General features: G+C 58.6%; 45 protein-coding genes and 2 tRNA genes (2 of these 47 cut by a window edge). 22 read left to right on the forward strand and 25 right to left on the reverse strand.

The features are described from left to right. From AB0P14_RS15430 to AB0P14_RS15475, 10 genes are all read right to left on the reverse strand, one after another. Window positions 1–687: the 5' end (the start) of a TIM-barrel domain-containing protein gene (locus AB0P14_RS15430; protein WP_363844124.1), read on the reverse strand. The gene continues 882 nt to the left of window position 1, outside the view; 687 of the gene's 1,569 nt are visible here — the first part of the coding sequence; it begins with the start codon at window positions 685–687; its stop codon lies off the left edge, out of view. After that, window positions 645–1,079 (reverse strand): hypothetical protein, encoded by a 435-nt coding sequence (locus AB0P14_RS15435; RefSeq protein ID WP_363844127.1) that lies wholly within the window; start codon window positions 1,077–1,079, stop codon window positions 645–647. Before AB0P14_RS15435 ends, AB0P14_RS15430 begins: the two co-directional genes overlap by 43 nt. A 118-nt stretch (window positions 1,080–1,197) precedes the next feature. Then, complete coding sequence (locus tag AB0P14_RS15440; RefSeq protein WP_363844130.1) at window positions 1,198–2,184, reverse strand: class C sortase; 987 nt, start codon at window positions 2,182–2,184, stop codon at window positions 1,198–1,200. 117 nt (window positions 2,185–2,301) lie between these two features. Then, on the reverse strand, window positions 2,302–3,840 hold the full coding sequence (locus AB0P14_RS15445; RefSeq protein WP_363844133.1) for a SpaH/EbpB family LPXTG-anchored major pilin: 1,539 nt from the start codon (window positions 3,838–3,840) through the stop codon (window positions 2,302–2,304). A gap of 70 nt (window positions 3,841–3,910) precedes the next feature. Next, window positions 3,911–7,237, reverse strand: a complete 3,327-nt coding sequence (locus AB0P14_RS15450; protein ID WP_363844136.1) for a SpaA isopeptide-forming pilin-related protein — start codon at window positions 7,235–7,237, stop codon at window positions 3,911–3,913. Window positions 7,238–7,503: 266 nt separating this feature from the next. Continuing rightward, complete coding sequence (locus AB0P14_RS15455) at window positions 7,504–7,914, reverse strand: hypothetical protein (protein WP_363844139.1); 411 nt, start codon at window positions 7,912–7,914, stop codon at window positions 7,504–7,506. A 22-nt stretch (window positions 7,915–7,936) separates the two neighbouring features. Beyond that, window positions 7,937–10,645, reverse strand: coding sequence for a carbohydrate binding domain-containing protein (locus AB0P14_RS15460; protein WP_363844142.1), 2,709 nt, complete (start codon window positions 10,643–10,645; stop codon window positions 7,937–7,939). A 282-nt stretch (window positions 10,646–10,927) separates the two neighbouring features. Continuing rightward, window positions 10,928–12,262 carry a C40 family peptidase gene (locus AB0P14_RS15465; protein ID WP_363844145.1) on the reverse strand — a complete coding sequence of 445 codons (1,335 nt, stop codon included), beginning with the start codon at window positions 12,260–12,262 and terminating at the stop codon, window positions 10,928–10,930. A gap of 169 nt (window positions 12,263–12,431) precedes the next feature. Continuing rightward, window positions 12,432–13,082, reverse strand: a complete 651-nt coding sequence (locus AB0P14_RS15470; RefSeq protein WP_209679162.1) for a response regulator transcription factor — start codon at window positions 13,080–13,082, stop codon at window positions 12,432–12,434. Then, window positions 13,075–14,367 (reverse strand): sensor histidine kinase, encoded by a 1,293-nt coding sequence (locus AB0P14_RS15475; RefSeq protein ID WP_363844149.1) that lies wholly within the window; start codon window positions 14,365–14,367, stop codon window positions 13,075–13,077. Before AB0P14_RS15475 ends, AB0P14_RS15470 begins: the two co-directional genes overlap by 8 nt. A gap of 198 nt (window positions 14,368–14,565) precedes the next feature. On the opposite strand from AB0P14_RS15475, the gene AB0P14_RS15480 reads away from it, so the two are divergent. The 3 genes from AB0P14_RS15480 to AB0P14_RS15490 all read left to right on the forward strand — a co-directional run bounded on the left by AB0P14_RS15480 (window position 14,566) and on the right by AB0P14_RS15490 (window position 17,085). Further along, window positions 14,566–15,696 (forward strand): FtsX-like permease family protein, encoded by a 1,131-nt coding sequence (locus AB0P14_RS15480; RefSeq protein WP_363844305.1) that lies wholly within the window; start codon window positions 14,566–14,568, stop codon window positions 15,694–15,696. 122 nt (window positions 15,697–15,818) lie between these two features. Then, window positions 15,819–16,520, forward strand: a complete 702-nt coding sequence (locus tag AB0P14_RS15485) for an ABC transporter ATP-binding protein (RefSeq protein WP_363844152.1) — start codon at window positions 15,819–15,821, stop codon at window positions 16,518–16,520. 175 nt (window positions 16,521–16,695) lie between these two features. Further along, entirely contained in the window at window positions 16,696–17,085 is a 390-nt protein-coding gene (locus AB0P14_RS15490) for an META domain-containing protein (RefSeq protein WP_363844155.1), read from the forward strand. Between the two features lie 77 nt (window positions 17,086–17,162). Here AB0P14_RS15490 and AB0P14_RS15495 read toward each other — a convergent pair whose 3' ends face one another. From AB0P14_RS15495 to AB0P14_RS15510, 4 genes are all read right to left on the reverse strand, one after another. Further along, window positions 17,163–18,617: an NAD(P)/FAD-dependent oxidoreductase gene (locus tag AB0P14_RS15495; RefSeq protein WP_363844158.1), complete on the reverse strand. Its 1,455-nt coding sequence runs from the start codon at window positions 18,615–18,617 to the stop codon at window positions 17,163–17,165. Beyond that, the gene (locus tag AB0P14_RS15500) at window positions 18,614–20,179 is read right to left on the reverse strand and encodes a glycosyltransferase 87 family protein (protein ID WP_363844161.1); all 1,566 of its coding nucleotides are present in this window, start codon (window positions 20,177–20,179) and stop codon (window positions 18,614–18,616) included. Before AB0P14_RS15500 ends, AB0P14_RS15495 begins: the two co-directional genes overlap by 4 nt. Before the next feature lie 69 nt (window positions 20,180–20,248). Then, on the reverse strand, window positions 20,249–20,878 hold the full coding sequence (locus tag AB0P14_RS15505; protein ID WP_363844164.1) for a histidine phosphatase family protein: 630 nt from the start codon (window positions 20,876–20,878) through the stop codon (window positions 20,249–20,251). Between the two features lie 56 nt (window positions 20,879–20,934). Next, window positions 20,935–22,428 (reverse strand): CCA tRNA nucleotidyltransferase, encoded by a 1,494-nt coding sequence (locus tag AB0P14_RS15510; protein ID WP_363844167.1) that lies wholly within the window; start codon window positions 22,426–22,428, stop codon window positions 20,935–20,937. 138 nt (window positions 22,429–22,566) lie between these two features. On the opposite strand from AB0P14_RS15510, the gene AB0P14_RS15515 reads away from it, so the two are divergent. From AB0P14_RS15515 to AB0P14_RS15540, 6 genes are all read left to right on the forward strand, one after another. Beyond that, window positions 22,567–23,097: an NUDIX hydrolase gene (locus tag AB0P14_RS15515; RefSeq protein WP_363844170.1), complete on the forward strand. Its 531-nt coding sequence runs from the start codon at window positions 22,567–22,569 to the stop codon at window positions 23,095–23,097. Between the two features lie 140 nt (window positions 23,098–23,237). After that, a complete protein-coding gene (locus AB0P14_RS15520) occupies window positions 23,238–25,058 on the forward strand; it encodes a lipid II flippase MurJ (RefSeq protein ID WP_363844173.1) in 1,821 nt (606 codons plus the stop codon). Window positions 25,059–25,216: 158 nt separating this feature from the next. After that, window positions 25,217–26,626, forward strand: coding sequence for a hypothetical protein (locus tag AB0P14_RS15525; RefSeq protein ID WP_363844176.1), 1,410 nt, complete (start codon window positions 25,217–25,219; stop codon window positions 26,624–26,626). Window positions 26,627–26,754: 128 nt separating this feature from the next. Then, window positions 26,755–27,711, forward strand: a complete 957-nt coding sequence (trxB, locus tag AB0P14_RS15530; protein WP_363844179.1) for a thioredoxin-disulfide reductase — start codon at window positions 26,755–26,757, stop codon at window positions 27,709–27,711. Between the two features lie 16 nt (window positions 27,712–27,727). After that, window positions 27,728–28,054: a thioredoxin gene (trxA, locus tag AB0P14_RS15535; protein WP_363844182.1), complete on the forward strand. Its 327-nt coding sequence runs from the start codon at window positions 27,728–27,730 to the stop codon at window positions 28,052–28,054. A gap of 297 nt (window positions 28,055–28,351) precedes the next feature. Next, entirely contained in the window at window positions 28,352–30,718 is a 2,367-nt protein-coding gene (locus AB0P14_RS15540; RefSeq protein WP_363844185.1) for a DUF222 domain-containing protein, read from the forward strand. Window positions 30,719–30,839: 121 nt separating this feature from the next. Here AB0P14_RS15540 and AB0P14_RS15545 read toward each other — a convergent pair whose 3' ends face one another. The 10 genes from AB0P14_RS15545 to rpmH all read right to left on the reverse strand — a co-directional run bounded on the left by AB0P14_RS15545 (window position 30,840) and on the right by rpmH (window position 42,034). Continuing rightward, window positions 30,840–33,440 (reverse strand): polynucleotide kinase-phosphatase, encoded by a 2,601-nt coding sequence (locus AB0P14_RS15545; RefSeq protein ID WP_363844188.1) that lies wholly within the window; start codon window positions 33,438–33,440, stop codon window positions 30,840–30,842. A gap of 2 nt (window positions 33,441–33,442) precedes the next feature. After that, window positions 33,443–34,858 carry a 3' terminal RNA ribose 2'-O-methyltransferase Hen1 gene (locus tag AB0P14_RS15550; protein WP_363844191.1) on the reverse strand — a complete coding sequence of 472 codons (1,416 nt, stop codon included), beginning with the start codon at window positions 34,856–34,858 and terminating at the stop codon, window positions 33,443–33,445. 1,676 nt (window positions 34,859–36,534) lie between these two features. Then, window positions 36,535–37,548 (reverse strand): ParB/RepB/Spo0J family partition protein, encoded by a 1,014-nt coding sequence (locus tag AB0P14_RS15555; protein WP_363844194.1) that lies wholly within the window; start codon window positions 37,546–37,548, stop codon window positions 36,535–36,537. An 89-nt stretch (window positions 37,549–37,637) separates the two neighbouring features. Beyond that, window positions 37,638–38,693 (reverse strand): ParA family protein, encoded by a 1,056-nt coding sequence (locus tag AB0P14_RS15560; RefSeq protein WP_363844197.1) that lies wholly within the window; start codon window positions 38,691–38,693, stop codon window positions 37,638–37,640. A gap of 74 nt (window positions 38,694–38,767) precedes the next feature. Then, complete coding sequence (gene rsmG / locus AB0P14_RS15565) at window positions 38,768–39,406, reverse strand: 16S rRNA (guanine(527)-N(7))-methyltransferase RsmG (protein WP_363844200.1); 639 nt, start codon at window positions 39,404–39,406, stop codon at window positions 38,768–38,770. 86 nt (window positions 39,407–39,492) lie between these two features. Further along, complete coding sequence (locus tag AB0P14_RS15570) at window positions 39,493–40,038, reverse strand: R3H domain-containing nucleic acid-binding protein (protein ID WP_363844203.1); 546 nt, start codon at window positions 40,036–40,038, stop codon at window positions 39,493–39,495. Beyond that, complete coding sequence (gene yidC / locus AB0P14_RS15575) at window positions 40,038–41,006, reverse strand: membrane protein insertase YidC (RefSeq protein ID WP_363844206.1); 969 nt, start codon at window positions 41,004–41,006, stop codon at window positions 40,038–40,040. The genes AB0P14_RS15570 and yidC overlap by 1 nt, the downstream gene beginning before the upstream one ends. Before the next feature lie 18 nt (window positions 41,007–41,024). Beyond that, window positions 41,025–41,420, reverse strand: a complete 396-nt coding sequence (gene yidD / locus AB0P14_RS15580) for a membrane protein insertion efficiency factor YidD (protein WP_363844208.1) — start codon at window positions 41,418–41,420, stop codon at window positions 41,025–41,027. After that, window positions 41,417–41,842: a ribonuclease P protein component gene (gene rnpA, locus AB0P14_RS15585; protein WP_363844211.1), complete on the reverse strand. Its 426-nt coding sequence runs from the start codon at window positions 41,840–41,842 to the stop codon at window positions 41,417–41,419. Before rnpA ends, yidD begins: the two co-directional genes overlap by 4 nt. A 54-nt stretch (window positions 41,843–41,896) precedes the next feature. Then, window positions 41,897–42,034 (reverse strand): 50S ribosomal protein L34, encoded by a 138-nt coding sequence (rpmH, locus tag AB0P14_RS15590; RefSeq protein WP_011776797.1) that lies wholly within the window; start codon window positions 42,032–42,034, stop codon window positions 41,897–41,899. A gap of 566 nt (window positions 42,035–42,600) precedes the next feature. Between rpmH and dnaA the strand changes: the two genes are divergently transcribed. The 13 genes from dnaA to AB0P14_RS15655 all read left to right on the forward strand — a co-directional run bounded on the left by dnaA (window position 42,601) and on the right by AB0P14_RS15655 (window position 57,082). Next, a complete protein-coding gene (gene dnaA, locus AB0P14_RS15595) occupies window positions 42,601–44,037 on the forward strand; it encodes a chromosomal replication initiator protein DnaA (protein WP_363844216.1) in 1,437 nt (478 codons plus the stop codon). 455 nt (window positions 44,038–44,492) lie between these two features. Then, window positions 44,493–45,617, forward strand: coding sequence for a DNA polymerase III subunit beta (gene dnaN / locus AB0P14_RS15600; protein ID WP_363844219.1), 1,125 nt, complete (start codon window positions 44,493–44,495; stop codon window positions 45,615–45,617). A 54-nt stretch (window positions 45,618–45,671) separates the two neighbouring features. After that, window positions 45,672–46,568: a phosphogluconate dehydrogenase (NAD(+)-dependent, decarboxylating) gene (gnd, locus tag AB0P14_RS15605; protein ID WP_363844222.1), complete on the forward strand. Its 897-nt coding sequence runs from the start codon at window positions 45,672–45,674 to the stop codon at window positions 46,566–46,568. 11 nt (window positions 46,569–46,579) lie between these two features. Next, window positions 46,580–47,842 carry a DNA replication/repair protein RecF gene (gene recF / locus AB0P14_RS15610; RefSeq protein ID WP_363844225.1) on the forward strand — a complete coding sequence of 421 codons (1,263 nt, stop codon included), beginning with the start codon at window positions 46,580–46,582 and terminating at the stop codon, window positions 47,840–47,842. Beyond that, complete coding sequence (locus tag AB0P14_RS15615; protein ID WP_363844228.1) at window positions 47,835–48,425, forward strand: DciA family protein; 591 nt, start codon at window positions 47,835–47,837, stop codon at window positions 48,423–48,425. Before recF ends, AB0P14_RS15615 begins: the two co-directional genes overlap by 8 nt. Before the next feature lie 388 nt (window positions 48,426–48,813). Then, window positions 48,814–50,844 carry a DNA topoisomerase (ATP-hydrolyzing) subunit B gene (gene gyrB, locus AB0P14_RS15620; RefSeq protein WP_363844231.1) on the forward strand — a complete coding sequence of 677 codons (2,031 nt, stop codon included), beginning with the start codon at window positions 48,814–48,816 and terminating at the stop codon, window positions 50,842–50,844. Between the two features lie 70 nt (window positions 50,845–50,914). Next, window positions 50,915–53,569, forward strand: a complete 2,655-nt coding sequence (gyrA, locus tag AB0P14_RS15625; RefSeq protein ID WP_363844234.1) for a DNA gyrase subunit A — start codon at window positions 50,915–50,917, stop codon at window positions 53,567–53,569. Next, window positions 53,566–54,159 carry a DUF3566 domain-containing protein gene (locus AB0P14_RS15630; RefSeq protein ID WP_363844237.1) on the forward strand — a complete coding sequence of 198 codons (594 nt, stop codon included), beginning with the start codon at window positions 53,566–53,568 and terminating at the stop codon, window positions 54,157–54,159. Before gyrA ends, AB0P14_RS15630 begins: the two co-directional genes overlap by 4 nt. Window positions 54,160–54,312: 153 nt before the next feature. After that, window positions 54,313–54,386, forward strand: a tRNA-Ile gene (locus tag AB0P14_RS15635). A 35-nt stretch (window positions 54,387–54,421) separates the two neighbouring features. Then, entirely contained in the window at window positions 54,422–54,541 is a 120-nt protein-coding gene (locus AB0P14_RS15640) for a DLW-39 family protein (RefSeq protein WP_363844240.1), read from the forward strand. Between the two features lie 40 nt (window positions 54,542–54,581). Then, window positions 54,582–54,657 (forward strand) — tRNA-Ala (locus AB0P14_RS15645). 81 nt (window positions 54,658–54,738) lie between these two features. Then, window positions 54,739–55,605 carry a DMT family transporter gene (locus AB0P14_RS15650; protein ID WP_363844242.1) on the forward strand — a complete coding sequence of 289 codons (867 nt, stop codon included), beginning with the start codon at window positions 54,739–54,741 and terminating at the stop codon, window positions 55,603–55,605. A 247-nt stretch (window positions 55,606–55,852) separates the two neighbouring features. After that, window positions 55,853–57,082: an IS110 family transposase gene (locus AB0P14_RS15655; protein ID WP_183645216.1), complete on the forward strand. Its 1,230-nt coding sequence runs from the start codon at window positions 55,853–55,855 to the stop codon at window positions 57,080–57,082. A 249-nt stretch (window positions 57,083–57,331) separates the two neighbouring features. On the opposite strand, the gene AB0P14_RS15660 is transcribed toward AB0P14_RS15655, so the two are convergent. Beyond that, on the reverse strand, window positions 57,332–57,671 hold the 3' portion of the coding sequence (locus AB0P14_RS15660; protein ID WP_363844245.1) for a hypothetical protein. Its footprint extends 701 nt past the window's final position; the window shows 340 of its 1,041 coding nt (coding positions 702–1,041); its start codon lies beyond the right edge, outside the window; it ends in the stop codon at window positions 57,332–57,334.

Consider the following 57,671-nt stretch of genomic DNA (forward strand, 5'->3'; position numbering starts at 1 on the left):
GTTGACGATCATCCAGCCGGCAGGCATGTCGTTCGCCTTGAACGCCTTGGCCGTCTGCACGGAGTCAAAGGTGACCTGCTTGGGCGTGTCACCCTGCCCATAGCCCGACGACGAATAGGTGGGGCTTGAGCGGTTGTAGCAGTCGGCGTCGCCGTACTCCAGGCCGTAGACGGGAGGCAGGTTGGGCCGGCCGGTCAGCTTGGTGTAGCCGTCCAGGCTCTGCTTGTAGTCGCCCACGAAGTAGTAGGCGTCAAAGCGCTTTTCGCGATGTGTGGTGGTCTCGTTTTCCGTGAACGTGTAGGAACCGGGCGCAAAGGTGTTGCGCAGCACGCCGTAGCCGGCGCTCGTCATGTAGTAGGGCGCGGCGTTGGGGTGGCCGCCGTCGGCCCAGTTGAAGTTGTTGGAGATGTTGATCGTGGATCCGGTGTGGACCACGCGGCCGTTCTGCATGCCGCCGCCCAGGAACTGCTCCCCGGCAACGGGCTTCAGGTGCTGGGTGGTGGTGTCGGAACCAAAGCTGAGGGCGGACGATTCCTGCCACACCAAGGTGCCGTCTGCGCGCTTGAGCGTGAAGGCGCCGGTGGCCTTGTTGACCTCCAGCTTGACCGTGGCTGTGGCCATGGTGATCACGCCGCCGGCATCGGTTACCGTGACGGCGCCCTTTTTGAACTCGTCGGCACCGACCACGATGTCGGCGGTGCGGGCGGGTCTGCAGGGGTTTCCGGGGTGTTGGCCGGGTCGGTGAATGTGCCCGTGGGGGTGGCCTCGAGGCGGAAGTTGCCGTCGTCGAGAAAGGTGACACGGATGGAGCCCTTGGCCGGTGCCAGCGTGACGACGTTGTCAGCCTGCCTGAACGAGCCGATGGCGCCGAGGGTGGTGCCGTTGGCGTCCACACCCACTTCGGGCTTGATGTTTGATGCTGCAATCGGTGTGCCGGTATCGGCTGCTGCTGCCGGCGCAAGCCCGGCCCCGGACAGTGCGAGTGCGGGCACGGTTCCAACGGCCAGCAATCCGGCAAGGACCACCGCGGTGGCGCGCCTGCCCATCGACCCTCGACCTGGCGGTTGTGCCGGCGACATTGCCGGGTCCTTCATGTGAAGCGGTGACATGCGAACTCACTTTCAACTAATGACGATGGTTCGTGATCGATTTATAAATCAAATACTCACCAACAATCACTTAAGAATGTGACGCAGGTCAACCCCCTCTGCGAATGTGACGCATAACACCACCCCGGCCTGCGGCAGGCCGAATGAGCAGCAGGAGTGTGAACGTGGCGGGGCCCAAAGCAATCAAGACCCACCATGGATGGCCGGGATCAGGCGCGCGGAGCAGCTGGCTTTGCACCTCTTTCGCCTCGGCGTCCATCGTCGGTATCCGCTCGCCACGGACCAGCAGCCGGTGCGTGTTCACGTATCGGGGTGTGCATGTCAACAGTGTCACGTAGTCCTTGCCGGGCACCTGGCGCAACAGCTCAGATTCGTTGGGGAGGACCGTTGCAATGTTGTCGACCTTGTACGTCAACACCTCCCCCAGAACCGTCAGGGTGAAGGTCTCGCCAAGCTTCATTGACGGCAGGTCATCGAACAGGGTCGAGTTGACGTATCCGGAGTGCGCACTCAGAACCGCGTGGTTTCCTGCACCACCCACGGGCAGTCCGGAACCGTAAAAGTGCCCGACCCCGCGCGTCAGAGTTTCTTCATCGGTTCCGTGGTAGACGGGCAGGTCAAGGCCCAACCCGGGAACCACCAGTCGCGCCATGGGTGCTGCGGGATCGTCGGGATTTATCGCGAGCTGTTGCTGGTACTGTTCGCGGCCCTCTTCCATGTTGACCGCTTCACCGCGTTCATTGATGACGTATGGGTCGCGGAGCGGTCCGCTGGGCAGGTTCGTGTTGTAGTCAACTGCAGCCTGGAGCAGCCGCTGGCGGAGCGCCGGCTCTATCTCGGAGTTCTGTTGTTCGTATTTCACCACTGCGTCGGCCTGGATTGAATCGGCTATCCATGGAGCCGCAAGCGGGTAGGAAAAAACCATGCCCCCGGCCAGGGCCCCCAACACCAGCAGGGCATTGAACCCGCGGGACGCCGCGGAACGGCGGCGGCGCGGGAGCGGCTCTCGGTCCGATTCCGGTTCAGCTTCCCATTCGGAGTCCGGTCCCGGGCCGGGTTGCAGAAAAATGCTCATTTTGTGCCAACTTGTACTAGTTGCAGTCGCGTGCTGCAGGAACGCCTGCGCACGGCAGAGACAGCTGTGCGGTGGGCGACGCCAGGATGCGCCGCCCACCGCCATGGTGGTGCGTGGTTAGGCCATGGCCCCACGCTTGCGTGAGCGTATAACCAGCAGCGAGATGCCGCCGAGGATCAGGGCTCCGGCAAGGAAGAAGATGCCGGTGGCAATGGTTCCACCGGTCAGCGGCAGTTCGGTCTTTTCAACGTTTGGCACGTCCAGGTCGCCGAACGGCAGGACCGTCGGAGCAGCGTTGTCGTACTTTACCGTGATCGGCCCAAACGGAGCTGTCGCAAGCTCGTAGCCCTGGGGCGCCTTGGTCTCCAGCAGCCAGTAGTTCTGGAAGTCCGCCGGATCGCTCACCTCGGCACCGTCCTGCCAGTTGGAGGCGCGCAAGCCGAAGATCGACACTTCACCGTTGGTGCCTGTCGTGAAGGTGTCAACCAGGGCGCCGGCGCCGTTTTCCTGCGCCTTCAGCGGGAGGGCGGCGTTCGAAACCGGATCAGCCGCAAACGCCCGTGCATCTGCTTCACTCTTAAAGACCTTGAACTCAGCGCCCGCAAGGAAGTTCGTGCCGTCGGCCGCATCCACTTTCAGGATGTTGATCGCACCGAACTTTGACTCGACCGGCGGTGTTACGACGCCCGGTCCCGAGATCGGGTAACCCGAGTTCGGGAAGACGATGCCCTCGTTCTCGATGATGCCGTTTTCCGGCAAGGAGACAACCTTGGTGGTGATCGTCAGTGCAATGTTCTGGGTGCCGCCTGCCACAGCATTGAGCTTGGCCAGGCCGGCCGCAGTGAGCTCCACGGTGAGGACGTTGCCGTCCGCCGCGTCGTAGCTGAACGTGTAGTCGGCAGTCACAAGTGCGGTTCCACCAATGGCTACCTCAATGTTGTCTGCGACGCTCGCCGGGATCTCGAGGTTGGCAACCAGTTCGTCCTTGAACGCGTAGGCATCTGTTGCCTGCGCGGGCACCTGGGCAGAAATGGTCCAGTTGATCAGGTCGCCGACCTGGTAGGTCGAGCCCGGGCCGTCATCGACGGTCTTCGTGGGTTCGGTCTGGTGGTTTTTGGGGTAAACGTGGACGTCATACACCCAGTTGTCCAGGTTGTCCGGATCCGTGATCGGGATGGTTACGACAAAGGGTGCAGCGCCGGTGATGCCGCTGTTGACCTGGGCAGGCGTCAGCCGCTCGGTGACGAGGTAGGCGCCAATGTCCAGGTTGCCAAACGTGTAGCTGCCGTCGGGTTCGGTCGTGGTTCCCGAGACGGCAGTGCCGAGGTCCGCGGCCGGGATGGTGCTGGGGTCCTTTGCAAATGCGCCTGCAGCCGACCATCCTGCGGTCGTCATCAGGTCAACGTTGCCGATGGACTGAAGATCAAAGCTGATGCCTGCCAGCGGGCCTCCCGGGGCGGCGGGGTCTTCCAGCCCATTGCCCGGGGTCAGGACTCCCACCGGGTTGACCCGCTTGTGGATGGTGAGACTGCCGGTCGCACCTGGGTCAATCGTCGGGGCGGCGGCCGCCGGGCTGGCGAAGCCAATGGCCGTGAGAGCGGCGATGGCGGTGATCGCGAGCGTATTCCGCCAGCGACGCGTGAATGAGGAATTCACAGGTAGTTCTCCTGTTCCGTGTGTGGATCGTGCAGTTTTGAAGGGTGTGAATGCCGCGGGTTTGCGGCGGTCATGCGTCATCGCGGCGTCGCCTGATGAGTACAACGGCGATGGTCCCGGTTAGGGCGACCATCAAGACCCCAGCGGCATAGAACAACCATGGGGGAACCAACCCGCCAGTTTCTGGCAGGGCAAGAATCGGAACGTCCTGCACCACGATGGTGGGGACGGTGGTGTTGTCGGCGGGTATGTGCTGGCACAGCCCTGTGGACGCCGCCACGGCACACGCCTCAATCGAACCCGTATTTCCTCCGGCCAGTGTCACGGTGCCGTCGGCGGCCACGGTAAATGCCACGGGTCCGGGCAGTAGATTGAAGCCGTCCAGCGCCTTGGTCTCCGCCAGCCAGTAGCTGCCGGGTGCCAACTGGGCCTGGAACAGGCCTGTGCCAATTTCCGGCGACTTGGGCTCCGGGCCAAACTCCACCACCGGCGTCGCGGCAGGTGCACCGTTGTCGTCCGGGTAGATGGCCCACTCGGACCCTTCGAACGGGATCGTGGCGCCGGTGGAATCTTCGCCGACCTTCAGCACCTGAAGGAGGCTGGGCGTGTGGTGAATGGTGGAACAGTTGGCCAGGTAGTCGGCCTCGCTGTCTGCCGCACATTGCACCGGCGGGTTGTCCGCAAGCACGCCAAGCACGTAGTTGCGGAATGACACGTTCGATGCAGCGGGGTCCTTGACCGTCACCTTGTAGGTTATGGGCGTTGTTGTTGCGGCAGGCAGGTTGAGCCCGGCGACTGTGAGCGTTTGGTTGTTCGCCGGCACCGGCTCCGTGACGGTCACCCCGGCCGCCGGTGCAGCGCCGTTGATGAGCACGGAACCGGCCTCGAATTCTGCGTATTGCAGCACCTCTGCGAGGTTGTCGACCACTGAAACACCCGCAACGGTTCCGATGGGCTCAGGGTCGAGGGCTTCAACCGAGACCGTGTATTCGATCGTTTCCCCCGCTCCCACCAGGCTGCCTGATGCCGGCTCAGCGGCCTTGCCAAGCGTCCACTGCGGGATGTGCGGGAGGACCGTGATCAGGGCGTCGTCTTCGTTGTTGCTGAAGTCGTCTTCCTGGGGGCCGCCCACACGGCTCGTGGCCACGACTGCGGTGTTCGGGTAGCTGCCTTCGCCTGTCGACGCGCCGACAGTGCCTGTGAACACGACGTTGATGTTTGCCGTTGGGTCGTGGGTCCGCGAGGCCGCAGCCCAGCGCAGGGGCGCTGCATCCGTGAGCGCTCCGGTTCCGGAAAGCGTTGTGCCGTATGCATCGCACTTCACGGTTGCCGTGTTCCATCTCGTGCACACCTTCGCATCACCCGTGGCCGTTGCGGTCCACGCCACGTTGGCCAGGTCGTCGAACGGCACCTGGTCGAGGCCGTCCACCAGGCTGGCGGGGTATTCGTCGTCAAGGTCGGAGATCCCGTTGTTCCAGGCATCAATCTTGTAGGCGACCTTCTCGCCGGCGCGCACTTGGGCCTCATCGGCCCACGCACTGCCGTCAATGGTGCTGCCCGTTCCCGTCGCCTGCACGGTTTTGTCGACAGCAAGGTCCACGACACTCGTCACGCGCACATTGCGGATCTGGTGGTAGTTGACAGCCCAGCCGGTCGAGGCGGAGAAGCCAAGCTTGAACTCCTGCGGCAACTCGGCCTGGTAGCTGCTGGACGCGAGGTCATAGGAGAACTGCTCGTTGAAGGCATAGGGCTGGCCGTGGTGCCACGTGCCGCCGCCGCTGATGCAGCTGTCGCTGGAACCGTTGGCGCCGACTCCCGTGATTTCCACACCGGCCGGGGTGTAGCACTTGTCATCCGAGACATTCAACTTGTCGGTCCAGTACACCTTTACGGAACGTGTCCCGTCGGCTTTCGGTGTGAGGGTGATCCGCACGCGGCGGTACCCGGTCGAGTCCATCTGAGCGTTGTCAATGACGGCGCCCTGGCGCGCGGCGGCATTGTCACCGATCAGGGCCGGGCTGGTCGGGTTCGGTGCGCTTGACAGGTTGTTTGTTCCGGCCAGCCATCGATAACCGCCAACCGTGCGCTTCAGCGGCGTGTAGCTGGGCGCATTGCCCAGGGCCGCGTCCCCGTTGATGCCGACAAAGTCGGCACCGGCGGTTACATTCTTGCGCGTGTACCAGAGGTCGAACGGGGCTGCCGCGGCCGGCACCGTGAGCTTCACGTATCCTTTCGGGTCGCCGAGGCCCGCCGGCAACTGCGCAGCCGTGGCCTGGGTAATTGCGCTCTGGGGAAGGTTCACCCACGTGCCGCTTTGCTTGTCGTTGTAGCCGGCCTTGTAGTCGGCGGCAGTGTCATTGCCGTCCCATTTCGGCTGGAAGACGGTGACGTAGCCGGGCTGCGTCACGAGGGCATCATTGGTGGCAAGAAGGCCAAAGGCCTTGTTCATGCCGCCCGTTGCAGCGGGGTCGCACGCAGGTGTGTCGGTGTAGCGCACGCCCGAGCCGCGCAGGCCGATGGACTGGGGGATGCGGGCTGACGTGACTCCGCCGGAGAGGCCTGCAAACGCTGCAGGGTTGCTCTGCGCCACGCCCCATGGCCGTGTCGCGCGGTTGAACGTGTTGGTGGCGTTGGTGTTCTCGGCTTTCTGGTAGTTGCCGTACACGTCGAAGCCGACGCCGATGTAGCCGCCTGCCACGCCCTGCGCAGCGGGGCAGAGCTTGTCGCCGTTGTATGACACGGCCGAGTATCCGAGGCCTGCACCGTAACCTCCGGCCTCGCCGACAGACGTGTCGATGCCGCTGTTGCCGTAGTTGTTGCCGTTGGCGTCTGCCAGGTAGACGGCCAGGCCGTCACCGCCGCCCTGGATGGCCGGAGAGCCTCCGATGCGGCCGTCGTTGGTGCGGTACAGACGCTGGTCGTATTCGAGCACCACGCCCAAGTCGGATTTAAAGGGTGTGTTGTTCAGGGCTGTGCCGGCCTGTGCACCGCCGTTGTTGTTGGCACTGTTTGCGTTGGTGTTGTCCGTCGTCAACGTCATCCACTTGCCGTCGCGGTCCGGGCTTTTGTTCGCCAGGCACCTCGGCCACTGGTTGGCGCCGGTGCCAAACCCACATTTGTTCGTATTGCCGCTGTGGTTGACGTTGTTGTTCTCAGATATCGTGCTCAGTTGCGGAAGCCATGCACCCGCCTGATGTCCGCTGCCGTCAGAGACGTTGCCGTCACCGGACAGCGACCATCCGGTCAGCGGCGCCTCGCCTTGCAGCGGCTCGTCGATGTAGACCGAGTTTCCGCTGGCGGCCTTCGCCGCGGGTTCCTGCCCGGCAATGCCCGGCGCAACGACCAGGATTCCTGCGAGCATGAGGGCGCCCACGCCCGCAAACCACTGATGGAGCACACGTGAACGTTGCTGCTTCCGGAAGCTGGGCGTGCGGACAGGCTGGTGCCGTGGCATTTGTTCCCCCAATAGATTTTCGGCCTCGTTGTTCTTCGGCGCGCCGTCCGACACAATTAGTAATCAGGCTAACAACGCCATCCAATTTTTGCAAGCGTTTCCACAAAATACTTGGAAACGCTTCCATTTATGACATCGCCGCGACAAGGCGATGCCCGGGCAGGGGATTCCCTGCCCGGGCATCGCGGGCCGTGCGTGGCCCGGGCAACTCAGCTGGCTGCCAGTCCTGTCATTTCAAACAGGCCGACGGACATCTGTTGCTTTTGCTCGGCCTCGGACACCAAGTTGAGTGCCGTCGCCGAGATGGAGTACTCCGGCAGCAGCACCGTCAGGGCGAGCGCCTCGCTGCTGGGGGCGATTGCATAGACAATGCCGCCAGCGTCCGAAATGCGCGGATCCTCAAGGACCGTGCCGCCTGAAGCAGCAACTGCCTCCGCGGCGGGAACGGGACTTGTTGCAGGCCACACTTCGACGCTGAAGACAGTCTCCTCATCGTCGGCTGCAGCCCAGTCGCAGAACACACTGGCATCGCTGACCGATTCCATCGTGGGTTCCATCCCATCCAGCAACGCCCCAAAGTGCTCACCGACTGCCTTGCAGTCGGTGATGCTCTCGAGCACGGCGGCACCTGCTGCAGAGGCATCAGGAAATCACGCCACAGGGGTCGGCGGTTGTGACCTTTCCTGCGGACACCGCGGCAACATCGGTCGTGAACGTGTAGTTCTTGCCTCCGTTGTTATCCCATGCCCCTGCGCCGTTGTTGAATGCCACTGTCACGTTTGCAGCAGTTCCGCTGTCTATTGTCAGGCGGTACCAGCCGTTACCCGAGACGCAGCTGGACACGGCCGCCATGGCAATGCCCGGAGCAGCGGTCCAGGCACCCGCACCAACCTGGTAGTGCGCGTTGGCTGTCGACCAGCCGGGGCCCGTCTTGTAGAAAAGGTCCAGCTTCCCCGCCAGCGGCTTGGGTGCCACCGGTTTCTGGGGCGCTCCTGCGTTGACGGAACCGCCCGACACCGACCATGCCGGGCCTGTCGGGATGGCGTAGTTGTTGCCGCCGTTGTTGTCCCAGGCACCTGCACCATTGTTGAATGCAGCGGTGGTGGCAGTGCCGGCAGGAGCCTCGATGGAAGCCTTGAACCAACCCGGGATGCCCTCCACCGGCGTCATTTCGACGCCCGGTGCCGTGGTCCAGGCGGCCGTGCCAACACGGTAGTGCAGGTAGGCTTTCGTCCAGCCGGCGGGTGCCTGGTAGTACACCGAGGAGCCCGTCACGACCGGCTTGTCGGGGGTTCCGGCCACGACCTTGCGCTCCGACACGGACCATTCCGGACCTGCCGGGATGGCATAGTTCTTGTCGCCGTTGTTGTCCCATGTTCCCCCGCCATTGTTGAAGGCGGCGGTCAGCGCAGCGCCGTCCGCCGCATCAACCGTTGCCGAGAACCATCCGGCAAGTCCGGCCACCGGCGCCATCTCCGTGCCGGGTGCCGTCGTCCATGCGCCGGTGCCGGAGCGGTAGTGCATATACGCCTTGGACCATCCGGACGGTGCCTTGTAGTACACCGATGTGCCGGTCACGACCGGTGCTTCCGGAGTGGTGACGGTGGCTGGTGCAGAGGCTGCACTTGACTTGCCGGAAGCGTCCCTGGCCGTCACCGTGTACGTGTATGCGGTGGCTGCCGAGAAGGTCTTGTCTGTCAGAGTCGTGCCCGTGACGGTCTTGGTGACCGCCCCGCCGCTTCCGCCTGTGCGGACCACGTCGTAGCCGGATACGCCACAGTCGTCGCTTGACGCCTGCCACGAAACCGCAAGCGAACCGCCGTCGACCTTGGCGCTGACGGCCGCAGGGGTGCTGGGTGCACTGACGTCGACGCAGCTTTCAACCTTTGCACCCGCATGCAGGGCAAGGGCGGTCTTGGCAGACACTGTGGCCGTGAACTTGCCCCCGGCAACGGTGACTGTGTCGCCGCTCCAGGTGCCGCCGGTGCGCTTGGCGGTGATCACGTTGTAGTACTTGCCGTCGGGCAGGCTGGTGGTGAATTCACGCTGCACCTGGCCGTTGCCATTGTTGAGTGCGATAAAGCCCTTGTCACCGCGGCTGAATGCCATTGCGGAGCCGTCCGGGCTGGACCACTGGTTGGCTACTGCCGTGCCGTACGTTGCCACGCGGAAGCCCACCATATTCTGGATGTCGTTCTGTGCGTGCTTGAAAGTCCAGCCGTTCTGTCCGGGTGCCGGGTCAATGACGCGTCCCTGGCCGTCGAGGGCAGGGCCTGCATCCTTGTCCGAGAAGGCATATCCGGAGTGGACTGACGGGGAACCGTACGGCCAGGCCAGGGTGAATGCCTGGGCCAGGTCGTAGGACTTGCCGTCCTTGTAGGACAGGGTTTCCTGGTTGCGCTCGGTGTCGTGGTTGTCAACAAAAACGGCTGCGTCCTCCTGCTTGAGGAACCCCTCCCAGCTGCCGCCGATGCCTGCGCCCGAGATCAGCCAGTCGATGCGGGATCCGCCGAAGGCCTCCTTGAGCTTGCGGGCAAAGCCGAACTCGTGGACGTCGCCAATGGAGATGTACTCCTCGGGCTGGACCGGCTCATTGGCGCGGATGACTTCCTGCACCACATAGAGTGAGTCCTTTTTGCGCACACGGTTCCAAATCCCCGCCATGTCCTGCGCAGCAATGTGCTTGACGGCGTCAATGCGGAATCCGGCGACGCCCATGTCGACAAAGCGGTTCAAGTAGTCGGCGATGGTCTGCTGCACATGGTCGGAGGATGTATCCAGATCCGAGAGGTTGACCAAGTTGCAGTTCTGGACGTCATAGCGGTCCTGGTAGTTGGTGATGTCCTTGCGGCAGTTGTGGAAGTCGCTGCTGCTGTAAAGGCCGGGATAGTCATAGTGTTGGAAAGGTGTCCCTGCCCAGCCCGTGCCGCCTTCGGACTTGCCGGACATGTGGTTGATCACGGCATCCACGATCACACCGACACCGGCGTCCTTGCACCTTTGGACCATCGAGGTGAATTCCGCCTCGGTGCCCATCCTGGTCTCAAGCTTGTACGAGACCGGCTGGTAATACGTCCACCACTGGCTGCCGCGCACATGTTCCTGGGGCGGGGACGTCTGGACATAGCCGTATCCTGCAGGGCCCAGCGTCGATTCGCATTCTTTGGCGATCTGGTTCCAGGTGTATGAAAAAAGCACTGCGATCGTGTCCTTGGGACCGGCCGCAGCTGCTTGGGCTGGAGAGGCGCCGCCTGTGGCGAACAACCCCGTAACCAGGAGGGATGCGGCCGCAAGGACCGCCAATAATCGGCGCAGGCTCCGCTGCGCCTCCGTAGTCACACTTCCGTGCATGCTGTGCTCCTTTGCATCAAAAAGCGCGCTGCTCCTGCACCGCGCCTCTTGTCACTCAACACAAGCCACCAATTTAATGCAAGCGTTTCCAACAAATTACTGCAAACGCTTCCAATGTGACGTGAGACTCATTTTGAACCTGTTCGGAGCTCATTGGGTCAGGTTCTTGGCACAGTTCACCAGGGAATCCGCAAAGAAAGATCTTGCCGTCCAATGGCATGCCTGCTGCCCCGGCGACGGACGGATCGAGGGGCGGGCCAGGCGCCTTGCGGCTCGGCAGCACTAAGGTGCGGAGGGACTCTCGGCCGGCTGCGCGGCCGGCGAATCGAAACCTGATTCCAAGGTGGTCCCGGCGGCATCGGTCTGCGCCGGCGCCGAACTTGTGGGATCGGCAGCGGCGGGATCCGCATCACCTGTCAGTGTCGGTGTGGGTGTCGCTGTTGGCGTGGGACTCGGAGTTGCCGACGGGATCGGGCTCGGTGATGGCGACGCCGTGGTTGGCGGTGCGCTGGCGGCTGGAGTCGTAGGCGGCGGAGGCGCCACCGTTGTCGCCGGCGGCGCAGCGGTCGGGGTTGGCGCAGTCGTTGTTGGTGCTGTTGTCGGGGTGGCGGTGGGCTGCGTGCTGGGCGGCGCTGTAGTCCCCGGAGTGGTTGCTGGCGGCGTGGTCGGTGCGGTGGTCCCCGGAGTCGTGGTCGGTTTGGTTGTCGGCGGCGTGGTTCCGGGAACCGTCGGCTTTGCGGTCGGCTTGGGTGTCGGCTTCGCGCTTGGCTTCGCCGTGGGCGTGCCCGTTGCCTTCCCGGTTTCCTTCGTCGTGGCACTGGCAGATGCACTGGCACTTGGTTTCGCCGAAGCGCCGGGCTTGGCCGATGCGCTTGCCGTTGCCTTCGCCGCCGCCTCGGCCCTGGCCAGTTCGTCGGAGGAGGCAAAGGCGGGAAGGGTGAAGTACGTGGACGAGCTGCTGACATCGGAAGGGGCGTGCAGGATGGTGCCCACCGAGGGATTGAGGGCGCTGATCATCTTGCCGTTGCCAATGTAGATGCCGATGTGCGACCAGTGGTTGGGACCGTCGGGGTTCTGCGCCACGAGGTCGCCGGGCTGCGGGTTGTTCGTCTCCACCATGGGAGCCCACTGCTCGGTGCGAGGCAGCGAAATGCCGGCCCGGGCATAGGCCCATTGTACAAATCCAGAGCAGTCCCAGCCGTGGTCAAAACTGGTCCCGCCCCAGACATATGAGTGCCCCAGGCCCAGGTAGGCGGCCGCCATGATCTCGCGGCGGACCTGCGACATTTCCGCCGCGCTGATCTCGGGAAGCTTGGAACGCATGGCATAGACGCCCTGAGCCAGGTGGGGGGTGCTCGCATTGGGGTCTGTTAGGTCAAAGAGCGGCTTGGGAGTGGGGCGGCGGGCTTCAAGCAGCATGTCTGCAAAGGAAAGTTTCACGCCATATCCCGGAGCCATGACGGGGTCGAAGCCGATCGCGGCCACCTCGTCAAAATTATTGGCCATGCGCGTGAGACTGCTGCGGCTCAGGGACGCGGCAGCATCCGCCGTGGAGGTTTCCGAATAACCTGCCGCAATAAGGCCGCCGGATGCCAGCACCGTGCAGATGACTGCCATGCTCAACGGGTACCGGTGTGCGCCACCTTGCCTTGTCCCCACAGATGGCCCTCCAGCTTCTTTGCACGCGGTAAGACGAGCCTAGCTGTTCCTGATGCCTCTGGCGATGCTTCTGCGCGAAAATCTTTCACGGCATGTCATCCATAACATCGCTCAGTTCCGGCTGCTGCTACCCCGCGCTGCGGATGATCCGCCGGGAAACCGCCACGGAGATGGCCGCCGTCCTGTTGTCCACGCCCAGCTTGTCGTAAATGTGCACCAGGTGAGTCTTGACGGTGGCTTCGGAAATAAACAGCTCCTTGGCAATGGCCTTGTTGCTCATGCCCGTGGACAGCAACTCCAGCAGCTCCACCTCCCGGGCAGAGAGCACCGGTGCGGGATTCCGGATCCGTCCCATGAGCCGCGCCGCGACCTCGGGTGCCAGCGCTGTCTGCCCCGCCGCGGCCGACTGCACCGCGCTGCGGATCTGTTCCGGCGGCGCATCCTTCAACATGTAGCCGCTGGCCCCGGCCTCCACAGCAGCCAAAATATCGGCGTCGGTGTCGTAGGTGGTCAAGATCAGCACCGGCGGCGCGTCTGGCAGCTCCTTCAACGCCTTGGTGGCGCTGACCCCGTCCATGCCCTCACCCATTTGCAGGTCCATGAGCACCACGTCCACGGGCTCGCCCAGCACGGCCAGCCGTTGCACCTCCTTGACGGCGGCGGCCCCCTCCGGCGCCTCCGCCACCACCGTGAAGCCCTCAAACTCGGTCAGCATGGCCCGCAGCCCGGCACGCACCACGGGGTGGTCATCCACCAGCAGGATCCTAATTTCACCCATCAACATTCCCTGTCCCTGCACTCACGCCAGCTTCCAGCGGCAGCCGGATGGCCACCACCGTCCCTTCATCCGGGGCCGACTCAATGGTCAGCGTCCCGCCCTGCGCAACCACCCTCTCACGCAGCGACCGCAGCCCAAAGCCGCTCCCATCCGCCCGCCCGGCCACAGTGTCGGCGAGCCTTTCCGGCTCAAAGCCGCGTCCGTCGTCGAACACGTCAAGTGTCACCTCGCTGCCCAGAAACGCCAGGCTGACGACGGCGGAGTCCGCCTTGGCGTGCAGCCAGACATTGGCGAGGCTCGCCTGGGCGGCGCGCAGCAGCGTCACCTTGTAGGGCTGCGGCAGGTCAATGGGTTCGCCGTCGAGCCGGAAGCTGCACCGAAGCTTTCCGCCACGCGCGGCCGCCTCCCGCTGGGTCTTGGCGCACAACCTGGACAGGCTCTCCACAAGTGATGCCTCCGACAATGCCGGGGAGGAGAGCCCGCGCACAAAATTCCGGGCCTCGGCCAGGTTCTCCGCCGCCGTCGCCTCCACCATGGCCAGGCTTTCCTCCGTGGATTCCAGGTCGCCCGAGGCCAGTGAACGCCGTGCCGCACGGGAGACCAGAATGATGGAGGAGAAGCCCTGGGCCAGGGTGTCGTGGATTTCCCGGGCCAGCCGGGCACGTTCGGCCAGGACGCCGGATTCGTGCTGGGTGGCGGCCAGCTCGGCACGGGTGCGGCGGAGCTCGTCGGCGGCTTGGCGCTGGTTTTCCCCCTCCTGGTACAGGAGCCGGTACGCCTTGGACGTTGCCACCGAAAACCCCATGCCGAAGACCGGCCCCACAATGACTGCGATGGGCGGGTACGCGGCGCCCGACGCGTGCCACTGGGCAAACACCACGCCGGCCGTCATGAGCAGCACCATGGTGATGCCCGCCCAGCGCGGCAGCAGGTGCAGGTGCAGGAAGAAGAGGGGGAAGACCAGCCAGGAGAACTCCACCGTGCCAAACATCAGCACTGCCCACATCACAGTGATGAGCGCCAGCCACACGACGGCGTAGCGGCGCGGGTTGCGCTTCAGGGCCCCCGCGGAGAAGCGTTTCTCGGCAACCGTCCCCACAAGGTAGGTTGCGGCCAGCAGCAGCGACAACGCGAGGTAGAAGTATCGGCCGGCACCGCCGTCGGGCTCCAGGATCAGCCGCACCATGCCAACGCCCAGCAGCACGGCAAAGCCAACATGCAGGCTCACGCGCAGGAAGCGCAGGATCGTGCCACTGGTCACGGGCGGTGCATCCACGGCAGACATGGCACAAGCCTATCCCCACGCCCTCCCACATATTCCTCAAACGCCATCAACCAAAAGGTTGATAGCAGGATCAACCTCCTGCCGCCAGCAGATCATCCAAGGCCGCGATGGAACGGCTGCAGTTCCACGGGAAGGTTGAAGTACTTGCAAATCATCCCGGACAAATCCTCGTGGTCCGGCACCAGAAAAGAGCTGTACATGTTCCTCGCGATCCGAGACATCCGCTTTGCCAAGGGGCGCTTTGCCCTGATGGGCGCCGTCGTGGCGCTGATCAGCCTGCTGCTGGTGCTGCTGTCCGGGCTCACAGCCGGGCTGGGCAACCAGTCCACCTCCGCCGTCGCCGACCTCGGCGAGGCGTCCGGAACCCCGGTCAGCCAGATGGTGTTTGGCGCGCCGGCCAAGAACGACCCCAAGATCTCGTTTACCGAAAGCCAGGTCACGGAGAAACAGGCCAACAGCTGGGCAGGCACGCCGGGCGTCTCCTCGGTGGTGCCGCTGGGCGTGAGCCAGAGCCGTTTCCAGGGCGCCGGCGACAGCCAGGGCATCGCCAACGTGGCGGTCTTTGGCGTCGGCACCCCCGCGGATGGCGGGACGGCCGCGGAAGCCGGGATCGCGCCGTCGGACATCAGCGATTCAACTGTGGTGATCGGCGAAAGCGTGGCCAAGGAACTCAACCTCAAGACCGGCGACGCCGTGACCATTGCTGGCACGGAGCTGGCGGTTGGCGGGATTGTGGTGGACGAGTGGTACTCGCACAGCTCGGTTGTCTGGACAACGCTCCCCACCTGGACCAAGATTGCGCACCTGAGCGACCCCGACCAGCTGGCCACCGTGCTTGCCGTGACCTATGACAAGGGCGCCACCGTGGACACCGACGCCGCCAATGCCGCGGCCGGAACCATCAGCACCACCCGCAGCGGATCCTTCGCCGGCCTGGGCGGCTACAAGAGTGAGAACGGCTCACTCATGATGATGCAGGCGTTCCTGTACGGCATCTCGGCCCTGGTGATCGTGGCGTTCCTGACCGTCTGGACCGTCCAGCGCACCCGGGACATCGCCGTGCTGAAGGCCATGGGCGCCTCCGGCAGTTACCTGCTGCGCGACGCCCTGACGCAGGCAGCCTTGGTACTTCTGGTCGGCGCAGGTCTAGGCGGACTGGTGGGGATTATTGGGGGCATCTTCGCCTCGCAGGCAGCCCCCTTCCTACTCACCCCGGCTACAACGCTGCTGCCGATCGTGGGCATCGTAGCCCTGGGCCTGGCCGGTGCAGCACTGGCAGTCCGCAAGGTCACCCGCGTGGACGCCATGATCGCCCTCGGCGGGAACTAGTCCCCACTTGCCGGCCTATAAATCGCTGACGCGATTTATAGGAACCTGGCAAGCGTGGGCCCACCCACTTGCCGGCCCACCCACACCCCGTTTCTTCCTCAACACTTTCTAAGGACAATCTGATGACTGCTTTGAATCTGCTCAACCTGACCCTTGAATACCCCGATGGCGAAGGCACCATGACTGCTCTGGACTCCGTGAACCTGTCCGTGAATCCGGGCCAGTTCATCTCCCTCGTAGGACCGTCCGGATCCGGCAAGTCCAGCCTGCTCGCCGTTGCCGCAACACTCATCAAGCCGACGTCGGGCCTGGTGGTGATCGACGGCGTTGACGCCACCGGGCTCAATGAGAAGGAACTGGCGCAATTGCGCCGCGACAAGGTGGGCATCATCTTCCAGCAGCCAAATCTGCTGGCCTCGCTGACGGCGGCCGAACAACTCACCATCACCGAACACCTACGGGGCAAGTCCGTGAAGTCGGCGGCAAGCCGTGCCGCAGAGCTGCTTGACCTGGTGGGTCTCGCCGACTCCGCCAAGAAGCGTCCTCATCAGCTCTCCGGCGGGCAACGCCAGCGCGTCAACATTGCCCGTGCCCTCATGGCCTCGCCCAAAGTCCTGTTGGTGGATGAACCCACAGCCGCCTTGGACCATGCCCGCAGCGACTCGATCGTGCGCCTGCTGCGCCAGGTCACCGACGAATTCAACGTAGCTACCGTCATGGTCACGCATGACACCGAATTCGTCCCGCTCACCGATGGGGTAGCTACCATGCGCGACGGCGTCCTGACCGCCCCGGTACCATCCCTCGCCGGAGCGGTCTCCTAGTACGCTGGAACGCCCCCTATCGGTCCGCGCAGTTTGTTCCGCACCTTCTGTCCTGCACCTTCTGTCCTGCACTGTGTGTCCAGCACTGCCTGCACCGAAGACCGGGAAAACGCGGTCATGCAATAACATAAGGGAAACGCATGTCTATACCAGCGCGATCGGAGCCACCTTCATCATGAAACGCCTTGCAGCCCTTGCCGGCAGCGTCCTCCTTGCTTTGACCATTTCTTCCTGCGGTGCCGCAACCGGACCCGTAGGCACATGGGGCGATGGTTACAACACCGACAAGAAGCCGTACCTGGAGCTGTCGCTCGGATCCGATCAAACTGAACAATTCGATCAGGCAGGCTTCGTCAGCGGTAGCGATGGCTGCAACCGCATTACCGGCCAGTGGTTCTTGGTGCAAGGTGAGTTGTCCTTTTCGCAGCTCAGCGGCACCCAAATGGCTTGCGAAGATGTGGACCAGTGGCTCATGAAAACGGCGGGTGCAGAGCTCACCGGTGATGTTATGACCCTGAAGGACGCCAACGGTCGGACCCTGGGCACCTTGGACCGCCGCAATTAGTTTGCGCAGGCTCAACGTAGATGTCTGACCCGCTGCGGTGATCGCTCTTTCAGCAATCATCGCAGCGGGTCATTTCTTTAAGAATTCAGACCCAGCTTGGGTACCGGCAGCCCAAAGGTGTTTTTGAGCGCCGATTTCGCTGCCAGCCAGCCTCCCATGCCGTGGACGGCGGGACCGGGCGGGGTAGAGGCCGAACCCAAATACAGTCCGGGCACGGGGGTCCGCCACGGATCCCGGGAGATTACTGGACGCTTGAGTAACTGCCGAATGGTTACTGCGCCAGAGGAAATATCGCCGCCAATGTAATTGGCATTGTAGGCAGCCACGTCCTTGGCGCTTTGGACCGAGCTGGAAAGGATCAGATCCCCAAAGCCGGGCGCATGTTTTTCCACGGCTGCAATGATGTCCTCACTGCAGTCACGTGTTGAGCCTGCGGGAACGTGTGTGTAAGCCCAAAAGGTGTGCTGGCCATGGGGTGCACGGCTGTCATCAATGACGCCCGGCTGCACGGCGAGGACGTAGGGATTTTTTGGATGGCGTCCTTGGAGGACTTCGCGTTCGGCGGAGGCGATGGCTTCCCTGGATCCACCCAAATGGAGGGTGGGAGCACCTCGCAACTCGGAGGCCGTCCACGGCACCGGACCGGACAGCGCAAAATCTACCTTGCACACGCCGGCCCCATATTTAAAGGACTCCAGCTTCCGCCTATAGTTTTCAGGCAGTTCCGCTCCAGCCATCCTGACCAGGGCACGCGGCGTCGTAGTACAAATGATCGCTTTGGCGCCTGTCTCGTCCCGCAAAGCGGCCACACTATCGATGTGCCGCCCCACCTCTATCCGGCCACCATGAGCCTCCACGTCATCGACCATGGCCTGAGCGATCGCCTGTGAACCGCCTCTTGGAACCGGCCAGCCCCTGGCATGTGCCAACACTCCCAGCAACAGCCCTGCACCCGAGGTGGCCAAAGCCGGCAAACGGCCCATGGCGTGCGCGGACAAACCGGTCAACATGGCCGGAGCGATGTCGCTTCGGAAGCCGATGTTCCAAGCGGGTGTCCCTTGCAGCAAGGCCCGGGTCCCAAAGCTAACCACTGCAAGCGGGTCTTTGGGCACGCGCAACAAGTTTCCCTGGGTAAAGTCCGTAACCCCGTCTAATCGTCGCAACAAGGGTCCCATCAGAGCCCGCCACGCTGGACCGTCAACTCCCAAATCTTCTACCGTGCGCTCTAGGCTGCGGTAGGCAATCCCGGCCCGGCCGCCGTCGAGCGGGTGCCCATAGGAAACCTCCGGCACCAACAGCTCTATCCGCCGTTCCAGTTCAAAGGCGCGGAAGAAGGGAGAAGCAAGAGCCATCGGATGAACTGCAGCACACACGTCATGGAGAAAGCCGGGCAGTGTCCGTTCTGTGGTCCGGGTCCCGCCGCCTGGGGCGTCGGCGGCTTCGAAAAGCTGCACCGACAGCCCGGCACGCGCCATAGTCACGGCGGCAGCCAAGCCGTTGGGACCAGCCCCTACTACGGCGACATCGCTCACTGTCCGGACCTTTCTATACTGTGTGTTGGGAAACTTGTTGGCACGCGAGGCTCGGCCCCTGTCCCGGCCCCTGTCCCGGGCCCGGTATCGGCCCCGGTCTCGACGCCCGTCTCCAGTGCAGCCTCCGGCAGAGCCTTCAGCGAGGCCTCAAGTACTGCGGTGGACTCATCGCGTGCTGCTGCCAAAACTCCACCTTGGGGATCCTCCACCCCACCACGGCGCACCACGTCATACTCCGGCGCAAAAATGTCCCTGACAACCAGCCCCACCATGATCCACGTTGCCACTGCCCCAATCATGGCTGCGATAAGGAAATAGGGAGTGTCAATTGCGTGCTGGTTACTGATATCTCCAAGCACCTTGCTACGGAAAAGCATCAGGGCAATAAAGTGCGTGATTATTGCTGCCTGCCACAGGAGCACAGGACGCCATCGGGGCATGGCCAGGGCAAGCAAAGGAATCAGCCACACGGCATGCCACGGTTCGGCCCCCTTGTTCAGCACCATGAATCCAGCTGCCGCGACAAATGCCAGCTGGGATACCCGCGGTGTTTGGGGCGCAAAAATGGCCAAGGTCACCAGCCCAACCACCAGCACCACCAAAAGTATGCCGGCGATGGTATTTGTTGCAGCTAGGTCAAGGGACGGCCATCCCATGCGACCGGCAAGCAAGTTAATTCCGCCGTAAATGGATGATTCTGTGGGCTCCGCTGCCCACAATGACCTCAGGTAGTGGCCGTATGCTTCAGGATTTCCTGCCATGATCGGAGCCAGCACCAGCAGCCAAGCGATCACTGCCACAGCAACCATGTGCAGCATCTTGGCAACGTGCCCTGTTCTGATGCCCAGGAAGACCAAGGCCAGTGCAATGAAGATGGGATACGGGGCCGCTTGCGCGGCCACACCCAGGAAAGCTCCAGCCCAGAGGATCTGCTTGCGCGCAAAGAGGTAAATACCTGCTCCGACCAAGGCAGCAGCCCAGAAATCCCAGCTGACATAGGCCATCAATATCAAGACAGGACTGGCGGCCACGATCGCAGCATCCCAGACCCTGCGGCCTGCGGTTCGAGCAACCACCACAACAGTGGCAATCCAGGCAACGGCAATGAGTGCGGCATTCAGGTCAAAGAACGCCAATTGGCGCAACGCCCCATCGCCAGCGCTGCCAGTCATCCACGCCGTAATCCAGGCCATCCACCCAGCCGCGACAGTGTGATCAAAGGGCGATCCTTGGGAGAAGAAGGGCGCCAAGGTCCCGAGCTTGTCATCCACAAAGGAGTTGGGAAAAACGGACCAGCACATCGTGGATTGCTGGTCCGGGGTGCTCCAGCCGACGGTGCGGCAATGCGACTTGCTCATGACGGCGATTAGCGCCGAGACCGCGGCCATCAGGATCAGCACGCGCTCCACCGTGAAGAAGCCCGAGTTGGTAGCGCCGGGGGACGTGTATTTGCCCAGTGGGCCGCCAACAGCTTCGGTCAAGCCACGCAGCAAATCGTCAGTGCGTGAAGGCACAACAATTGAATGGCGGGTTTGAGTCCCCGTGGCCTGTGATTGCCGCATGGCTACGAGCCTACCCGTTCAGACCCCCTGAGCCCGCGTAGCTACACGGGCCGTTACGGGATAGCCGCGCTACAGGCCCCACTGTTCGATCGCAGGGGTTTTCTTATCCCATCCAAGAGTGCAAACCTTGGCGGTGCCGAGTACAAAGTGTCGGCCCGAACCGGCTGGCAGCCGCAGCCATCGGGCGGCCATGATGCGCAGGAAATGGCCGTGGGCCACGAGCAGAACATTGGCGGGGGCTCCATCTTCTCTCGTAACGGCTAGCGCCCGGGCCACGATTCTGTCTGCCCGCTCAGCGACCTGCTCCAAAGTTTCACCATTGGGCACCCCATCGTCCCAAATTAGGTAGCCCGGATTTTGGGCGCGTACCAAAGAACTATCAATGCCTTCGTAGTCGCCGTAGTCCCATTCGACGGCGTTCGGCTCCACCACAGCGTCGGGAAAACCGGCCAAGGTTGCTGTCCGGTGTGCTCGTTGCAGCGGTGAGGTGAGCACAAGGTCAAAGTCGACGCCGGACAAGGCAGTCTGCGCGGAGCGTGCCTGAGTCTCGCCCACGTCCGTCAAGGGAAGGTCCGTCAGGCCTGTGTACTGGCCACTGCGCGACCATTCGGTCTCACCATGACGCAAGAGCCAGAGTTTGGGGCCACCCGGGACGGGGGCTACGCCAGCAGGAGAGTTTACATTAGATACATTACTCATTGCGTATATTCCAATCAGAGAATATTGATGGTGAAGACTTACTGCCTCAGCCTGCCTCAGCCTTTGGAAGGCTGTTCGGACTCCGCAGGCTGTGCAGGCTCAGCAGGATCTGCCGGTTGTGACTCGGGCTGCTCGGCCCACCAGTGCCGCAAGGTTTCCTCGGCTTTCTCAGGACCTAGCGGGCCATATTCCATCCGCTGTTCCAGGAGGAAGCTGTACGCCCGGCCCACTACACGGCCGGGCTTGATCCCCAGCAGGGCCATGATGGCACCACCGTCTAGATCGGGTCGAATCGATTCCAGCTCTTCTTGTTCCGCCAGGACGGCAATCCGTTGTTCCAGATCGTCGTAGGCGAAGGAAAGACGGTCAGCCTTGCGCTGGTTGCGGGTTGTGACATCGGAACGGGTCAGTCGATGAAGCCGTTCCAGCAAAGGCCCCGCATCGGTGACATAGCGCCTCACCGCAGAGTCAGTCCAACCCGCTTCACCGTAACCGTAGAAGCGCATGTGCAGCTCAACCAAGCGTGAAACAGCTTTGATGGAATCATTGTCAAAGCGCAACGCCTTCATCCGCTTGGCAGTGAGCTTCGCCCCGGCTAAATCATGATGGCGGAAACTAACCCCGCCACCCGGCTCAAAACGACGGGTCTTGGGCTTGCCGACGTCATGCATGAGAGCTGCAAAGCGCAGCACAAAGTCAGGGCCAGGCACCGGGCCGTCAGCGCCGGTCTCCAAAGAAACAGCCTGCTCCAAGACCTGCAGCGAGTGCTGGTAAACGTCCTTGTGCCGGTGGTGCTCATCCGTTTCCAGCTTGAGTGCGGGAATCTCCGGCAAAACCAGCTCGGCCAGACCCGTCTCCACCAAAATATCGATACCAGCGCGCGGGTGAGCGCCACAGATGAGCTTTACGAGTTCTTCACGAACCCGCTCGGCAGAGATGATACTGATCCGCGCAGCCATCCCGGTCATGGCGGCAAGAACATCCGGGTGCAGGGAAAAGCCCAGCTGTGAAGCGAAGCGTGCGGCCCGCATCATACGCAGCGGGTCATCGGAGAATGAGTCCTCGGCAGTGCCCGGTGTGCGCAGCAGCCCCGCGGCTAGATCCTTCGCACCGCCAAACGGGTCCACCAGTTCCATTTCAGGCAGGCGTAGTGCCATGGCGTTGACGCTGAAGTCACGCCGCTGCAAATCATCCACCAATGACGTCCCGAAGGCCACGACAGGTTTGCGCGATTCAGGATCGTAGGCCTCTGCGCGGTAGGTGGTGATCTCAATGAGCAACACCTCTTTATGGGCGTTGCGTTTACGGAAGCCGATGGTGCCAAATTCACGGCCCATCTCCCAGTGTGAGTCCGCCCATTTTTTAGCCACCGAAAGGATCTCATCCGGGGTGGCGTTGGTGGTGAAATCCAGATCGGGGGAAATGCGGTTCAGAAACAGGTCGCGAACCGGTCCGCCAACGAGGGAAAGCTCAAAGCCGGCGTCGGCAAAGAGGCGTCCCAGTTCGAGAACAACTGGGTCAAATTTTGAGGTATTGGGCACTAAATCCATGGTCCCTTAAGGATGCCAGACTTTTGCCCCTCGATGCTTGCCACATGAAATGTCGCGCCGGCACCGACCTCAAGACACCATCAAACTGCCCACCGGACCTGTCATCATCCCGGGGCAAAGGTAGCTAGAGTGGACAGCATGGTTCACCCCGTGCCGCGCGCGCCTAAGAGGAACCCGTTGCCACCGGCAATGGGATCGCTCGGAGTGCCCGCTGCACCCAGCCAGCTGCCAACCGTGGAGGAAGTCTCGGCCGGCGGTGTTGTGGTGGAGATGCGCGACGGAGTTCCTCACGTCGCCATTATTGCCCGCATCAACCGCGGTGGTCGCCTTGAGTGGTGCCTGCCGAAGGGCCATCCCGAGGGTGAGGAAACCCACGACGAAGCTGCTGTGCGGGAGATTGAAGAAGAAACTGGCATCGCCGGTGAGGTGGTGGCAACCCTGGGCAGCATTGACTACTGGTTCACGGTCAGCGGCCATCGGGTGCACAAGACGGTCCATCATTATCTGTTGCGCGCCACCGGCGGGTTCTTGACCATTGAGAATGATCCGGACCATGAAGCAGTTGATGTGGCCTGGATACCGTTGGATGAGCTGGCCAGAAAGCTCTCCTTCCCCAATGAGCGGCGCATCACCGACCTTGCCCGGGAATTGCTGCCAGAGCACTTCTAAGCAGCGTCTGCGGGCAGAGTTTTGAACAGAGCTAGCCTGTTATCGCTAATTTAGTTTGGACCATGGTTTTTGGACCAGAGTTTATGTTGGACTGCACTGTTGTCAGCCCACCCCAAGCCTGCAGTGAGATGATGGTGTCGATGTCTAAAGTTGAACGGGTTAACATCCCGCCTAAACCCGTTGCCGCTCCGCGCGTGCCCTTCTCAAACGCCACTTTAAACACCGGCACCAAGAGCGTGCCTGTCCAAAAGGTGTCAGCCGAGAAGGTTCCGGCTCAGAAGATGCAATCCGCGAATAACGGCCGGATGAGTTCTTCCGCGGCCAAATCTAGCGCCAACATAGCTGTGGGCACTTTAGTCTCCCGCATCTTGGGTTTGATTAAGGGCATCATTTTGAGCATCGCCGTGGCCGGCACGGTGGTGGGCGATATCTTTGAAGGCGCCAACTTTCTGCCCAACTTGATCTTCCTCATGCTGGCAGGTGGCGTCTTCAACGCAGTGCTGATCCCGCAGATCGCAAAAGCCAGCAAACATGCGGACGGTGGCAGTGACTTCATTTCCCGGCTGCTGACCGTGGCACTTCTTGGTTTACTGGCACTGACCGCCGTCGTCATGCTTCTGGTGGTCCCCATCATGAGCCTGTCCACATCGTTCAGCGGTAGGCAGCTAGAACTGTCCATCACTTTTGGTTTGTTCCTTCTGCCGCAGATTTTCTTCTACGGGCTGTTCTCACTCTTGGGGCAGGTTCTCAATGCCCATAACTCCTTCAAGGCGTACGCCTGGGCTCCGGTGGTGAACAATGTGGTGGCCATTGCCGGACTACTCGTGTTCATTCTCGTTGCTGGCAGCTCCGTGACTAACCCGCACACAGTCGGTAACTGGACCACCGGGCAATCGTGGATGCTGGCCGGTACTGCCACTTTGGGCATCATCACCCAGTCGGTGGTGTTGCTGGTTCCTGTTCACCGCCTTGGTTTGAAGCTGCGACCCAAGTTCTCTTTGAAGGGAGCAGGGCTAGGCGCCACAGCCAAGATCGCCACGTGGACCATGGGAACCATGATTATTGGCAACTTGAGCTTTCTCGTCATCATGCGCGTCGCCACCATCCCTAGCGGGGACGACAGCGACGCCGGCGGATCCGTGCTACCGGGCCTGCTGGTGTTAAACCGGGCCACCGAGATGTACATCATGCCGCATTCCACCATTGCGCTATCCATTGCCACAGTGATGTTCACGGCCATGGCACATGCCGCGGCTAACAAGGACCGCTCAGCGTTGAGGTCCTCCCTCTCCAGTGCCTTGCGGACCACAGGAATGGCCACAGTCTTTGCTGCTATGGCCTTGCTGGTGCTGTCTGGTCCTCTTGGGATGCTTTTCAGTGGAAATCATGAAGTAGTGGGCCGCCAGGTCGCTATCACGTTGGCTATTTTGGCTGTAGGCGCCCCTCTATTTAGCATCAATTTCATTCTGAACAGGGTGTTTTATTCTCAGGAGAACGCCAAGACGCCCTTCATTCTGCAATGCATTGCAGTGGGTGTGCTGCTGAGCTGTGTATTGATAGCCGGCCGGCTGCCGGCCGAATGGATCGTTTACGGCATTGCCCTGAGCTACACCATCAGCAACTTCGTAGGGCCCGTCATCAGCCACCGTTTCCTGAAAGCCCAGCTGGGCGACTACGGTGGCGGCTTGATCATGCGCGCCCACATGCGTTTCCTCGCTGCCGCCCTAGTCTCAGGCATTGTTGGAGAACTGGTTCTGCGACTCTTTGGAAGCTCCACAACCGGCGGCTTCATGTGGACTTCCATTCAGGCCTCCGTAGCCACCTTGGCTGTTGTGGGAACGGTCATGGCAGTGGTTTATGTGCTCGTCTTGAAGCAGCTGCGCGTAGATGAAGTTGACGCACTACTCAATCCTTTGATCAATAAAGTCCGGAACCGGTTTCCGCTCACAAAGGTGAAGTAAGTCCGGTTATTTCGCCCCAACGCAGGACTGCTCCGAAGGCAATACGGCAATCCAAGGCCGCAACCACGGATCTTGCAGTGTTTTCCTATAGAATCAGTGAGAATATGGCTCGTGTTCTCCATTCGCACAAGCCACCATGTTTGTAAAAGGAGGATTTGGTGCCACAACCCATTGATGTGGGCTCCATCCTTGGCGGCCGCTACAAAGTGACCGGCCGTATTCTGGCCTCTGCCGAGAACGACATTATCCTCGACGGACTAGATCAGGTTCTCAACCGTCCCGTCAGTATTTTGGTCGCCGCCATTGAGAACTCACCAAATCTGACCCAAAGCGCCAGAGACGTGGCCACCGGCAGCAGAGTATCCAACGTTTCCATTCTGGATCTGGGTGTGGAAGAGAACTCTACGTACCTCATTGCAGCCAGGACCTCCCCGGCAGATCTGCTCGATCTGGTGGTTCCCATGGAACCAACAGAAGAGGTCTACCAGGAGCCGTTCTTCACCGATACCCTCGGTACTGAAATCTTCGGCAAAGCACGCGATGCAGCCCCCATCAGCAGCGCGTATGTTTACGAGGATAATTCCCCGATGACGCCTGCCCACCCGATTCCCGGCGTCACCCAGCCAGCCGTACCGCAGCCGGCCGTGTCGCAGGCAGACACACCCACACCGCCGCCCACAGCGGCGGTGGGTGCAGCCGCTGTGGCGAGTGCCGCCGTCGTGCCTCCTAGTCTCGAAACGGCTCAGCCTGTTTCCAAGGTCACGTTGTGGGATGAGGACGACTACGCGTTCATCAACGAAGACCATGAGGAAAGCTTGGCTGAAGCCCGGCGCCCAGGTACTTTCCCCGCGGAACTGCTAACGGAGGACTACGCTCAGGTCGAGGACTCCTTGGAAGAGGACGACGCGGAGAACGCTCCCCGCGCCACCGGCCGTTGGCTGACCGGGGCCATTGTCAGCGTCTTGCTAATTGGTGCACTCATTTTCGCCATTTCGCACATCACTAGCCTGTTCCCGAACTCGGATAATCAGGCTGCCGGAACAAGCACTGCAGCATCTCCGCCCCCCAGCGACGTCCAGACGCCTTCCACTGCACCGGAACCGGTAGCAGTGGCGCCGGTCATCAAGGGCCTCACTGACATCACGGTGTTTGCGCCGGGTGCCCCGAACTATGCCGAGGCTTTCTACCCGCGGCTCAAGGACGCAATCGACGGCAACAAGGCCACGTACTGGCCCACGGTGGAGTATTCCAGCGCCCCATTTGCAGACCAGACGGATAGCATCAACTTGGTAGTGGAGTTGCAGGCCGAATCAACTATCAGCTCTGTCACGATCAATCAGCTTGCCGGTACTGGCGGTCAGTTCAATATCTTGACCAACAGCAAGCCAGAGTTGCAGGGTGCTACGAAGATTGGCAGCGGCTCCTTCAGCGCCCCCGATTTTACGCTCACGGCAGCTCCCGGCGTTAAGGCGCAGTACGTGATCATCAACTTCACCGAGCTGCCCCGCCTACAGCCGTCAGTGACTTATCCCTTCGGTTTGAAGATCACCGAGATCAGCATCAAGTAACCCGCTTTCAAGCCTTCCGCGACCGGTGTATGGAATAACTATGTCCCTGCACCGGTTGTGGATAGCGAAGGAGCCATTGGGCCGCCAGGGCGCGGTTCCATTCATTGAAGGAAGAGGAACACTCACCCGTGAGCACTGAAGTTACCCCCGCCAGCGATATTCGCGACGTCATCATTGTCGGTTCCGGTCCGGCAGGTTACACGGCCGCGATCTACACTGCCCGCGCCGATCTCAAGCCGCTCATGATTGCCGGTTCAGTGACTGCAGGCGGCGAGCTGATGAACACCACCGAGGTGGAGAACTTCCCCGGCTTCCCTGATGGCATCATGGGCCCTGACCTCATGGAGAACCTCGGCCAGCAGGCTGAGAAGTTCGGTACCGAGATCATGTACGACGACGTCACTTCAGTTGAGCTTGAAGGGGCCATCAAGACTGTGGTTCTGGCTGACGGCCAGGAATTCAAGGCACGCACCGTGATTGTCTCTACCGGCTCTGCGTACCGGGAGCTCGGTGTTGAAGGCGAAAAGCGTCTTGTTGGCCATGGCGTCAGCTCGTGTGCCACCTGCGATGGATTCTTCTTCAAGGGTCATAATATTGCCGTCATTGGCGGTGGAGACTCTGCTATGGAGGAAGCCATCTTCCTGACTAAGTTTGCCGATTCGGTGACGGTGGTTCACCGCCGCGACACACTGCGGGCATCCAAGATCATGGCCGATAGGGCCCTGAACCACCCGAAGATCAAGTTCGTTTGGAACTCGGAGGTTGTTGGCATTGATGGTGATGCCAAGGTTACCGGCGCACGCTTGAACAACCTGGTCACAGGCGAGAAGAGCGAATTGGCTGTAACAGGAATATTCGTTGCCATAGGCAACGATCCCCGTGTTGATCTCGTCAAGGGCGTCTTGGAACTGACAGATGCCGGAACGATTGCTGTCGAAGGCCGCAGCTCGAAGACCAGCGTCAAGGGCGTCTTTGCCGCCGGCGACGTTGTGGACCCAACCTACCGACAGGCCATTACGGCTGCTGGTTCGGGCTGTGTTGCAGCGCTTGACGTTGAGCACTACCTGGCCGACCAAAACTCCTAAGAGAAAGCAGATTCCAATGAGCAACGCCAAGATCGCTACAGATGCAACTTTTGCAGATGTCGTATTGAATGCAGAAAAGCCAGTCATTGTGGACTTCTGGGCCGAATGGTGTGGCCCCTGCCGCAAGCTGGGCCCCATTTTGGACGAAATGTCCGTGGAGTACTCTGACAAGGTTGAAGTCGTCAAGGTAGATGTGGATGCCAATCCTGCCATCGCTGCCAAGTACGGGATTACTTCCATTCCCGCTGTCTACCTGTTCCAGGGCGGCGAGGTCAAGGAGACCGTTATTGGGGCACGCCCCAAGCAGTATTTTGAGAAGGAGTTTTCAGACGTCCTGAAGTAAGCACTTCTTCAGCACTTCTTGCAAACTGCTTAAATGGGTATGGACCGGATTCTGTCCGGTCCATACCCATTTAAATGTGAATTTCGGCTTCTCCCAGATTGATTCTAAGCGCAAAAGTTGTTCATACTTTTCGCGCAATCCGCTCCCGGAAATGACGCCTGATGGTCCATTCGCGGGATTTGAGGTAAGTTTCACGTGAAACTTGGCCGGCAGCGCCAGTCTGGTCTTATAGAAACTATTTCTGGGAAGTTTCCATAAATGCTTGTTCTTCACAAACATATAAATTAGAATTGTGCTATGGGCAGTTCAGTGAATTTCCCGGTTGGTCGGGATGATTCATCCACCACATTGAGTGTGGCGGACCTGATTGCTGGACTGACTCTTCCTGTCATTGAACCACTTGGCACTGACATTGCCGCGATGTCTGCTCTGCCACCCTTGCCGTTCCCAGTGGCAGCCGACACTTCAGACGTTGACACCGCCACCTCTCACGGTGGCGGCTCGGCAGCTGCCTCCCTGGAGGACTCTGACGCAACTGCATGGCACCCGCAGAAGCGGGCTAAATCTCAGTTGGAAGCGGCAAGAATGTTGATGGATGAATGCATTGAAGCCGTCGCCGCACTGCATAAACATCAGAACCAGTGCACCGCCCTGGCCGCAGTGTTGATTGATCGTCTACAGGCTTCCACACGATTGGAAGCCACAGTCCTGACGCTGGACTCTTGGCAGCATCAACCTCATATGGCAGGGGTGCGTGCCGAACTTGCGGGTATCCTGAACATCCCTGAGAACATAGCCGATCGACTCATGGACCTTGCCTCCACGCTCGTCCACGACGTGCCGGCCACTTTGGCAGCTCTCGCTGACGGATGGTTAGGGTGGGATCACGCAGCGATCATTGCCGATGAGGCCACCTTGCTGCGGCAAGCTGGCCTTCCAATTGAAACAATTGAGTCATTTGAACGTGCGCTTCTAGAGAAGGCCGTTGCATCCACGCTACCCAGTTTCCGTGAGAAAGCGCGCCGCTTGCGTGAACGTAGCTACCCCGAGAGTATTCCCGTCCGGACCCGCCGTTCCTTCGCTAGTCGTTCGTTGAGAGTCGGCCACGGACAAGACGGGATGTCTTGGCTCAGCCTCTACCTCCCAGCACCAACGGTCGAAGGTATCTGGGATCAGTGCACTCTCACTGCGCAAGCCGCACAGGGTCCACATGAAGACCGAACCCTAACCCAACTCCGTGCCGATGTAGCCGCAGCACTGTTGCTGAACCAGTCCATGGCCCAAAATCACCTCTACAGTCCCACCTTCTCGGATCCAGCAGCCGGCACGAGCCGCCCCTCCACAAGTTCACCGCCGCCCTCGGTAAGCGATCACAGGGGAACCTGGACCGCCGGAACAGAACCTTCTGGGACCGAGCACCCTAGGAAAGAATTCTCCGCACCCGACAAGGTCGAAACCTCCCTAACTGGTGCGGCCACGCCACTCCCAGAACAAAGTACCAGCTGCAGTGGCAGCACGGCGTCATCTGGCTTTGTGGGCAATGGGCTGGCACGCAGGATGGCAAGGTATGCCGATCTCGCAAGAGTACGCAACGACCCTAGGAACTTGTTTCAGAGCCCGGAACCGCTGCCCTCCCATGACGGTCCAGTTCCTGATCCGGATCAGGGCTGGTATCGGCTTTCTGCAGAGGATATCCCTGTTTTCGACGACCCAAACTATCGGGACCCCGGGTACAGGGACCCCGATATCCGTAACGATCCTGATTGGCACCCAGCGGCTAGGCCACCCGTTCTCAGCCCAGAACCTTCCTCCACCGGAATGGATATGTCTGAAACGAATAGAACCGATCCAGTGTGGCCACCGATGCCCCAAGTTGCCCCTGTGCTTCTGATTCCTGTCCTGTCCATGCTAGGTGCCACGAATGAACCCGCATGGATGGAAGGTTGCGGACCCATCAGCATGGAAGTTGCCCAGTACCTCATGTCCGAATCCTCGAGCTTTTATCGGGTTCTAGTAGATCCAATCACCAACAAGCCTCTGGATTGCTCCCCGCAACGTTACCGAGTCACCAAAGCCATGCGAACTATGCTCCGAATCAGGGATGAATACTGCCAGTTCCCAGGGTGCACAGCCAAGGCCAGTACCTCCGACGTTGACCACATCACGAAGTTCGAAAGTGGTGGACGCACTATTTTCAGCAACCTTCAAGCGCTCTGCAAACGTCACCACCGGATCAAGCATTTCAAGGATGACAGGACTCGTGACGGTCAGTATCGAACCGACCAATCCCCCGAACGCAGCGCTGTGAGACTGCGGGGGTGGACGCCAGTAATGACGGACAACGGCGTAGCGTGGACCTCTCCGTCAGGAAGGTACTACCCGCCCAAGCTCGCCGATAGCCAAGCACCTGTCTACACAAAATGGCTCCGCAGATTTATCGATCACTCGCTGCGAATTCAGTACCTCACAGACGATTTGTACTGTGGAGACATTGATGAAAGTGCGCACCCTGACCGCGACCAAGAAGAGCAGTGGAACGACGACGTCATCCCTGAACCACCCGCCGGTACGTTCCCCAACGACGAGGATGAGGAAATCCTCACTCAAATCGCCATCGAGAACTATCTCCTTGAGCATGCTTCGAGCGAACCACGCGAAGACTAGTCAGAGGCCTCCTGAAAGCTCTCCGAAGAACGTCTCTGGCGAAGTATCCGCAATCCCCAATTTGATTTATTCGTGCATGTTTCACGTGGAACAGCAATAGGACATTCCTAGATTCCGACTCTCAGAGACGAGGGTCAACGCGATCCGATTCCAGCGCCAACACCCCAAACACTGCCTGATGGATTCTCCACAATGGCTCGCCAGAAACCAAGCGATCCAACGCTTCGATCCCAAGCGCGTATTCTCGCAGTGCCAGAGATCTTTTCAGTGCCAGATTCCGGTCTTTCAACCTGACCAGGTTCCGAGGGTCTGTGTAGTCCGGCCCGTAGACAATACGCAAGTACTCACGTCCTCTTACCTTAATGCCTGGTTGCACCAGATCTTTGTTGACACGGGAATCTCCGGATCTACGAGTCAGGTTCTGCAGCGGTTTCACCACCATCCCCTCCCCACCAGCTGCTGTCAGTTCCTGCCACCACTGTGTTCCTGCAGTACGAGATTCCGAGTTATCGGTCCTAACGACCATGCGCCGCGTAGCGCGGATTAGTTCCGGGTCTGCCGCTGCGAGCTTGTCCGCTAGGTTAAGGTGCCACATGTGGTCTCGACCAGAATGTACCGCCCCCTCAGACGCCAGCACCTGGAAAGGAGCCAGCTGTACACCGTCCAACCCTTTAGAGGGTGCAGTGTAGTTTTGATAGGCAGCGATGTACGCCGCAGCATTCGCTTTTCGGGAACGAAGTCTAGCGAGGATCTCAGAAACGTCAGCTCCTGATTCGAGCGCTTTCTCTAGGGCTCCGGTGGCGTCACCCAGGCTACTAGTGGCGCTAGCACCCACAGCTGCATACTGGCCACGGATCATCTCCTCGGCTTTGAATGACCAAGGAAGAAGTTCTGCATCCAGCAAGATCCAGTCCGTTGCTAGTTCTTCCCAGAGACCTGCCTCCTCCACTGCTGCATCGGTTCGCATCAGAAAATCATCCGCCGTCTTCCGGTTGAAGAATGGCCTTCCTGTTCTCGTATACACAGTTCCACGCCAGCCACGTGGGGCGTCGAATTTTTGAGGATTTCGAGTTAGCAACACCACGGCCCTGGATCCCATGTGCTTTTCTTCGCAGATGACACTCAACACCCCGGCCTTGTTATATGACTCAAAAGCTTCAGTTGGATGTTCCAGATAATCAGGTAGTTTTGATGTACTAACCGGGCTCATCGTGGGCGGCAAATACGGCATCCAGCTCGGATCCGTCGCCCAGCGGCTCATAACCTCAAGTGCCCCAGCTGCTTGCTCCTGACGAATGCTCACCCGTCCATGGATTCCTGTTTGGACGGACTGCTTGCCAAGAACGTCGCTGATCTTGAGCACGTTATCAGCACGTTCCCCACCCTCTTCGGCAGTAGCTCCCCCGGTGGATCCTGATTCAGCTTGCATGGATTCTCCTGCAGAAGCCAGGGGCTTGGCCGGTTCAAACCATATTTTCTCAGCAGGTACCTGTACGACTTCCCTTTCCGGATAACGCAAGGCAGTCAGTTTTCCGCCGAATACACATCCTGTATCCAAGCACATGGTCCCGTTGATCCACTCAGCGTCCAGAGTCGGCGTGTGTCCATAGAGGACAGCAGCTTCTCCTCTGTAGTCATTCGCCCAGGCGTATCGGACAGGAAGCCCATACTCATCCGTTTCTCCCGTTGTGTCACCGTACAGCGCAAAGGCTCGGACTCTGGCGGAAGCTCTCCCCTGATAGGCCTCCGTCATGCCGGCATGCGCGACCACCAGCCGTCCTTGGTCCAGGACCAAGTGTGAGACCAACCCACGACAGAAATCCTTCACTTCACGCCGGAACTCTTCAGGCTCCGCAGCAAGTTGAGCAAGAGTCTGCGCTAGCCCATGAGAGGTTTGAACCCTTTTCCCCTCCAATGCCCTGACAAGCTTGTCTTCATGATTCCCGGGAACTGCCCTGGCATTTCCGTGTGCCACCATTCCCATAGCGAGCCTGAGTACCCCGGGACTATCGGGACCCCTATCCACGAGATCCCCAACAAAAATCGCTTTGCGCCCCTGGGGATGCTTGGCGTCAAGCACTCGCCCCTGCTCATCGCGAATCAGCTTGTAGCCCAACTTCTCTAGGAGTGTGCACAGTTCAGCGAGGCAGCCATGCACATCGCCAATGACATCGAAGGGGCCCTCGTCATGACGGAAGTCATTGAGCAGTGGCTCACGACGAATACTCGCCCCTTCCATCGCTGCGACAGAACTCAGAGTGTGGATCCTCCTGAAGCCCTCTCTGCCAAGACCTTTCAGAGAACGCCTCAACTGATCGTGCTGGCGCCTGATGACGTGGTCCTCGAGCACTCGGTCGCTTCGCTGTTCATTTCGCTCAAGACTGACAGATAAGGGCAGATCAAGAACTATGGCCACGGGGAGGACGTCGTGGGCCCGGGCTAACGCCACCAATTGCCTGCGAGCATCTGCCTGGACACTCGTGGCATCCACCACGGTCAGGAGCCCTGCATCGAGTCGTTTCCCAGCAATGAAATTGAGTGATTCAAAAGCTGCCTTAGTTGCTGACTGATCATTGACGTCATTGGAGACCATCCCCCTGAAGAAGTCACTACTAAGGGTTTCAAACCTTCCGAAGTTCTTTGCTGCAAAGGTGGATTTTCCGGATCCGCTTGGTCCTATCAGCACCACAAGACAGAGCTCCGGGATTGCCAGCTCACTCATGATCATGCCCTCCTGAAAATTGCCATTTGTGTTGGTGCACCAAGAAGCTGGTCAACTTCACCGATGCTCCGGAGTTCAACGCTGTATCCATAGGTAGACGCTATGCTCGCTGCCCATTGAGCGAATTCAGCTCGAGTCCATTCAAATCTATGGTCTGGATGCCGAAAGGTACCTTCTGGGAGCAAGGGGTAAAGGGAGTTGAACTCGACGTTGGGTGTGGTCACAACGACGGACCGTGGCTGTGCGTACCCAAAAACAGAGTGCTCCAGGGCCGCTAGCCGCTCCGGTTCTATATGCTCCACTACTTCCATGAGGACGGCTGCGTCAAAGTCTCTCAACCGCTCGTCAAGATAGGTGACAGACGATTGCAGCAGGCGTACGCGCTCTCTCTGTCTATCACTGAGCTCACGCAGTCTTAGACGCTCTTCAGCTCTATTGAGCATCTGCGGAGATACATCAGTGCCAACAAGCTCAGTAAAGACCGGGTCTGAGAACAATCTATGCAGTAGCGCTCCTTCGCCACAACCCATATCAACAACTTTACGAGCACCGACGTCGTGGAGTGCCTTCAATACGGCCTCAACCCTCAGGCCGCGCAGGGTCTTTCTTGCAGGCACCAGCGGGACATCGTCATCAGCTTCAGTTCCTCTTTCCTCATGGATGGGAAAAGCTACCTTCTCAGTCATACTCCTCTGATGAGCTAGATACCGCTGAGTGATTATTTCCCGATGTGGATGCGTCTCCAACCAACCTGCTCCGGCCCGCATGAGTTTTCCGACCTCATCGTCGGAGACCCAGTAATGTTTGGCGTCGTCCAAGACAGGGAGTAGAAGATATACCTGTCGTAGCGCATCACTGAGTCTAATGGTGCCGGTCAAGGTAATTCGGACGTAACTCGAGTCTCCCCAGTCGGGAAATTCTGGATTCAAAGGGACAGGAATCTCGCTCACCTCCCACCCAAGGGGCTCAAAGAGACTGCTCGCGAACCCCGGCGGGCCCATGACCGAAACCGATGAAAGTTGAATGACCAACTGTAGGGGGCTGACTGCAAGTTGTGGACGCTCCTTGCACCTTCCGCTCATGGCGGTGCTGAACACTTTCCCCAACGCAACGGACATGAGAGACGACGACACATAGGGACGGTCATTAACGTAGTGATCTAACGAGTCTCGCGTACCCACACGCAGGTGTTTGTTCCGCACCAAGTCGATGGCATCTACTTCCAGAAGTAGTGCTGCCGTGCACCGTTCACCCGAAACTTCAGGGTAGAAGACGGTGGCCACTCCACCATTAAGATCGAAGGACTGAACCTTACTTGGATTCTTATGGAGCAGATAGCCCAGGTCACTTGCGTCCGGAGCTGTGTAAGTAATTGTGACGAGCAAGTTACCCCCAAGTAGTTGCGATCTTTGCCTCACTCTACATCCGCAGCTCCAATGGTGCAGCTCGTTGCATGGACATTAACTACGCGCGTACCGCACCGCGAGTTGCCATAGGTTCCACGTGAAACATTCAGGGGATCGCTTCTTCCCCTGGAAACCAAACCTTGTCTAACTAATGGCTCACTTCCCGCCAGGACAACTGCTCATCTGGGTTTTGTAGGACGGTAGCAAGTACCACGCGCGGCGGAATTGGTCGCTGCTGGGGGTAATCACGATCCATGATTTTGGCTGACTGGCAGCTCGATGTTCGAAGAAAGCACCATCACGCCTCTGGTTTCCATGTTTCACGTGAAACGCAGGCCGGTACACCGAAGTATGGGTTTCAGTGTCGAGTACAGCACGGCAAACTAGCCTTGCAAACCCCCGCCACGCAGCCCTCTATAGTTCCGGGTGGAAGACTCCAATGAATTCATTCGCTACAACCTCATGCGGCGGGATGGGGCATTGCGGAGACATGTGAAAGCCTAGTGCCCGTCGTGGTCCACGCCAGTGCTGGATAATTTCGTCTCCTAGGAATTGCTTCCGAAAACCCATTGGATCGTGGGACAAATGTGGGACAGCCCTGTGTGTTCCTGATTCTTCAAGGATCCCAGCAGTATCAACATCGGCCTTACCTTTCTAAATTTCACTGTGACAGATTTAGTCCACGTGTTTTCACAGTGAACGACGAGAGGAGCTCGAAATGGTTAAGTATGTCCACTCCTAGACAGAGCGCGGAGTAGCCAGAGATGCCACAGGGCTCACCAGCGGGGCCAGACACTCCTCTGAGCGCCTATTGACGCCTACTGGGGCGGCGGTCGCAGGATAGGGTCAGAGTCCCTGAGATTGACGCCTGGAGCCCCATGCTCGGCTTTAGCTGGGTCATGCCAGCTCTGACTAGCTAGCCGTCTAGATGCTTGGCCTTGGCCATCACTAAGATCACACGGCTCCAATATGACGCAAATTGGTCTCTTTCAGGACATAGGGTGCGTCAAGTAGGCGGCTACACGTGTACGAATTCCACCGCACCAGGTCCTAATGCACCCGGCTGAGGCTGTATCTAGCGAGGTGTCTACGTCAATGTCTATGTCTATGTCCATCCGATATTCCAGCTCCTCAGCTGCATTCCCGATCGATTGATGAATAGCCGCACTTTACGGGCCGACCGTGCCCGAGGCGCCGCAAGTTGATGGTGAGTCACGGTAATGAGTGAGACCCTTTCAACCCGGTGCCCCGAGTCAGCGCTCACAATAGAGCAGGCTGCGTCGATGCGGGTTCTTGGCGATATCAGTCAGCGCTCAGCTGACCTAGGAAACCCAGGAACCGCAGAAGAATCGAGGGCAACTACTACCTGCAATCACATCCCACTCCACATCCCAGTGGAAATCTTCGCCCTCGTCCTTATCTGCTCGACCCGCGTACTCGATCCGAATGTCCACAGAAGAAAAGAAATATAGAGAGAAAGTTTTTCGAAACACTACATGCGGGATTGATCATGTTTCACGTGAAACACTGCAGCGGTAGCTGCATCTCGATCCGGGAGCCAATATTGCACCCATGTCCCCGACAGGAAGGTTCACGAAAATTCTTCTTAGGATCAATCCAGGGGAACCAATTAAAAGACGATGGCGGTGGTGTTTCACGTGAAACACCACCGCCACTATCGAGGAGAACTAATTTCCGCCGGGGCTCAGAACATCCATGATCCGGTTGAGGTCTTCAACGGAGGCAAATTCGATGCTAACTTTTCCCTTTCGGGCACCCAAGGAAATCTTTACATTCGTATCGAGTCTGTCAGCGAGTGAAGTTGCCAAGAAGTCCAACCGCTCATGACGCGGGCTCGGCGTTTTCGATGCAGGCTTTCGTCCATCCAATGGAGACTGGTACAGCTGGACGGCTTCCTCCGTAGCCCTGACCGACATCCCTTCGGCGACAATCTTCTGTGCGAGGTTCTCCATAGCCACCGAATCCGGCAATGCCAGCAAAGCGCGCGCGTGCCCAGCCGACAAAACACCAGCCGCGACGCGGCGCTGGACAACCGGCGGAAGCTTCAACAAACGAAGAGTGTTGGAAACCTGGGGCCGTGAACGACCTATCCGGTCTGCTAACTGTTCGTGGGTGGTGCCGAAATCCTCCAGCAACTGCTGGTATGCAGCAGCCTCTTCAAGTGGGTTGAGCTGACTGCGGTGCAGGTTTTCAAGCAGGGCATCGCGGAGCAGATTGTCATCGGAAGTATCCCTAACAATGACGGGAATAGTCGCCAAGCCTGCGGCCTGGCTGGCACGCCAGCGGCGCTCACCCATGACCAGTTCATACGGCTTATCGCCCTTTTCTGATGACTTTCGAACAACAATGGGTTGAAGAACGCCAATTTCACGTACTGAATGAACCAGTTCAGCCATATCGTCTTCATCGAAGACCGTGCGCGGCTGCTTGCGGTTGGGATGAATCTCCCCCACCGGCAATTCCATGAAAGTTGCGCCTGGAACTGCTACGAGTTCAGCGGGTTCAGCGACAGCCGGCTTCTTCGCAGCTCTAGTACCCGTTGTAGCCGGTTTGCGTCCCTTTGGTTCCGGGAAAAACAGATCTACAGGACGTGTCGGCTGACTGGAACCTGTCTCATCTCCTGAAGAGTTCGGGATCAAGGCACCCAAACCACGACCAAGACCCCTGCGCTTGTCAGTCATTGAGACATCCTCCGTTGAATAAATCCCGAATAGTGCGGGTTCTGATGAACTTCATAGTGATTTGCAACGATTCTAGCTGAGTAAAGACATTAGCTCGTGGACCGCTCAGCCAATTCGGCAGCGGCCTCGAGATAGGAAAGCGCCCCTGTTGAGGATGGGTCATAGGTCATGACCGTCTGCTGGTAGCTGGGTGCCTCTGAAATTCGGACAGAACGCGGAATCATCGCCTTCAATACCTGCTGAGGAAAGTGCTCCCTTACGTCAGCTGCGACGTGAGCCGCCAGGTTAGTGCGTCCGTCATACATGGTGAGCAAAATGGTGGACACCACCAGGTCAGAATTTAGATGCTTCTGAATCATCTCGATATTCTTCAGAAGCTGACTCAAACCCTCTAGTGCGTAGTATTCACACTGAATCGGAATCATGACCTCATTGGCTGCACAGAATGCATTGACCGTCAGGAGCCCAAGGCTTGGTGGGCAGTCAATAAAAATGAAATCGAGACGTGCTTGCCCATTTTTTTCCCGGAACTTGTCATACTCGGCGATGGCCCGGCGCAGCCGCTGCTCGCGGGCAACCAAGGAGACAAGTTCAATTTCAGCGCCGGCCAGGTGAATGGTTGCCGGGACACAATACAAATTCGCAATATCAGGGCAGTCAGCAATTACTTCTGCCATGGGTACATCATTAATGAGGACATCGTAGATACTGTCCACCTCAGCGTGGTGGGGAACGCCCAACGCTGTGGACGCATTACCCTGCGGGTCATTGTCAATGACTAGGACATGCAACCCGGCCGATGCCAGCGCTGCCGCAATATTCACGGTCGTGGTGGTCTTTCCAACGCCACCTTTTTGATTGGCAACCGTCAGAATTCGAGTCCGGGGCGGGCGGGGAAGCTTTCTCCCCAGCAGACGTTCGCGCCGCTTTGTTTCACTCACCAGCTGACTAGCAATAGGACTGCTGTCATCCAAGTCATCATCCAGTGGGCTCAAGGCGTCGACCTTTGTTTCACGTGAAACGGCATTTCCTGGACTGCGCTGGCTAAAATCAATTGAATAAGGTTGATTTGAGGCATTTGAACGTGCCGACCCCAATGTCATGAACGGAGGGATCCGTTGCGAAGCTGCTTCGCTACTGGTCACGCTGACACTCTCACTTTCCTGTGGCGATGGTTGCCAACCTCTAGCCTATCGTTTCATTCCCACAGCCGTGGGGATCAGCGCCGCTTCACCTGAACACGGACCACAGTGGTGGGCTCCACCAAGATGTCCTGACCAGCAATCAACACTTCAGTCTTGACGCCACCCAACTTCTTGAGGACCTTGCCGGCCTTGGAAATTTCTTCCTCTGCCGTACGTCCCTTGATAGCGAGGAGAACTCCCTCGCCGCCAAGCAGCGGGATGGTCAGTGGCGCCAAGGTATTCAATGCCGACACTGCACGGGCAGTGACAACCGAGCATTCGACTTTACCGATAGCTGCTTCGGCCCGTGAACGGACGATCTCCACATTGTTCAGGCCCAGATCCATGACTACTTCTTCAAGCCAGATCACACGGCGTTCAAGCGGCTCGATGAGCGTCAGGTACAGATCGGGGCGGGCAATGGCCAGACACAGCCCTGGCAGGCCAGCACCGCTGCCCACGTCGGCGACCTTGGCGCCGTCGTCAATCAATTCAGCCACAACGGCACAGTTCAGGACGTGCCGGCTCCACAAACGGGGTACTTCCCTGGGACCAATCAGCCCTCGCTCAATACCTGATGTTGCCAAGTGCTCAACATAGCGCTTGGCCAAGTCAAGACGATCGCCAAAAATGCGTTCGGCCGCAACAGCTTCTTCTGCAGTAAGTTCCACCACTATTTGTGTCCTTATAAAATTTAGGTCCCGGCTGCTCCCTTGAGGCAGCGGCCGGGACCGTTTAGTAACTCTCAAAAAACTGCGACTTAGTGCGCAGCGCTCACCACGATGTGGCGGCGGGCGCCTTCACCCTCGGACTCGGATTCCAGCCCCAACTCGGCAATGGCGTCGTGGACAATCTTGCGTTCGTAGGCTCCCATGGGTTCAAGTGCCACAGTTTCCGCACCATCTTTGATCTGGTCTGCCGCTGCCTGGGCAATCTTGGCCAGTTCAACGTTACGGCGGTCCCGATAGCCGGAAATATCCAAAACCAGTCTGGAACGGGTTTCCGTAGCTGAGAGGACACTCAAACGTGTCAGTTCCTGCAGGGCATCAAGGACTTCGCCGTCCTGGCCAACAAGGCTCTGCAATGAGTCGCTTTCTTCATCGGCAACGATCGAAATATAGGTTCGCCCATTACGGATCTCAATGTCGATATCTCCATCGATATCGGCGATGTCAAGAAGCTCTTCGAGGTAGTCGGCAGCAATGTCGCCTTCCTCTTCCAGACGGCTGGCACCGGTTTCCGCCTGAGCGGTTGCCTCTACAGGGGCTGTTGCTTCCTCAGGGACAAGTTGCGATTCTTCAGGCATTATTTCTTCTTCCTGTTCTTGCGTTGTGGCTGGTTCCGCTGGCCCTTGAGCTCAGGAGTCTCTTCAATGACTTCTTCTTCCTCAATCTTCTTCTTCGAGGCACCCAGCAGCGGCAGACCCTTGGCCTCGCGACGCTTCTGGTATTCCTTGTACGCCGGCGAACCGGGGGTGGGCATGCGGCGAATAACGAAGAACTGCTGGCCCATGGTCCACAGGTTGGTCGTGGTCCAGTAGATGAGAACACCTATGGGGAAGTTGATGCCACCAATACCGAAGACGAGCGGCAGTACATAAAGCATCATCTTCTGCTGCTTCATGAACGGGCCCTGCATGGCTTCTTCAGACATGTTCTTGGACATGATCTGCTTCTGCGTAATGAACTGTGAGGCGATCATGGCCAGAATCATGACGATCGACAGGATGGCGATCGTCGGCGTCAGGTTGCCGCCCTGGAAGGAAGGCAGCAGTGCATCGGAGAGTCGGGCACCAAAGATGGTGGCCTCATCAAACTGCACCACTTCGGCGTGGGTCAGCGCACCAATGCCCTTGCTTTCGGCGTTGGCCTTGGCCACGCCGGAAAGGACCTGGAACAGGGAGAAGAAGAACGGCATCTGGATCAGCATGGGCAGGCATGCGGAGAACGGGTTAGTTCCGTGCTCCTTGTACAGTGCCATCTGTTCCTGGCCCATGGCCTGGCGCGACAGCTGGTCGGTCTTGCCCTTGTACTTGGCCTGCAGCTTCTTCATATCCGGCTGCAATGCCTGCATGCCGCGCTGTGCCTTGATCTGCTTCACAAAAACAGGAATCAGTGCGGCACGGATAACCAGCACCAGGCCGATGATGGCCAGGGTCCAGGTTACGCCGGAGGCGCCGTCCATTCCCAGGAAGGTCAGTCCGTCATGGAACGCCAACATGATCCAGGAGACGACCCATTTGAAGGGGAACAGAATTGTATCGAAGAAGCCCATATTTCTTTATCTATCTCCTCAAGCCGCTTTGCGGCTTTGTGTTTCCTGTTGCTTAGCCAGAAATACATGTGGGTGGTTCAGCTGGACAATCAGGGGCACTGTGGACGGGTCATCCCAGTCCACAACGGCCGGTGATGGAACCGGATCCAAACCACCTGCACTCCAAGGATGGCACCTAAGCACCCGCAGTAGCGAAAACCATGTGCCCTTGACGGCGCCGTGAACAGTCACAGCCTCCAGAGCATAAGCCGAACATGACGGAAAAAACCGGCACACCTGCCCATAAGTGGGTGAGATGGCGCGCCGGTATAATTTCAAAACGATTATAAGAATATTGCGGGGAAGATGCCACAAGAAACGCACGACGGCGGGAAGCCACCTGGGTGCGTGCCCTTGAGTTTGTGAACGGGTCACAAAACATCTTCTCCTTTAGACTCGTGTGCCTTGTCTACTGTTGGTGTTGAAGGTAATGCCGAAGAGCCCGTCGACTTCGCCCACAAGCGGGTGGAGGCAACGGAAAATGCTTTTCGGTAGTCCATGACAAGGTCACTGAAGGAAGCCTGCGCGGAAACGGGCAAGGCCCGAACAACTACATTGACTCCATGTGGATGCGCCTTAATTGTCTCAACAACAATCTCCCTTAGTCTCCTTTTAACGAGATTACGGGTCACAGCGTTCCCAACAGTCTTCGCCACGATGAACCCGATCTGGCTGGGTTCATCGAGGGAAGTGGACACCATATACAACACTACGTTCCGGCGTCCATTTCGGACACCGGAACGTACAGTATGTGAGAAGTTGGCGGAAGTCCGCATTCTATTCTTGGTGGCTAGCACCTGCGATCAACCGCTACTTCACTAAGGCTCGACGAATCGCCAAGCAGTTATTGTTTAGGCCGACAGCTCTACGCGACCCTTGCCACGGCGGGCGGCCAGAATGGCGCGGCCGGCGCGGGTGCGCATACGAAGGCGGAAGCCGTGCTTCTTGGCACGACGGCGGTTGTTCGGCTGAAAAGTCCGCTTGCTCACGGTAGTTACTCCAAGACAATCAAAGATGCGCCTTGCCCGTAGCTAACAGGTAAGAAAGGGGTCGACGCTAAGTAAATGGATGCCTGCTCGATTCACTCCTCAATAAAGAGGCGCGCACGCCGAAGCGCAAAACAGACACATGGGACTTCACAACGTTAGGTCACTCAACACCCGCCAGTCAAACCGGGACAAGATATCCCAGGTTCCAAAAACATCGATTCCGTCTTCATCTGGCCCCAATAGCCCTCCGCGAAGGCCCGATGAGTGTTCATCCACAACTGTGCATAACTAGGTGGACAACTTCTGTGGATGAGGCACTGAAGAGTACACCGCTGTGATATTTATCCACAAGCACTTTCCCTCGCTATCTTCTAGCGTATCCATCCTCTAGGCTAGGCCCGTGGCAAGTTATCCACTGATGTGTATAACCCTGTGGATTACTTCGTTTTGGAGCATCTGCGCACATCAAAATTACATTTTTTCGTGTGTAACAGACGTCACGCTCAAAGTGTGTGTGAATTAAGAGATTTCTGGCCCAACGGCCAGCGGTAAGGATGGAAAGGTCAATGAGCACTGAGGACATCAACGACGTAGGCAGTTCCTGGCGGCGAGTCATTCGGATTCTGGAACAGGACGAACGGGTTTCTCCCCGGCAACGTGGTTTTGTGGTTCTCACCCAGCCTCAAGGACTGATTGGCAACACCTTGTTGGTAGCAGTTCCCAACGAACTCACCCGCGAAGTACTTCAAAACCAACTCCACACTGCATTGAGCAACGCTCTCTCTCAGGTTTTTTCCGAGGAAATCAGTTGTGCCTTCAGCGTCAACGCTGATCTTGTCCCACCAGCTAAGGAAGAAGAGCCTGTCCCTGCCCCGGCTCCGTCCCGGAGTGAAAACATCACCCGCGCCGAGCCTGTGGAACATATTTCTAAGCCGTCCCCGATGTTGCCCAGCACTTCTCAGGAGTTTGGCCGTCTGAATCCGAAGTATGTTTTTGATTCCTTCGTGATTGGTGCCTCCAACCGATTTGCCCACGCAGCTGCGGTTGCGGTGGCTGAGGCCCCCGCAAAGGCTTACAACCCGTTGTTCATCTACGGCGATTCGGGTCTGGGTAAAACCCACCTATTGCATGCCATCGGCCACTACGCCCGCCGTCTCTACACGGGTATCCGAGTGCGCTATGTGAACTCTGAGGAGTTCACCAACGACTTCATTAACTCCATCCGCGACGATGAAGGCGCCAGTTTCAAGCAGCTATACCGCAACGTGGACATTCTCCTGATTGACGATATTCAGTTCTTGGCCAATAAGGACGCCACCCAGGAAGAGTTCTTCCATACCTTCAACGCCCTGCACAATCACAACAAGCAGGTCGTTATCACCTCTGATCTGCCGCCGAAGCGTCTACAAGGGTTTGAAGAACGCATGCGTTCACGGTTTGAGTGGGGTCTGCTCACCGATGTGCAGCCGCCAGAATTGGAGACTCGCATTGCCATTTTGCGCAAGAAGGCCATTGGAGAAGGTCTGTCTGCTCCGGATGATGCTCTGGAATACATCGCCTCAAAGATCTCCACGAACATCCGTGAACTTGAAGGCGCCCTCATCCGTGTGACGGCTTTTGCCAGCTTGAACCGCCAGCCTGTGGATGTTGGTCTGGCAGAGCTGGTCTTGAAGGATCTGATCACTGATGACGGCGCACAGGAGATCACATCCACCGCAATCCTTGGTCAGACAGCCGCCTATTTCAACATTTCCTTGGAAGAGCTGTGTAGCAAGTCCCGAACTAGGACGCTTGTCACCGCGCGCCAGATTGCCATGTACCTCTGCCGTGAGCTTACTGACATGTCCTTGCCCAAGATTGGCCAGGAATTTGGTGGACGAGACCACACGACAGTGATCCACGCAGATCGAAAGATCCGGGAATTGATGGCTGAACGACGCGCCATCTACAACCAGGTCACTGAGCTCACTAACAAGATCAAACAGCAGCAGCGCGAGGGATAACCCGCGCAGCGGGTAAAAAATCTGAGAAATTAACAGCTGTGGATAAGTCTGTGGATTACTCGGGTACAACCATCACCAACCTGCGGATAACTCCACGTCCCCCTGTGGATCATTAAAACCGCCGAAAAAGTTCTCCACTTCTCCTCACAGCCTCAAGCGGGCTAGCCCCACAGCCTGTGCACAGCCAACTTCGCCTAGACCCCGTGGCCAGAAGCACTTATCCACAGTATCCACAGGACTTATTAACACTACGAACTACAAGAATCTTTCGTTTCAAACAACATTCACCTTCTGCTTCAACCTGCCCGGCAACGAGCCTTGACCAATGCCCAAATGGGCTGGTCAAGGGGCTAAGCTATCTCCAAGCATGTAATTTCATTCATGGGTCACCTCCTAAGGGATATGACCCAACGCATCACCAAAATTTTTCGCACCATGAAAGGCGGCACCCTTCCGTGAAGTTCCGAGTCGAACGGGATGTTCTGACCGAAGCAGTCAGCTGGGCCGCACGATCCTTGTCTCCACGTCCTCCTGTTCCGGTCCTCTCAGGACTGTTGCTGAAAGCTGAAGCCGGCACCTTGAGCCTGGCCAGTTTTGACTACGAGATCTCTGCGCGTCTGCAAATCCCTGCAGATATCACTGAGGAAGGGACCATTTTGGTCTCTGGACGGCTACTGGCGGATATTTGCCGCAGCCTTCCAGCTGCGCCCGTGGATATTGAAACCGACGGCACTAAAGTCACCTTGACCTGCCGCAGCAGCCGTTTCCACTTGGCCACCATGCCTGTCAATGACTATCCAGAACTCCCAGCGCTGCCTGATATCAGCGGAACTGTTGATGGAGAAGCCTTTGCCCAGGCTGTTTCTCAGGTCATTATCGCCTCAAGCAAAGATGACACCTTGCCTGTTCTCACAGGCGTAAAAATGGAAATTGAAGGCGACCTGATCACACTTCTGGCTACCGATAGGTACCGGCTGGCACTGCGCGAAGTTCGTTGGAGTCCTTCCACCCCCAACATTTCCGCTGGTGCCCTCATCAAGGCCAAAACTCTCAGTGAAGTCGCTAAAACATTGGGCAGTTCAGGCAATATCAACATTGCGCTCTCGGGTAACAGCGAGCTCATTGGTTTCGAAAGTGGCGGTCGTCGCACAACGTCGTTGCTGGTGGACGGGGAATACCCGAAAATCCGTTCACTTTTCCCTGACACCACACCGATTTACGCAACTGTCGAGACACATGCCCTGGCAGAAGCAGTCCGCCGCGTCTCACTCGTTGCCGAACGCAACACTCCAGTTCGTCTCATCTTCACGGACGGTCAACTCACCCTCGATGCGGGTACAGGCGAAGACGCACAGGCCTCTGAAAATCTCGAAGCTACACTGGTTGGTGAAGAAATCACCGTCGCTTTCAACCCGCACTACCTCAGCGAAGGTCTGAGCGCCTTTGACAGCAAATACGTTCGGTTCTCATTCACCTCGGCTCCTAAACCAGCCATGATCAATGCTCAGGATGACATTGATGGTGAACGCCGTGACGAATACCGTTACCTGGTTATGCCGGTGAGGTTGCCTTCTCAGTAGTTGCCCCGCTGCCATTCCACCATCAGCTGCAAGACCACGGAAGAGAGAAAAAACGTGCATATTGGACTTGTTGGACTAGGAAAGATGGGCTTCAACATGAGAGCCCGCCTGCGCGCAGCAGGAATCGAGGTCACTGGATTTGACCGAAATCCGGAGGTCACCGATGTGGCTTCCATGCAGGAACTAGTCGCAGCAGTTCCTGCACCGCGGCTCATTTGGGTGATGGTCCCCTCCGGCGATATCACCGAAGCAGTCATCACTGAACTTTCAGAACTGTTGGAATCTGGAGATTTGCTTGTTGACGGCGGAAATTCACGGTTTACCGAGGATCAAAAGCACGGCGAAATGCTTGCTTCCAAGGGCATATCTTTCATGGACGTTGGTGTTTCTGGAGGAGTTTGGGGTCTCGAGAATGGTTACGGACTCATGGCTGGTGGCGCTCCAGAAGACGTGGAGCGGGCACTGCCTGTCCTAGACGCTCTGCGTCCCGAGGGTGAGCGGGCCGACAGCTTTGTGCACGTTGGCGGAATTGGTGCCGGTCACTACGCCAAAATGGTTCACAACGGTATCGAGTATGGCCTGATGCAGGCCTACGCAGAGGGCTACGAACTGCTGGCCAAAAAAGATATCATTCAGGACTTGCCGGGAACTTTCCGTGCGTGGCAAAAGGGTACCGTCGTGCGTTCTTGGCTCTTGGATTTGATGGTCAAGGCATTGGATGAAGATCCTGGTCTGGAATCCATTGACGATTACGTCGAAGATTCCGGTGAAGGACGCTGGACTGTCGAGGAAGCCATCGCCAATGCCGTGCCGGCCCCGGCCATTACGGCGGCTCTCTTTGCCAGGTTCTCTTCGCGTGAAGACAATTCCCCTGCCATGAAAATGGTCTCCGCTCTCCGCCACCAGTTCGGCGGCCACGCAACAAAACCAGCCAGTCCCAGCATTGAATAAATCAGCTTTCCATGTATCTTGAACACCTTTCTCTGACCGATTTTCGTAGTTATGCGCAGGTTGACCTGACACTGACGCCAGGAGTGACTGTCCTGGTTGGTTCAAATGGTTTGGGTAAAACCAATCTCGTAGAAGCGATCGGCTATTTGGCCACGCTCTCCTCTCACCGGGTGAGCCAGGATGGTCCGCTACTGCGTTTTGGTACCGAGGTGGCTCTCATCCGTGCTCAGCTGGTGCGGGGCGAACAAAAAGTTATGGTCGAGGTCGAAATTAACGCGACTCGCGCCAATCGGGCACGCATCAACCGGGCAAATCCTGTCCGAGCTCGCGACATTCTGGGTCTTTGTCGGACGGTACTTTTTGCTCCCGAGGACTTAGCTCTCGTCAAGGGTGATCCTGGAAACCGTCGCCGGTTCTTGGATGATCTGTTGGTGGTGCTTATGCCCAAACACGCGGGGACCCGCAGCGACTACGATCGTGTACTCAAACAGCGCAACGCCTTACTGAAGTCTGCCCGGTCGCAACATTTTTCTCGGTCCGGGGTTTCAGAATCTCACCTCGCGACGCTAGACGTTTGGGACCAGCACATGGCTATGGCCGCAGCCCAGCTGCTCTTGGCACGGCTTGACCTGCTCAACCGTCTGCGCCCCCATATGGCTGAGGCGTATGCCCAGCTCACCGACGGTTCCAAAATAATGCGTGCGCTGTATCGCAGTAATTTGGACCAAGAAATTCCTACTGAGCCGCAGGAATCGGGGTATCAGGACATGTCCGACGGCGTCTCCTCCGATCCTTTCGGAGAACCAAATGGTGGGGTGCTTCCGGAGATCCCTGATGGGGAGGATCTTTCCCTGTGCACGCTTGAGGAACTCGCCGAAAGGTACCGCGCTGAGCTCGTGGCATCCCGAACCCGAGAACTGGAACGCGGAATGTCGCTGGTGGGACCGCACCGGGATGAATTGGATCTGCTGTTGGGCAACGCCCCGGCCAGAGGCTATGCCTCGCACGGAGAGTCGTGGTCCATTGCCTTAGCACTGCGTTTGGCCTCTTTCCACGTGTTGGATGAGGACAAACATGTGGCAGGTAATCAGCCAATTTTGATCCTTGACGATGTTTTTGCCGAGTTGGATGCCCAACGGCGCCGCAAATTGGCACTCATGGTAGGAGCTGCCGAGCAGGTTTTGGTGACAGCCGCCGTGGGAGAAGACATCCCCGAAGAATTGTCAGGGTCTACCATTCAGGTCATTCCCGGCGGCGTGATTTTCGATGAGTGAGACGTCTGCAGGAAAATCTGCAAACGATCCAACCGGAAAGAAAGGCAGCCGTGAAGCTGCCGCACATGATCATGCCACTGAAGTGGATGCAGCCCAGGCAGCCCTCAACCGCATGCGGACCATAGCGAAAAGTCGTGGTGAACTGCGGATTGCCAGGAACCGTTTAGGCGAGAAAACCACGCCGAAGAATAAACGCAAACCATTTATGGATGCCAAATACGGTGGTGGCAGGGATCCCCAAGGACTGGGAAATGTTGTCAGCCGGCTCGTCTCGGATCGAGGGTGGAGTTCTCCTCTAGCAGTTGGTTCTGTGATGGCTCAATGGGATGCTTTGGTAGGTCCTGAGATTGCAGGGCATTGCAGGCCTGAAAGCTTTGAGGCCACCACGTTACATGTCAGATGTGACTCCACCAGCTGGGCAACTCAGCTGCGGCTCCTCTCATCATCACTGCTGGCAAAATTTGATGAAGAACTGGGACATGGGGTGGTCAGCAAGATTATGGTTTTGGGACCGGCTGCACCGAGTTGGCGCAAGGGATTTCGGCATGTCAAGGGACGTGGGCCCAGAGACACTTACGGCTAGCAGCACCCGAAGTGGGAAAACTTGCCAAGGCGCTGTAGGGCGTTTCAAACCCCAAGGACCGTACATCCCCTTAAAGAAAGCCAATCGATTCCGTTCTAAGCCGGTTTTCTCGGCTTTCAGGGCAGGTTGAGACGCCATATGGGTCCGTCGCAAGGTAGAATCTGACTATAACCGTCTCTCCGCGGCGCTGTGATAAGGTTTCAGGTTTTCGTTGGGAGCGGTATTTATCTGCCTTCAACGAGGTCAAAGCACGGGAGACGCCAGTCTGCCCGTCCCCGAGGTTGGCAACCGAGCTGAACAATTAGAGGGGTCGAACGCGCCTGTGACGACGAACAATTCGGATAGTGCCGTGAATCCAGAGCCGGATAGCACGGAGCCAAGCGCGGAAGTGAACACCGCAACACCGTCCGCGCCAGCCGATACTAGCCACTACGATGCCAGCGACATCACTGTTTTGGAGGGCTTGGCAGCCGTCCGTAAACGTCCCGGTATGTACATTGGCTCCACGGGCATGCGTGGTCTGCATCATTTGGTCTATGAAGTTGTTGACAACTCTGTGGATGAGGCCCTGGCCGGCTACTGCGACCACATCGAGATCACCTTGACCGCCGAGGGTGGCGTCAAAGTAGTAGACAACGGGCGTGGTATTCCCGTCGATATTCACCCCACTGAGGGTAAGCCGACGGTTGAAGTGGTCATGACCATCCTGCACGCCGGGGGTAAATTCGGTGGCGGGGGTTACGCGGTTTCTGGCGGTCTGCACGGCGTGGGTATCTCCGTCGTTAACGCCCTTTCCCGCAAGGTTGATACTGAGATTCGACGACAAGGCTTTGTCTGGCGGATGAGTTTTGCCGACGGCGGCAAGCCGCAGGGCACCCTGGTCAAGGGTGAAACCACCACCGAGACAGGGACCACCCAGACGTTCTACCCGGACCCCACCATCTTTGAATCGGTGGAGTTTGAATTCGAGACTCTTCGTGCGCGCTTCCAGCAGATGGCCTTCCTCAACAAGGGCCTGAAGATCACGCTCTCCGACGAGCGCGTGGTTGCTAGCTCCGATGATGACGAAGTGGATCTAGACGCAATCCCCGAGGGTAAAGACCTTGCCACCGGCAAACGGGTTGTGATTTACCAGTACAAGGATGGACTGCTTGACTACGTCAAGCATTTGAACACCTCAAAGAAGTACGAGCCCGTTCATGAGGACGTCATCGCTTTTGAAACTGAGGATGCAGGTCGGAGCATGGCCGTGGAAATCGCCATGCAGTGGACCACATCCTTCTCCGAGAGCGTCCACACTTATGCCAACACCATCAACACGCATGAAGGTGGAACGCATGAGGAAGGTTTCCGGGCGGCTATGACGTCTCTGATCAATCGCTATGCGCGTGAGAAGAGCATCATCAAGGAAAAGGACGACAACCTCACCGGTGATGACATCCGTGAAGGCCTCACAGCCGTTATTTCCGTGAAGCTCTCCGAACCCCAGTTTGAGGGTCAGACCAAAACTAAGCTCGGTAACTCGGAAGTCAAGGGATTCGTTCAGCGTGTAGTCACCGACGGACTCGGCGATTGGCTCGAGCGTAACCCGGGCCCGGCCCGCGACGTGATTCGCAAGTCAATCCAGGCCTCCATGGCCAGGTTGGCTGCCCGCAAGGCCCGCGAAAGCACACGCCGTAAGGGTCTGCTCGAATCCGGCGGAATGCCAGGGAAGCTCAAGGACTGCCAGTCCAAGGACCCGGCGTTGTCGGAAATTTACATCGTGGAGGGTGACTCCGCAGGCGGCTCCGCCGTGCGCGGACGCAACCCAACAACACAAGCAATTTTGCCCCTGCGTGGAAAGATCCTCAACGTCGAACGTGCACGCTTGGACCGGGCCTTGGGAAACGCCGAAGTTCAGGCCATGATCACCGCGTTTGGTGCAGGCATTGGCGAGGACTTCGATGTCAACAAGGCTCGGTACCACAAGATCGTGTTGATGGCCGATGCCGATGTTGATGGCCAACACATCACTACCTTGTTGCTGACGCTGCTGTTCCGTTACATGCGCCCGCTCATTGAAAACGGCTATGTGTACTTGGCTCAGCCGCCGCTGTACCGGATCAAGTGGTCTAATGCGCCCCACGACTATGTGTTCAGCGACAAGGAACGTGACGCGGCTCTTGCCTCTGGCGCTGCAGCCGGGCGTCGTATCCCCAAGGACAACGGTATCCAGCGCTACAAGGGTTTGGGCGAGATGGACTACTCGGAATTGTGGGACACCACCATGGATCCGGCCCACCGCACTCTCCTGCAGGTCACTATGGAGGACGCGGCAGAGGTTGACCAGGTTTTCTCCACCCTCATGGGTGAAGACGTGGAATCCCGACGTAACTTCATTCAACAAAACGCCAAGGATGTCAGGTTCCTCGACATCTAGCCCGGGCTAGGCATAGCCCGCTAGTTATAGAGACAACCCGACATATATCGCGAATGGAATACATAAGATTATGAGCGAAGAAACACCGCAGAATCCGCAGGAACCCACGGTGGAAGACACCAGTGCAGAGATCCTCGAAGGCAATCTGCTGCATGACAAAGTAGAACAAATTGATCTCCAGCAGGAGATGAAACGCTCCTACTTGGACTACGCCATGGCCGTCATTGTGGGCCGTGCACTTCCTGACGTCCGTGACGGACTGAAGCCTGTGCACCGCCGCGTGCTGTACGCCATGTTCGACGGCGGTTACCGCCCCGAGCGCTCCTTCAACAAGTGTGCCCGCGTTGTTGGTGAAGTTATGGGCCAATACCACCCCCACGGTGACAGTTCCATTTATGATGCCTTGGTGCGTTTGATTCAAGACTGGACCATGCGTTACCCCTTGGCCCTGGGGCAGGGAAACTTTGGTTCTCCCGGTAACGATGGCGCGGCCGCACCTCGATACACGGAAACAAAAATGGCCCCGCTGGCCATGGAAATGGTTCGAGACATCGACGAAGAAACAGTCGATTTCCAGGACAACTACGACGGTAAGAATCAAGAGCCCACGATTCTGCCCGCACGTTTCCCCAACCTGCTGGTGAATGGTTCCTCCGGTATCGCCGTGGGTATGGCCACCAACATTCCGCCCCACAACCTACGTGAGGTTGCCGAGGGTGTGCAGTGGTACCTGGCAAACCCGACGGTAAGCCGTGAGGAACTTCTTGAGGCGCTCATTGAACGCATCAAGGGACCCGATTTCCCGACAGGCGCTCAAATCCTGGGCCGCAAGGGTATCGAGGATGCCTACCGCACCGGACGCGGTTCCATCACCATGCGTGCCGTTGTCAACGTTGAGGAAATTCAGGGTCGCACCTGCTTGGTTGTTACCGAGCTGCCGTTCCAGGCAAACCCGGACAACCTAGCCATAAAGATCGCTGACCTGGTCAAGGACGGCAAGATTTCTGGCATCGCCGATATGCGCGATGAAACCTCGGGCCGTACCGGTCAGCGCTTGGTCATTGTCCTCAAGCGTGACGCGGTTGCCAAGGTTGTTTTGAATAACCTGTACAAGCACACTCAGCTGCAGGAAAACTTCAGCGCCAACATGTTGGCGATTGTGGACGGTGTCCCCCGCACTCTTCCGCTGGATGCGTTCATTCGCCACTGGGTCACGCACCAGATGGATGTCATCGTTCGGCGTACCCGTTTCCGTCTGCGCAAGGCTGAAGAAGAAGCTCATATTCAGCGTGCACTGCTGAAAGCGTTAGATGCTCTGGATGCGGTCATTGCGCTGATTCGTCGTTCCAGCACTACCGAAGAAGCCCGTGACGGGCTGATCGAGTTGCTCGACATCGATGAGATCCAGGCCAAGGCCATTTTGGACATGCAGCTGCGACGTTTGGCTGCCTTGGAGCACCAGAAGATCACGGACCGCTTCAACGTCCTGGAAACCATGATCACAGAGTTCAACCGCATCCTGGCAGATCCGGAAGTTCAGCGCGGCATCGTCAGCGAAGAACTCGCTGAGATCACAGCCCGCTTTGGTGACTATCGTCGTACCGAGATCATGATGGGTTACGACCCCAACATGAGCATGGAAGACCTCATCCCTGAAGAAGAAATGGTTGTCACCATCACCCGCGGTGGTTATGTCAAGCGCACCCGTAGCGATAACTACCGCACACAGCACCGCGGCGGCAAGGGTGTCAAGGGCGCGCAACTGCGTGGGGACGACGTCGTCGAACATTTCTTTGTCACGACCACACACCACTGGCTGCTGTTCTTCACTAACTTGGGCCGCGTGTACCGGGCTAAGGCCTATGAACTTGCCGAGGCAGGTCGTGATGCCAAGGGCCAGCACGTCGCGAACCTGTTGGCGTTCCAGCCCGACGAGAAGATCGCCCAGGTCATGGAGCTCAAGGACTACCAGCAGTCTCCCTACCTGGTGTTGGCCACGAAGAATGGACTGGTTAAAAAGACTTCACTTGAGGACTACGACACCAACCGCTCTGCCGGCGTCATTGCCATCAACCTGCGCGACGGCGACGAACTCGTCTCCGCTCAGCTGGTTTCTGATTCTGATGACTTGTTGCTGGTTTCCCGCAAGGGACAGTCCATCAGGTTCACGGCCACCAACGAGGCCCTTCGGCCCATGGGTCGGGCCACCTCGGGTGTCACGGGTATGAAGTTCCGTGACTTCGATGAGCTACTGGCTGCCAACGTCGTTACTGACGATTCCTTTGTGTTCATTGTCACAGAAGGCGGCTACGCCAAGCGCACGGCCGTTGAAGAGTACCGCTTGCAGGGACGAGGCGGCCTGGGAATCAAGGTTGCCAAGCTCGTGGAAGACCGTGGAGACCTGGTCGGGGCCTTGATTGTCCAAGAGGATGACGAGGTTCTGGTGGTGATGAGTGGCGGAAAGGTGGTTCGCTCCAACGTGTCCGAGGTGCCCGCCAAGGGACGCGACACCATGGGCGTTATCTTCGCTAAACCCGACAAGAACGACAAGATCATTGAGGTTGCGCGCAATAGCGAGCGGGGCCTTGACGACGATGAAGAATTGTCGGAAATTGAAGCTCCGCAAAGCCCCGAGACCACTTCTAACAGTGATTCCGAGGGAAACCAACAGATTGATGAAGTACCGTTAACGGGTCAAGACGGATCAACTGGAGGTACCGATTGAGCACCAACAACCCGATTCCGCGGCCCGGTTCCGCACCCAGGGTAGGTGCACCTGCCCGCCCCGCACAGCGCCCCACCAGCGCTCCGGCGGCAGGAGCGGCCACGGCGAAGCGCCCGGCATCCAAGACGCCGGCACCCAAGACGCCGGCACCCAAGACGCCGGCGCCCAAAACGCCGGCGCCCAAAACGCCTCCGGCGCTGGTGAAGCCCGCGCCTAAGGCCAAAGCGCGGCGTGCGCGCCTGCTGATTAGCAAGGTTGATCCGTGGTCAGTGCTGAAGATGGCGTTCTTGCTGTCGGTAGCGCTGGGCATTGTGACTGTGGTTGCCGCGATTGTGCTGTGGTCACTGCTGGACACAATGGGCCTCTTTGAAACGGTCAACGCCTTCATTAACGAGATTCAAGGCAAAGAGGGCGGGGTTCCCTTCGACCTGCTGACCATTGTTTCGCTGGGACAGGTAGCCTCCTTCTCCACGATTGTTGCCGTGGTCAATGTTGTGTTGTTAACCACACTTTCGGTGCTTTCGGCCGTGCTCTACAACATCTCGGCCACCTTGGTGGGCGGCATTGGTGTCACCCTGACGGATGATTAAGAAGCAAAAAATCACGGATTTTGGCTAAAAGTCCTTGACATTTGCGTCCATTATTCAAAATCGGCGGGTTCGTAGAAACCTTTGGACCCGCCGATTTTGGACTTTGGGAATGTGTGGGGTAAAGTTTTATCTCGGCCCGATGAGGGCTAAGAAGGGCGTATAGCTCAGGCGGTTAGAGCGCTTCGCTGATAACGAAGAGGTCCCTGGTTCAAGTCCAGGTACGCCCACGGAACCAATCGGTTCTTGGCAAGGATGGTGTGTAGTGAAGAAGTTGCTGATCTTGATCGCGGCTTTGGGTGCTGCAATTTTCCTCAACAAGAAGCGGCGGGAATCCAACGTTGTGAAGACAACATGGAGCAAGGCAACTGATTCAATCGATTGAATTTTTTCGCCAAGTTTCATATATACTGAATCAGCCTCATGGGGGCATGGCGCAATTGGTAGCGCACCTGCTTTGCAAGCAGGGGGTTCGGGGTTCGAGTCCCCGTGCCTCCACCATGAGAAACAACCCCGGTCACTTGACCGGGGTTGTTTTTTTATCTGGAGAACAGCTCAACTCCAGTGGCCTAGGCTTGGGCAGTGATCTTTCTTCTGGCCGTTGTGGGCATCTTGGGTGTTTCAGCATCCGGCCCCATCATGGCAGCCACCATGGCCCCAGCACTGACTATTGCGCTCTGGCGCAATGTATTCGGAGCATTGGTGTTGGGCACACCTGTACTGCTGAAAAGTCCTCGATTTCTTGCATCCCTGACACGGGTGGAAATCAAATACACCGCCATAGCGGCAACAGCCTTGGCCCTGCACTTCGCCTGCTTTGTGACCTCCGTGAAACTCACCAGCGTTGCGGCCGCGACAGCTCTCGTGTGTCTGCAGGCCGCATGGATCGCGTTGTTTCAGTGGCTCAGGGGCTCTAAGCCAGCCAGACCGGTTCTGCTGGGCTTAGGAACGGCGCTGCTGGGTGTAGTGGTCATTACGGGTTTCGATATGGGTGTTTCCCGAGAAGCGCTCGTGGGAGACCTCTTAGCGGTGGTGGGTGGGGTTCTTGCCGCCATTTACACCTTGGCTGGCTCAAAGGCCCGTAAAACTCTTTCCACGGGCGTCTACACGAGTCTTTGCTACGGACTGTGTTCGCTGATCCTGCTAGTCATGTGCCTGATCTTCCGCCAACCCTTGCTCAACTTCCCACCGGAAGCCTGGTGGGGCATTGTTGGGGTGACAGTGGCCGCTCAACTTTTTGGGCACACCATCTTCAACTACCTCTTGGCCACGATTTCCCCGCTGGTAGTGTCCATGATGATTTTGGTCGAGATCCCCGGGGCCGCATTGCTGGCCGGATTCTTCCTCGGGCAGCAATTGCCTCCTGGCACGTACGCCGGATTGGCACTGATTCTGGCCGGCCTGGCCGTGGTGGTCCTACGCCAGGGACGCAGCGGACTCAAGAAATAGCACTGGCAAAGGTCTCCCGTTACCTTTTTAGTAGCCCCATAAATAAGTAGGATTTGGGGTGGTTGGCCTGTCGGTCCCGGCATGATTAAGTCCCCCAGTCATCAATGATCCGGGGGGTGTTGTCACCGGGATTCGATAGGCGCCAGGGGATCGCTAATGGGGACCGGACCAGCACAATGAACCGCCGTGCAGGTCAGCCGTAACGTGGATGCCGAGCCTTGCCGCCGTAGGACAAGCCAACACCGAAATGAATGACACTATTTCTGGGAGGTTTGCGTTGATCAAGAACCACGAGGACGTCGATATCTTCATCGGCGTCGATGTCGGTAAGAGCAATCACCATGCGGTCGCGATCGACCGTACGGGCAAGAAAATCCTCGACCGTGCACTGCCCCAAGACGAGGCCAAACTCCGTGCCATCATCAAGGCCGTGGCCGGCAAAGGCACCGTGTTGTTGGTCGTTGATCAGCCCTCGACCATCGGCGCCCTGCCCGTTGCTGTGGCCCAGGCCGAGGGAATACTGGTCGGCTACATTCCCGGGCTGGCGATGCGCCGCATCGCGGATTTACATCCCGGAGAAGCCAAGACAGATGCTCGAGACGCTGCCATCATTGCTGAAGCCGCCCGAAGCCTGCCACACACCCTGCGTTCCATCGTCGTCGCCGATGAGCAAGCCGCCGAACTATCGATGCTCTGCGGTTTCGATGACGATCTAGCGAAGCAGGCAACGGCAACCTCGAACCGGATTCGGGGGTTGTTGACCCAGATCCACCCGGCACTGGAGCGGGTGGTGGGAAAGCACCTCGATCACCCCGCCATGGCCGAATTGCTGATCAAATATCCGTCTCCGGATAAGCTCCGCAAGGCCGGCCAGAACCGAGTCACGGCCTTGCTTTTGAAGTATGCGCCGCGGGCTGGGAAACGCTGGGCTACCGAGATCTTCACCGCCCTAGATGAGCAGACCGTGGTAGTCGCTGGAACTGGTGCCGCGAGCATCGTATTGCCGCAGCTCGCTGCCATGCTCAAGCAGCTACGCACGGCCCGTGACGAGCTCCTCGTTCAGGTTGAAACCCTCGTGGAGGATCACCCTCTTCATGCCGTCCTGACCTCTATGCCGGCGGTCGGGGTCAGGACGGAAGCCCGCATCATCACCGAAGTTGCGGGTAAGGAATTCCAGACCTCCGGCCACCTCGCCTCCTACGCTGGGCTGGCCCCGGTGACGTGGCGCTCCGGAACCTCGATCCGAGGCGATCACCCCTCCAAGAAAGGGAACAAGTCCCTCAAGCGAGCTTTCTTTCTCTCCGCGTTCGCGGCTCTGAAAGACCCTCTCTCACGGGCCTACTACGACCGGAAACGCGCCGAAGGCAAACGACACAACCAAGCCCTCATCGCCCTCGCGCGCAGGCGTTGCGACGTTCTCTTCGCGATGCTCCGGGACGGCACATTCTACGAAGCCCCAACCCCGAAAACCGCCTGACCGTTCCGAGCTGTCAGCTGGCGGACACGCACCGCCAGCCACCTACCTCTGCCCAAAAACAGTGGCCCAAAAAACTTTGAAGAAAATCCCTCCAAAGCCTTGACGAAAAACATAGGGACACCCCCCTAACGGGGCCCGAGGCAACTGGATTCACAGGGTGCCGATAGACGCAGGAGGACCGGGAGCTAATGCTCCCGGTCCTCCTGCTTATTCTGCTTAGCGCTGTGCCTAGGGCTCAGTCACTAGCACTTAGTGCTTGGGGTCCCTCGGCTTCGGAGTTGCGTCGTTGGCAGCAGCCACAGCGGCGTCCTTGGCCTTCACTGCTGCATCCTTGGCATCGGTGGCAGCCTCGCCCAGATTTTCCTTGGCGGAGTCCACAGTGTCGGCGACCTTCTCGGAAGCGCCCTCAACCACGTCTTTGGCTTTCTCACCCACGGCGTCGGCGTCGGCGACGTCGGCAGCCTTGGAGGATACGGCGTCGTCCGCGGGAACGGGAGCCGGCACAGCAACGGGAGCCGGCGTGGCAACAGGGGCGGCGGGAGTAGCCGCGGGGGTAACAGGAGCCGGCGTCTGCCAGGGATCGGCCACC

Source organism: Specibacter sp. NPDC078709 (genome assembly GCF_040686795.1).
Classification (GTDB): domain Bacteria; phylum Actinomycetota; class Actinomycetes; order Actinomycetales; family Micrococcaceae; genus Specibacter.

Excerpts from the sequence above, each read along its gene's own strand:
- AB0P14_RS15435 (WP_363844127.1), bottom strand. The coding sequence starts at position 1,079 with ATGTCGCCGGCACAACCGCCAGGTCGAGGGTCGATGGGCAGGCGCGCC.
- AB0P14_RS15440 (WP_363844130.1), bottom strand. The coding sequence starts at position 2,184 with ATGAGCATTTTTCTGCAACCCGGCCCGGGACCGGACTCCGAATGGGAA.
- AB0P14_RS15460 (WP_363844142.1), bottom strand. The coding sequence starts at position 10,645 with ATGCACGGAAGTGTGACTACGGAGGCGCAGCGGAGCCTGCGCCGATTA.
- AB0P14_RS15465 (WP_363844145.1), bottom strand. The coding sequence starts at position 12,262 with ATGGCAGTCATCTGCACGGTGCTGGCATCCGGCGGCCTTATTGCGGCA.
- AB0P14_RS15470 (WP_209679162.1), bottom strand. The coding sequence starts at position 13,082 with ATGGGTGAAATTAGGATCCTGCTGGTGGATGACCACCCCGTGGTGCGT.
- AB0P14_RS15475 (WP_363844149.1), bottom strand. The coding sequence starts at position 14,367 with ATGTCTGCCGTGGATGCACCGCCCGTGACCAGTGGCACGATCCTGCGC.
- AB0P14_RS15480 (WP_363844305.1), top strand. The coding sequence starts at position 14,566 with ATGTTCCTCGCGATCCGAGACATCCGCTTTGCCAAGGGGCGCTTTGCC.
- AB0P14_RS15485 (WP_363844152.1), top strand. The coding sequence starts at position 15,819 with ATGACTGCTTTGAATCTGCTCAACCTGACCCTTGAATACCCCGATGGC.
- AB0P14_RS15490 (WP_363844155.1), top strand. The coding sequence starts at position 16,696 with ATGAAACGCCTTGCAGCCCTTGCCGGCAGCGTCCTCCTTGCTTTGACC.
- AB0P14_RS15500 (WP_363844161.1), bottom strand. The coding sequence starts at position 20,179 with ATGCGGCAATCACAGGCCACGGGGACTCAAACCCGCCATTCAATTGTT.
- AB0P14_RS15505 (WP_363844164.1), bottom strand. The coding sequence starts at position 20,878 with ATGAGTAATGTATCTAATGTAAACTCTCCTGCTGGCGTAGCCCCCGTC.
- AB0P14_RS15510 (WP_363844167.1), bottom strand. The coding sequence starts at position 22,428 with ATGGATTTAGTGCCCAATACCTCAAAATTTGACCCAGTTGTTCTCGAA.
- AB0P14_RS15515 (WP_363844170.1), top strand. The coding sequence starts at position 22,567 with ATGGTTCACCCCGTGCCGCGCGCGCCTAAGAGGAACCCGTTGCCACCG.
- AB0P14_RS15520 (WP_363844173.1), top strand. The coding sequence starts at position 23,238 with ATGTCTAAAGTTGAACGGGTTAACATCCCGCCTAAACCCGTTGCCGCT.
- trxA (WP_363844182.1), top strand. The coding sequence starts at position 27,728 with ATGAGCAACGCCAAGATCGCTACAGATGCAACTTTTGCAGATGTCGTA.
- AB0P14_RS15540 (WP_363844185.1), top strand. The coding sequence starts at position 28,352 with ATGGGCAGTTCAGTGAATTTCCCGGTTGGTCGGGATGATTCATCCACC.
- AB0P14_RS15545 (WP_363844188.1), bottom strand. The coding sequence starts at position 33,440 with ATGAGTGAGCTGGCAATCCCGGAGCTCTGTCTTGTGGTGCTGATAGGA.
- AB0P14_RS15555 (WP_363844194.1), bottom strand. The coding sequence starts at position 37,548 with ATGACTGACAAGCGCAGGGGTCTTGGTCGTGGTTTGGGTGCCTTGATC.
- AB0P14_RS15570 (WP_363844203.1), bottom strand. The coding sequence starts at position 40,038 with ATGCCTGAAGAATCGCAACTTGTCCCTGAGGAAGCAACAGCCCCTGTA.
- yidC (WP_363844206.1), bottom strand. The coding sequence starts at position 41,006 with ATGGGCTTCTTCGATACAATTCTGTTCCCCTTCAAATGGGTCGTCTCC.
- dnaA (WP_363844216.1), top strand. The coding sequence starts at position 42,601 with ATGAGCACTGAGGACATCAACGACGTAGGCAGTTCCTGGCGGCGAGTC.
- recF (WP_363844225.1), top strand. The coding sequence starts at position 46,580 with ATGTATCTTGAACACCTTTCTCTGACCGATTTTCGTAGTTATGCGCAG.
- AB0P14_RS15615 (WP_363844228.1), top strand. The coding sequence starts at position 47,835 with ATGAGTGAGACGTCTGCAGGAAAATCTGCAAACGATCCAACCGGAAAG.
- gyrA (WP_363844234.1), top strand. The coding sequence starts at position 50,915 with ATGAGCGAAGAAACACCGCAGAATCCGCAGGAACCCACGGTGGAAGAC.
- AB0P14_RS15655 (WP_183645216.1), top strand. The coding sequence starts at position 55,853 with ATGAATGACACTATTTCTGGGAGGTTTGCGTTGATCAAGAACCACGAG.